This window comes from Paenibacillus camelliae, assembly GCF_023715345.1.
In the GTDB taxonomy this organism is placed as follows: Bacteria; Bacillota; Bacilli; order Paenibacillales; family Paenibacillaceae; genus Pristimantibacillus; species Pristimantibacillus camelliae.
In genome coordinates, this window is sequence record NZ_JAMBNY010000017.1 from 1 (window position 1) to 57,671 (window position 57,671).

At 43.1% G+C, this 57,671-nt stretch carries 47 protein-coding genes, 1 rRNA gene and 1 other RNA gene (1 of these 49 running past the window's edge); 12 read left to right on the forward strand and 37 right to left on the reverse strand.

The window, feature by feature from the left end; translation table 11 throughout:
• From M3180_RS19325 to rpoE, 13 genes are all read right to left on the reverse strand, one after another.
• Positions 1-109, reverse strand: a 16S ribosomal RNA gene (locus M3180_RS19325); the annotation flags it as partial.
• 277 nt (positions 110-386) lie between these two features.
• A complete protein-coding gene (locus M3180_RS19330) occupies positions 387-653 on the reverse strand; it encodes a pro-sigmaK processing inhibitor BofA family protein (protein ID WP_251670580.1) in 267 nt (88 codons plus the stop codon).
• Complete coding sequence (locus tag M3180_RS19335) at positions 650-934, reverse strand: hypothetical protein (RefSeq protein WP_251670582.1); 285 nt, start codon at positions 932-934, stop codon at positions 650-652. The genes M3180_RS19330 and M3180_RS19335 overlap by 4 nt, the downstream gene beginning before the upstream one ends.
• 484 nt (positions 935-1,418) lie before the next feature.
• Positions 1,419-2,018 carry a recombination mediator RecR gene (recR, locus tag M3180_RS19340; protein WP_251670584.1) on the reverse strand — a complete coding sequence of 200 codons (600 nt, stop codon included), beginning with the start codon at positions 2,016-2,018 and terminating at the stop codon, positions 1,419-1,421.
• A gap of 59 nt (positions 2,019-2,077) precedes the next feature.
• A complete protein-coding gene (locus M3180_RS19345) occupies positions 2,078-2,386 on the reverse strand; it encodes a YbaB/EbfC family nucleoid-associated protein (protein WP_251670586.1) in 309 nt (102 codons plus the stop codon).
• 17 nt (positions 2,387-2,403) lie between these two features.
• Positions 2,404-4,128: a DNA polymerase III subunit gamma/tau gene (dnaX, locus tag M3180_RS19350; protein ID WP_251670593.1), complete on the reverse strand. Its 1,725-nt coding sequence runs from the start codon at positions 4,126-4,128 to the stop codon at positions 2,404-2,406.
• A 177-nt stretch (positions 4,129-4,305) separates the two neighbouring features.
• An RNA gene (gene ffs, locus M3180_RS19355) (signal recognition particle sRNA large type) lies at positions 4,306-4,573 on the reverse strand.
• A gap of 156 nt (positions 4,574-4,729) precedes the next feature.
• Positions 4,730-4,927, reverse strand: a complete 198-nt coding sequence (gene rpmE, locus M3180_RS19360) for a 50S ribosomal protein L31 (RefSeq protein WP_251670594.1) — start codon at positions 4,925-4,927, stop codon at positions 4,730-4,732.
• Between the two features lie 137 nt (positions 4,928-5,064).
• Complete coding sequence (rho, locus tag M3180_RS19365; RefSeq protein ID WP_251670596.1) at positions 5,065-6,435, reverse strand: transcription termination factor Rho; 1,371 nt, start codon at positions 6,433-6,435, stop codon at positions 5,065-5,067.
• A gap of 99 nt (positions 6,436-6,534) precedes the next feature.
• Positions 6,535-7,788, reverse strand: a complete 1,254-nt coding sequence (gene murA, locus M3180_RS19370; protein WP_251670597.1) for a UDP-N-acetylglucosamine 1-carboxyvinyltransferase — start codon at positions 7,786-7,788, stop codon at positions 6,535-6,537.
• A gap of 403 nt (positions 7,789-8,191) precedes the next feature.
• Positions 8,192-8,575: a response regulator gene (locus M3180_RS19375; RefSeq protein ID WP_285855806.1), complete on the reverse strand. Its 384-nt coding sequence runs from the start codon at positions 8,573-8,575 to the stop codon at positions 8,192-8,194.
• A gap of 121 nt (positions 8,576-8,696) precedes the next feature.
• Entirely contained in the window at positions 8,697-10,298 is a 1,602-nt protein-coding gene (pyrG, locus tag M3180_RS19380) for a CTP synthase (RefSeq protein WP_251670600.1), read from the reverse strand.
• A 304-nt stretch (positions 10,299-10,602) separates the two neighbouring features.
• Positions 10,603-11,139 (reverse strand): DNA-directed RNA polymerase subunit delta, encoded by a 537-nt coding sequence (gene rpoE / locus M3180_RS19385; protein WP_251670602.1) that lies wholly within the window; start codon positions 11,137-11,139, stop codon positions 10,603-10,605.
• Between the two features lie 378 nt (positions 11,140-11,517).
• On the opposite strand from rpoE, the gene M3180_RS19390 reads away from it, so the two are divergent.
• Positions 11,518-12,423, forward strand: a complete 906-nt coding sequence (locus tag M3180_RS19390; protein WP_251670603.1) for a S8 family peptidase — start codon at positions 11,518-11,520, stop codon at positions 12,421-12,423.
• Positions 12,424-12,499: 76 nt separating this feature from the next.
• Here M3180_RS19390 and argS read toward each other — a convergent pair whose 3' ends face one another.
• From argS to speE, 3 genes are all read right to left on the reverse strand, one after another.
• On the reverse strand, positions 12,500-14,215 hold the full coding sequence (gene argS, locus M3180_RS19395) for an arginine--tRNA ligase (RefSeq protein ID WP_251670605.1): 1,716 nt from the start codon (positions 14,213-14,215) through the stop codon (positions 12,500-12,502).
• On the reverse strand, positions 14,212-14,658 hold the full coding sequence (locus M3180_RS19400) for a YwiB family protein (protein ID WP_251670606.1): 447 nt from the start codon (positions 14,656-14,658) through the stop codon (positions 14,212-14,214). Before M3180_RS19400 ends, argS begins: the two co-directional genes overlap by 4 nt.
• 156 nt (positions 14,659-14,814) lie before the next feature.
• Positions 14,815-15,642, reverse strand: coding sequence for a polyamine aminopropyltransferase (gene speE / locus M3180_RS19405; protein WP_251670608.1), 828 nt, complete (start codon positions 15,640-15,642; stop codon positions 14,815-14,817).
• A gap of 189 nt (positions 15,643-15,831) precedes the next feature.
• Between speE and M3180_RS19410 the strand changes: the two genes are divergently transcribed.
• The 6 genes from M3180_RS19410 (at position 15,832) to cyoD (ending at position 22,476) form a co-directional block, all read left to right on the forward strand.
• Positions 15,832-17,946, forward strand: a complete 2,115-nt coding sequence (locus tag M3180_RS19410; protein WP_251670609.1) for a transglycosylase domain-containing protein — start codon at positions 15,832-15,834, stop codon at positions 17,944-17,946.
• Between the two features lie 122 nt (positions 17,947-18,068).
• On the forward strand, positions 18,069-18,356 hold the full coding sequence (locus M3180_RS19415; RefSeq protein ID WP_251670611.1) for a hypothetical protein: 288 nt from the start codon (positions 18,069-18,071) through the stop codon (positions 18,354-18,356).
• Between the two features lie 242 nt (positions 18,357-18,598).
• Positions 18,599-19,522 carry a ubiquinol oxidase subunit II gene (gene cyoA / locus M3180_RS19420; RefSeq protein ID WP_251670612.1) on the forward strand — a complete coding sequence of 308 codons (924 nt, stop codon included), beginning with the start codon at positions 18,599-18,601 and terminating at the stop codon, positions 19,520-19,522.
• Positions 19,523-19,551: 29 nt separating this feature from the next.
• Positions 19,552-21,546 (forward strand): cbb3-type cytochrome c oxidase subunit I, encoded by a 1,995-nt coding sequence (locus M3180_RS19425; RefSeq protein ID WP_251670614.1) that lies wholly within the window; start codon positions 19,552-19,554, stop codon positions 21,544-21,546.
• Complete coding sequence (locus tag M3180_RS19430) at positions 21,546-22,145, forward strand: cytochrome (ubi)quinol oxidase subunit III (RefSeq protein WP_251670616.1); 600 nt, start codon at positions 21,546-21,548, stop codon at positions 22,143-22,145. The genes M3180_RS19425 and M3180_RS19430 overlap by 1 nt, the downstream gene beginning before the upstream one ends.
• Before the next feature lies 1 nt (position 22,146).
• Positions 22,147-22,476, forward strand: coding sequence for a cytochrome o ubiquinol oxidase subunit IV (cyoD, locus tag M3180_RS19435; RefSeq protein ID WP_251670617.1), 330 nt, complete (start codon positions 22,147-22,149; stop codon positions 22,474-22,476).
• A gap of 139 nt (positions 22,477-22,615) precedes the next feature.
• Here cyoD and M3180_RS19440 read toward each other — a convergent pair whose 3' ends face one another.
• From M3180_RS19440 to M3180_RS19470, 7 genes are all read right to left on the reverse strand, one after another.
• Positions 22,616-23,182 (reverse strand): hypothetical protein, encoded by a 567-nt coding sequence (locus M3180_RS19440; RefSeq protein WP_251670619.1) that lies wholly within the window; start codon positions 23,180-23,182, stop codon positions 22,616-22,618.
• A 49-nt stretch (positions 23,183-23,231) separates the two neighbouring features.
• Entirely contained in the window at positions 23,232-23,978 is a 747-nt protein-coding gene (locus tag M3180_RS19445) for a spermidine synthase (protein ID WP_251670620.1), read from the reverse strand.
• 164 nt (positions 23,979-24,142) lie between these two features.
• Complete coding sequence (locus tag M3180_RS19450) at positions 24,143-24,832, reverse strand: YidH family protein (protein WP_251670621.1); 690 nt, start codon at positions 24,830-24,832, stop codon at positions 24,143-24,145.
• Entirely contained in the window at positions 24,832-25,950 is a 1,119-nt protein-coding gene (locus M3180_RS19455) for a hypothetical protein (protein WP_251670622.1), read from the reverse strand. The genes M3180_RS19450 and M3180_RS19455 overlap by 1 nt, the downstream gene beginning before the upstream one ends.
• Positions 25,951-25,986: 36 nt before the next feature.
• Positions 25,987-26,451, reverse strand: a complete 465-nt coding sequence (locus tag M3180_RS19460) for a hypothetical protein (protein ID WP_251670623.1) — start codon at positions 26,449-26,451, stop codon at positions 25,987-25,989.
• Positions 26,448-27,029, reverse strand: coding sequence for an RNA polymerase sigma factor (locus M3180_RS19465; protein WP_251670624.1), 582 nt, complete (start codon positions 27,027-27,029; stop codon positions 26,448-26,450). Before M3180_RS19465 ends, M3180_RS19460 begins: the two co-directional genes overlap by 4 nt.
• A gap of 124 nt (positions 27,030-27,153) precedes the next feature.
• Positions 27,154-27,678: a YwhD family protein gene (locus M3180_RS19470; protein WP_251670697.1), complete on the reverse strand. Its 525-nt coding sequence runs from the start codon at positions 27,676-27,678 to the stop codon at positions 27,154-27,156.
• Positions 27,679-28,298: 620 nt separating this feature from the next.
• Here M3180_RS19470 and M3180_RS19475 point away from each other — a divergent pair.
• Together M3180_RS19475 and M3180_RS19480 are read left to right on the forward strand one after the other, a co-directional pair.
• Positions 28,299-30,329: a M1 family metallopeptidase gene (locus M3180_RS19475; protein ID WP_251670625.1), complete on the forward strand. Its 2,031-nt coding sequence runs from the start codon at positions 28,299-28,301 to the stop codon at positions 30,327-30,329.
• A gap of 15 nt (positions 30,330-30,344) precedes the next feature.
• A complete protein-coding gene (locus M3180_RS19480) occupies positions 30,345-31,166 on the forward strand; it encodes a hypothetical protein (protein ID WP_251670626.1) in 822 nt (273 codons plus the stop codon).
• 213 nt (positions 31,167-31,379) lie between these two features.
• On the opposite strand, the gene M3180_RS19485 is transcribed toward M3180_RS19480, so the two are convergent.
• From M3180_RS19485 to M3180_RS19525, 9 genes are all read right to left on the reverse strand, one after another.
• Positions 31,380-33,572, reverse strand: a complete 2,193-nt coding sequence (locus tag M3180_RS19485) for a glycoside hydrolase family protein (protein WP_251670627.1) — start codon at positions 33,570-33,572, stop codon at positions 31,380-31,382.
• A gap of 95 nt (positions 33,573-33,667) precedes the next feature.
• Positions 33,668-35,275, reverse strand: a complete 1,608-nt coding sequence (locus tag M3180_RS19490) for an alpha-L-arabinofuranosidase C-terminal domain-containing protein (protein WP_251670628.1) — start codon at positions 35,273-35,275, stop codon at positions 33,668-33,670.
• A 33-nt stretch (positions 35,276-35,308) separates the two neighbouring features.
• Positions 35,309-36,229 carry a carbohydrate ABC transporter permease gene (locus tag M3180_RS19495; protein WP_251670630.1) on the reverse strand — a complete coding sequence of 307 codons (921 nt, stop codon included), beginning with the start codon at positions 36,227-36,229 and terminating at the stop codon, positions 35,309-35,311.
• Between the two features lie 32 nt (positions 36,230-36,261).
• A complete protein-coding gene (locus tag M3180_RS19500) occupies positions 36,262-37,227 on the reverse strand; it encodes an ABC transporter permease (protein WP_251670632.1) in 966 nt (321 codons plus the stop codon).
• A gap of 129 nt (positions 37,228-37,356) precedes the next feature.
• A complete protein-coding gene (locus M3180_RS19505) occupies positions 37,357-39,042 on the reverse strand; it encodes a type 2 periplasmic-binding domain-containing protein (protein WP_251670634.1) in 1,686 nt (561 codons plus the stop codon).
• Positions 39,043-39,819: 777 nt separating this feature from the next.
• On the reverse strand, positions 39,820-40,569 hold the full coding sequence (locus tag M3180_RS19510) for a response regulator transcription factor (RefSeq protein ID WP_251670637.1): 750 nt from the start codon (positions 40,567-40,569) through the stop codon (positions 39,820-39,822).
• Positions 40,551-40,943, reverse strand: a complete 393-nt coding sequence (locus M3180_RS19515; RefSeq protein WP_251670639.1) for a Fur family transcriptional regulator — start codon at positions 40,941-40,943, stop codon at positions 40,551-40,553. Before M3180_RS19515 ends, M3180_RS19510 begins: the two co-directional genes overlap by 19 nt.
• Before the next feature lie 163 nt (positions 40,944-41,106).
• Positions 41,107-42,558: a cardiolipin synthase gene (gene cls / locus M3180_RS19520; RefSeq protein ID WP_251670641.1), complete on the reverse strand. Its 1,452-nt coding sequence runs from the start codon at positions 42,556-42,558 to the stop codon at positions 41,107-41,109.
• Between the two features lie 100 nt (positions 42,559-42,658).
• A complete protein-coding gene (locus M3180_RS19525; protein ID WP_251670642.1) occupies positions 42,659-43,528 on the reverse strand; it encodes a M15 family metallopeptidase in 870 nt (289 codons plus the stop codon).
• A gap of 250 nt (positions 43,529-43,778) precedes the next feature.
• On the opposite strand from M3180_RS19525, the gene M3180_RS19530 reads away from it, so the two are divergent.
• A complete protein-coding gene (locus tag M3180_RS19530) occupies positions 43,779-45,623 on the forward strand; it encodes an LTA synthase family protein (protein ID WP_432806961.1) in 1,845 nt (614 codons plus the stop codon).
• A 131-nt stretch (positions 45,624-45,754) separates the two neighbouring features.
• Here the strand turns inward: M3180_RS19530 and M3180_RS19535 are convergent, their stop codons facing one another.
• The 5 genes from M3180_RS19535 to M3180_RS19555 all read right to left on the reverse strand — a co-directional run bounded on the left by M3180_RS19535 (position 45,755) and on the right by M3180_RS19555 (position 54,467).
• Positions 45,755-46,813 (reverse strand): asparaginase, encoded by a 1,059-nt coding sequence (locus M3180_RS19535; RefSeq protein WP_251670646.1) that lies wholly within the window; start codon positions 46,811-46,813, stop codon positions 45,755-45,757.
• A gap of 13 nt (positions 46,814-46,826) precedes the next feature.
• The gene (locus M3180_RS19540) at positions 46,827-49,949 is read right to left on the reverse strand and encodes an MMPL family transporter (RefSeq protein ID WP_251670647.1); all 3,123 of its coding nucleotides are present in this window, start codon (positions 49,947-49,949) and stop codon (positions 46,827-46,829) included.
• 11 nt (positions 49,950-49,960) lie between these two features.
• Positions 49,961-50,407, reverse strand: a complete 447-nt coding sequence (locus M3180_RS19545) for a MarR family winged helix-turn-helix transcriptional regulator (protein ID WP_251670649.1) — start codon at positions 50,405-50,407, stop codon at positions 49,961-49,963.
• 291 nt (positions 50,408-50,698) lie between these two features.
• A complete protein-coding gene (locus M3180_RS19550) occupies positions 50,699-52,690 on the reverse strand; it encodes an ABC transporter ATP-binding protein (protein WP_285855808.1) in 1,992 nt (663 codons plus the stop codon).
• Between the two features lie 31 nt (positions 52,691-52,721).
• Positions 52,722-54,467, reverse strand: a complete 1,746-nt coding sequence (locus M3180_RS19555) for an ABC transporter ATP-binding protein (protein WP_251670651.1) — start codon at positions 54,465-54,467, stop codon at positions 52,722-52,724.
• Between the two features lie 526 nt (positions 54,468-54,993).
• Here M3180_RS19555 and M3180_RS19560 point away from each other — a divergent pair.
• Both M3180_RS19560 and M3180_RS19565 read left to right on the forward strand, forming a co-directional pair.
• Entirely contained in the window at positions 54,994-57,258 is a 2,265-nt protein-coding gene (locus tag M3180_RS19560) for a sensor histidine kinase (RefSeq protein ID WP_251670653.1), read from the forward strand.
• 138 nt (positions 57,259-57,396) lie between these two features.
• Positions 57,397-57,671: the start of a beta-class carbonic anhydrase gene (locus tag M3180_RS19565; protein ID WP_251670655.1), read on the forward strand. The gene runs 292 nt beyond the window's last position; 275 of the gene's 567 nt are visible here — the first part of the coding sequence; it begins with the start codon at positions 57,397-57,399; its stop codon lies beyond the right edge, outside the window.

The following is a 57,671-nucleotide window of genomic DNA, read 5'->3' on the forward strand; positions in this document are numbered from 1 at the left end:
TCCGCCGCTAACTCTCAGGAGTGCAAGCACTCCATCAAGTCCGCTCGACTTGCATGTATTAGGCACGCCGCCAGCGTTCGTCCTGAGCCAGGATCAAACTCTCCATTAAAGTGTTTGATTGCTCATTTATTTCGCTTTTTATCAACAACTCAACGGGGTTGAATTGTTAATGGCAGTTCTTACTCGTTGTTCAGTTTTCAAGGAACAATGTCGTTCTCATCTCATCTTGCGAGTGTGACTCGAACGTTTTGTTTTTGTGTGTCTTTCGCGATCTCTCGCGGCGACAAGAAATAATATACCATATGCTTCGCCCATAATGCAACCCTTTTTTATAATTTTTTTATTATTTTTATAAAAAGCCTCGCAGCACAAGGGCTGCGAGGCTTTTAGACAAGCACAATATATTGTATCCCCATTAACAACAGAATACCCGGTAATCCAAGAACAGCAGTCGTTCCTATCGTTAGAGGATTAATTGGCAGAGCATAGGGCTGCATGACTTCAATATAATTTAATAGAAAAAGTGCTGTCGCAGCTATAATCCAATGTACAATAACCTTCTTTAAGCTTATACGAGACAGTGGTTTTCTAAGCAACATAATAAACAGTCCAGCAGATGACGCAACAAATATCGTTAACCAAATTAAATTCATAGCACAAACCCCCGTAGCTTAGACCACTCTACATCCATCGCTCTAGCTTTATTCAATAACATCCGATACCTCTGCTCAGCGGCCATTTGCCTTAAAATCGCCCATTCGACTTCGTCATGTCCAACAGCAAACTGAAACATAATTTCTGTAGCCCGTTTATCTTCTAATGCTTGCTTAATTTCAGCTCGTAGCTTGTCCATTTCTCGCTGCTTCTCACGCGTAATTGAACGTGACTTCTCTACTTGTCCCGCTTCACGTTGCATCATATATCGTTTAAGCATTTGTTCCGCCTCCTTACTTACTACATATGTATGAGCAAGCAAAAGAATTAGAACTTACAATTGAAAAGGGTCCGCTAAGATATATTCTCAGCAGACCCTTAATTATTATTGTAGCAATATTTCGATAAAAATTTATAAGTTCGGACTTCAGGACCGAGAAGCTTGGACGCTAGTAGAAAATGAAGAGCGCAGCGTACGCTTTTGGTACATGAGCACTGGAGTTTTCGCTAGCGTTCAAGATTTGACGTCGAATAAACTTCCACGAATCCACATCGTCATCAAGTTCATGCTTATTAAACTACATCTTCCAAGTTCAAAAAGCTTGGCTTTCAGGACCAAGAAGATGGGACGATACTAGAAACTAAGGAGCGCAGCGTACGCGTTTGGTACGTGAGCACCGCAGGTTTCGGTAGCGTCACATATTCGATGTCGAGCTCACCACAATGTACGGCATCGTCATCAAAGTCAAGCTTTTTGAACCACCTTATAACAGCTCACGTCTTCCTTCTAGCGCCTTGGATAGCGTTACTTCATCTGCATACTCCAAATCGCCTCCTACAGGAAGACCGTGCGCGATGCGTGTCACCTTTATACCGAACGGTTTCACAAGCCTCGAAATATACATTGCTGTTGCTTCACCCTCGATATTTGGATTGGTAGCGAGGATAAGCTCCTGCACCGTATCGTCTCCAAGCCGCTTTAATAACTCAGCAATCCGAATTTGGTCAGGACCTATCCCTTCCATAGGAGATATTGCGCCCTGTAACACATGATAGTATCCATCAAATTCCTTTGTTCGCTCCATGGCAATCAAATCCTTTGATTCTTGAACAACACATATCACTTCTGCATTTCTACTCTTGTCCTGACATACTCTGCACGGATCTGTATCCGTAATGTTACAGCATATCGAGCAATAAAAAAGATTACGCTTTACACTGACTAGCGCTTTAGCAAAGTCAATGACGTCATCTTCCTTCATTCGTAGCACATGGAAGGCAAGTCGTGCAGCCGTTTTCGGTCCAATCCCAGGTAAACGAGTAAAGGAATCAATAAGTTTAGCAATAGGTTCTGGGTAATGCACGTTGTAGGTACAGCTCCTTTCGAATAGCTAGAGCTATCCTATCTTTCCATGTATCTTCATTAGAATAAGCCTGGAATTTTCATACCACCAGTGAATTTACCCATATCTGAGTTAGCAACCTCTTCAGCTTTAGTAAGTGCGTCATTAATAGCTGTTAGTACAAGATCTTGAAGCATCTCGATATCATCTGGATCTACTGCCTCTGGCTTAATGTCTACGCTCAGTACCTTTTTATGACCATTAACAGTAACAGTAACTACGCCACCTGCAGTACCTTCAAATGTTTTGTGTTCTAGCTCTTCCTGAGCTTTTAGCATTTGTGCCTGCATTTTTTTCACTTGCTTCATCATTTGATTCATATTATTCATACTATACACCTCATCCTTTATTCTTTTACGACGACAAGCTCTTCACCGAATAGCTTTACAGCTTCTTCGACCCATTCTGGCTGCTTGCTACCGCCTTGTTGTGTAGATATATTCTCAGGCTCTAGCTCCAGTGACTCGACGACTTTTTCTTCATTTCCATCGAGTGCAGCCTGCCAGTCCTTGAGCATAACAGTTACGATAGTATACGGCTGATTCATTACTTCAGCTGAAACTTGCTCGATAATTTCACGATGCGATGGTCGCTCTGTCATTTCACGATGCATATCGTTTCTAAAGGTTAAGAGCATCTGACCATCAACTGCGGCTACCAGCTCACTATCCTTCAACCAAGCCTGGACGGTAACCTTTCGTTCTTTTACGAGCATCATAATATCGCCCCACTTCATACGTGCAGCTTGCGTTTCTTGACTATTCAAAGAAGCGAGAAACGGATCAAGCTTGACCTTTGGGCGATTTGCGCCGCTAGCCGCAAAGTTTCTGCGGGCTGGTTGACGCTCATTACTTTGCGCTGATGGAGCTGATGCCGAAACGCCCTGCTTCATTAGCTTCGTTAATTGTGACTCTAAGCTTTGGATCTGTTGTCGCAGTGAAGCAATCTCCTGCGAGCTTGCTGTCGATGCTTGCTGCGTGCTAGAAGCTTGAGTTGAACAAAGCTTCAGCAGAGCCACTTCAAGCAAGGTTTGAGGCTGAGCTGCAGTTTTTAGCTCCTGCTGGTAATGATTGAGTATTTCAATCATACGGAACAGCTCCTCAGCTGTATAAGCGGAAGCCATAGCTTCAAACTGCTCAACTTCAACGATGCGTTCTGTTGCCGCTCGTCCGTTAGGCGCAAGCTTTAAGACAAGCAGATCGCGGAAATAGTAAATGAGATTTTCCATGCATTTGTCGGGACTTTTCCCTGCTTGCATGAGCTGTTCAACGAGAGAAAGCATTAAAGCAGCGTTTTTCTGTTGTATGGCTTCAGCAAGCTTATAAAATTGCTCTGCAGCGATACCGCCTGTAACGTCAACTGCTGCCTCAAGTGTAATCTGTCGATCGGAAAATGCAGCTGTTTGTTCAAGCAATCCAATCGCATCACGCATACCGCCTTCAGATAGCCGAGCGATATAGGCTAACGCTTCTTCAGTCGCTTGGATGCCTTCCTCTCTGCAAATCTCATCAAGTCTTGTGACCTGTTCTGCAGTAGATACCTGCCTAAAGTCAAAACGTTGACAGCGTGAAATAATCGTTGCTGGCAGCTTATGAGGCTCCGTGGTTGCCAATATAAAGATAACATGCGCTGGAGGCTCTTCCAATGTTTTTAGCAGCGCGTTGAACGCCTCTGCTGTTAGCATATGAACCTCGTCGATAATATACACTTTGTATCGCACTTCCGTCGGAGCATAGCGTACTTTTTCACGAATATCGCGAATTTCATCAATCCCGCGATTCGATGCAGCGTCAATTTCTACTACATCCATAATATGTCCTTCTGTAATGCCAATGCAAGTATCACATACATTACACGGCTCAACAGCGGGACCATGAACACAGTTAACCGCCTTGGCTAACACTTTAGCCGTCGTTGTTTTCCCTGTTCCTCGCGGGCCGTTAAACAAATACGCATGAGATACACGCTGTTCACGTATCGCATTTTGTAGCGTCTGTATAATATGCTGTTGTCCGACCATATCCTTGAACATCTGCGGACGCCAAGAACGATATAGAGCTATATGTGACACGTTATGATCTCCCTTGCAACTTGTTCAATAGCAAGTGCTATTGCGCCATCTTATTATACTACAATAGAAAGCTTTACAACATCTTAAACTGGATGAAAAACAAAAAACCTGGTAATGAACGAGATTTTACTCATTCATTACCAGGTCTTAGATGATCATTAATATCAATAGATAGAACCGTGCACCTATCGTCGATAGAAGCGATCCGAGTGACTTTCTTGCTACATAGCTCGAGCAAGGCACTCCTTCGGCACATGAACTAACTCACTTATGGCTGCTTCCTTCCGGACCTGACCAGGTTCATAAGCGTCCATTGCGAAGGACCCCGCCGTCAACACTACTTGCAAGCGTCAAACCTCACATCGACAACACCTAAGATAGGAATTCAACCTCGCTATAGCGGATTGCGAGTTACAGGGCACCGCTACCTCCCCATCTAGCACGGCAAGGAACAGTATATTACAAACTAGACAAAAGTGCAACCTTATCATACGGTTTAACACAAATTGCTAAAGGTATGCGGATTGTAGGCACACAAAAAAGCCTTTAGCACTTAATAGCACTAAAGGCTTCGATATGCCGCCTTGTTCAGGCACACAATTTACATACCGTATTTCTTTTTGAAACGATCTACACGGCCACCAGCGTCTAGGAACTTTTGCTTACCAGTGAAAAATGGATGACATGCGGAACAAACCTCAACTTTAATGTTCTGTTTAATAGAACCAGTCTCGAATGTGTTACCACAAGCGCAAGTCGCTGTAACGGTGTGGTATGTCGGATGAATACCTTGTTTCATCTCGTTCACCTCTTTCTGCCCTGGATCTCAGACGGACCAGAGTTATATGCACATAAAAAGATTTTAACAGATGGATGTTTCAATTGCAATGGAAAAGATATCGGCTAATTTTTCAATAAATACCGATGTTTCACAGCTTACTTATTAGTAGATGAGTTGCTTGTTGTCGTTTTCGCAACAGGCTTTCTTACCGTAGCTGATGTCGTTCTTTTTACTGGCGCTGCATCTGTCTTTTTAAGACTTTCAACTGTCGCGCCATCAGAAGCTATGTCAAGCGACATCAGAAACTGCTCATTGTTCTCTGAATTCTTCATTTTTTTGAGGAATTGATCTACAAATTCGAAGGAATCATTCATACTTTTACGAATAGCCCACACTTTATCAAGCTCTTCCTGCGTTAATAGCATCTCCTCACGTCTTGTTCCAGAACGACGGATATCAATTGCAGGAAAGATGCGGCGTTCAGCAAGCTTGCGATCGAGATGCAGCTCCATATTACCCGTACCTTTAAACTCCTCATAAATAATATCATCCATACGCGAGCCAGTCTCGATTAAGGCCGTCGCTAGAATCGTCAAGCTGCCACCCTCTTCCACATTACGTGCAGAGCCAAAGAAGCGCTTTGGACGGTGGAACGCAGCAGGATCGATCCCTCCACTCAATGTACGACCAGACGGCGGTACATGCAAGTTAAATGCACGTGCAAGCCTTGTAATGCTGTCGAGGAGGATGACAACATCCTTCTTATGCTCGACAAGACGAAGAGCACGCTCAAGCACAAGCTCAGCAACCTTGATATGATTTTCTGGAAGTTCATCGAAGGTAGAAGCTACAACTTCACCTTTAACAGAACGTTGCATATCCGTTACTTCTTCTGGTCGCTCATCAATGAGCAGTATGAACAACTCGATATCAGGATGGTTTGTAGAAATGCTGTTGGCAATTTCTTTTAAGAGTAGAGTTTTACCTGCCTTAGGAGGAGCTACGATGAGACCACGTTGGCCGAGGCCTACAGGGGCAAGCAAATCCATAATGCGCGTGGAAAGATTACTTTGCTTTGTTTCTAGCACTAGCTTTTTCTCAGGGTAGAGAGGCGTAAGTGCAGGGAAGTGTAACCGTTCTGCCGCAGTTTCAGGACTTTCTCCGTTTACTGCATTAACTTGAAGCAATCCATAATAACGCTCTGATTCTTTGGGTAATCTACATTTTCCTGAAACGAGATCCCCATTGCGCAGATCAAACTTTTTAATTTGAGAGGCTGAGATATAAATATCTTCTTTACTTGGCAAATAATTGATTGGACGCAGGAAGCCATAGCCGTCAGGCAGTACCTCCAATATCCCTTCCATAAATAAAAAACCGCTTTTTTCCGCTTGAGCTCTAAGAATCGCAAAGATTAATTCTTTTTTCTTCAATTGACCGTAATAAGGAATTTGATATTGCTTTGCAAGCTTATATAGCTCTGTTAATTTCATGTTCTCCAAATGTGCAATTTGAAGATCTGACATGCTCTCACCACTTTATAATAAAATATAAACCTTGCTAATATTTAAACAGCATTGCCCGAATCTATGAAAACTATTCGAGCAATACTGCTTCAAACTAGATTAATTGTTTTCTCGCCATACATCTGCACCAAGATTGCGCAGATTTTCAACAAGGTGATCATACCCGCGATCAATATACTCTACATTCGATATTTCGGTAACCTCATTCTCTACCGTTAACGCCGCTACAACAAGCGCAGCTCCAGCACGCAAATCAGCGGCCTTCACTTTCGCTGCAGATAGCTTGCCACCTTCAATAATCGCAGTACGACCTTCCACGCGCATATTGGCTCCCATTAAGATTAGCTCTGGGACATGCTTGAAGCGTGTACCGTAAACATAATCTGTGAGCAGGCTTGTGCCTTTCGCACAAGCAAGCAACGATGTCATCGGCGACTGAAGATCCGTCGGAAAGCCAGGATAGACTAGCGCTTTAACATCTACTGCATTATAGGAAGGCTTACCTATAATACGAATAGCTTCATCGTACTCCTCTACTTCGACACCCATCTCTTCTAGCTTTGCTGTTAAAGCTTCAAGATGCTTCGGAATAACATTGTCGACCAATACATTTCCTCTAGTTGCAGCAGCCATAATCATATAGGTCCCTGCTTGAATACGATCCGAAATAATAGAATGGCGGCAACCCTTCATCTCCGTTACCCCTTCAATTCGAATCGTTTCCGTGCCTGCACCTTTAATTTTAGCTCCCATAGCGGTCAGCAAAGTGGCTACATCAACAATTTCTGGCTCCTTCGCGGCGTTTTCAATAACCGTAACGCCAGTGGCACGAGAAGCTGCCAGCATAATATTTATGGTCGCACCAACACTTGCAACGTCTAGATAGATTTTTGCACCTTTGAGCTCTTTTGCTTTAATATGCAGTGCGCCTTGTTCATTCGTAACAACTGCACCCAGTGCCTCAAATCCTTTAATATGCTGATCGATTGGACGTGGTTCAAAATTACAGCCACCCGGCATACCAATAGTCGCTTCGCCGAAACGACCGAGCAATGCACCCATTAAATAATAAGAAGCACGCAGCTTTTTCACTTTACCGTTTGGCATTGGTTTAGATACTAAGTTGGCGGGGTTGATGCGAATTTCATCACGTTCACGCTGAACAATAGCACCTAACTCCTCTAAAATTTCACTATAAATCGCGACATCACTAATCTGAGGTAAATTATCAAGGATAACCTCTGTATCAGCTAATATTGCAGCTGGTAATAATGCAATCGCGCTGTTTTTTGCTCCGCTAATGGTTACTGTTCCATGTAGCGGTTTTCCACCGCGTATCATTAATTTCTCCATGAATCTAATGGTCCTCCCGTTTACCTGGAAGTCAACATAGTAAAAACCGCCATAAAGCGTGCTCCACGGTCAACTAGACGTATGAGGCGCGCGCTGACAATAGGCGGTTTTACATGTATCCCTTGTCCCTGTTTCTATTACACATATACCTATAATAAAACGAAAGTACGTTCCATTCATAAAATGTGTATCCTAGTAATTGTATTGTTTTAGTAGCTATTGTTGAATCTAATATGCGGACAACTTCCATCGCTCCATTACATCAATCAAAAACAAGTTGTCCATAGATATTCAACGATATTATAGCATAGTGCGTCGCGATTTCCTACCGCTTGTAGTCCTAAAATAACGGAAGCATCGCTACAGGGTGTAGCGATGCTTCCGCTTAAAATCACTTCTTAATTTAAGAATTCAACTTACTACGCGTCTTGAGTTGATAATTCACTTCAATACGGAGCTCATCAATGTCAAATGGCTTAGTGAAATGCTTTACAGCTCCGAGTTCGGTCGCTTGATTGATCATATCCAGCTCTCCATACGCTGTCATCATAATAACAGTAATCGTTGGGTCAATCGCCTTGATATGCTTGAGAATTTCTAGACCGTCCATACCTGGAATCTTCATATCCAGCAACACAAGATCAGGCCGCTCGCTGCGAACAATTTCTAGTGCAACTTTACCATTGGATGCTTGGGTTGTATGGTAGCCTTCACTATTAAAAACTTCCATCAGCAGAAGTCTTATTCCATTTTGATCATCAACTATGAGTACTTTTTGCTTATCCAAACAAATTCTACCCCCTAACATCGCATAGCACATATTACTTACTATTAACTAGTATCAGTATTCGATGTCAGGAGGTAGATTCCTTCTTTTTTGGTTAAGTTTAACTATGCTGTTTTATTAATTATTGTTGTTGTTTTAATGATGCTTCCACGAAACCACTAAATAATGGCTGTGGACGATTCGGTCTTGATGTGAACTCAGGATGGAATTGTACAGCAAGGAACCAAGGATGCTCCTTCACTTCCACCATTTCTACAAGGCGACCGTCAGGTGATGTCCCAGAGATGACAAGTCCCGCTTCCTCAAGTGCTTCTCTGTATTCATTATTAAACTCATAACGATGACGATGACGCTCGTACACTAGCTCGTCATTGTAGGCCACGTGCGCATTCGTTCCTTCAACTACTTTACATGGATAAAGTCCTAGGCGCATAGTACCACCCATGTCAGCAATATCTTTTTGATCTGGCAGCAGATCAATGACTGGATATGGCGTTGATGCATTAATTTCCGAGCTGTTGGCATTAACAAGACCAAGAACGTTGCGTGCATATTCGATTACCGCAACTTGCATACCTAGGCAAATACCAAAGAACGGTACTTTATTCTCGCGTGCATAACGGATAGCCGTAATTTTTCCTTCAATCCCACGATCGCCAAAGCCACCTGGAACAAGAATACCGTGAACACCTTGCAGCGATTGTGCAACATTAGCTTCATTAACCTCTTCAGCATCTACCCAGCGAATCGTTACATCAGAATCATGCATAATGCCTGCATGGCGCAAAGCCTCTGCAATACTTAGATAAGCGTCATGAAGTGCAACGTATTTACCAACGATTGCAATTTCTACATTGTTTTTCAATGATTTAACACGTTCAACTAAGGCAGTCCATTCTGTCATATTAGCCTGTGGAGCATCGATTTTCAGGTGGTTCAATACAATTTGATCAAGCCCCTGTGCCTGAAGCATTAATGGCACCTCATATAGTGTCGATGCATCTAGACATTCAACAACCGCATTCGCATCGATATCGCAGAACAAACCGATTTTACGCTTCAAATCTTCAGCAAGCGGATATTCTGAACGACAAACGATAACGTTTGGTTGAATGCCAATGGAGCGAAGCTCTTTCACGCTATGCTGAGTCGGCTTCGTTTTCACTTCACCTGCTGCTTTAATATATGGAATCAGTGTGACATGGACGTACATGACATTGTCACGACCGATATCACTTTTAATTTGACGAATTGCTTCTAGGAAAGGCAAGCTCTCGATGTCACCTACAGTGCCGCCGATTTCTGTAATCACGACATCTGCACCAGTTTCTTTGCCAGCACGGAAGACACGCTCTTTAATTTCATTCGTAATGTGTGGAATAACCTGAACCGTTCCACCCAAATAATCACCACGACGTTCCTTAGTGATAACATTAGAATAGATTTTACCTGTCGTTACATTGCTGTTTTTTGATAAGTTAATATCAATAAAGCGCTCATAGTGACCGAGATCTAGATCCGTTTCCGCACCATCATCTGTTACGAAAACTTCACCATGCTGGTATGGACTCATTGTTCCTGGATCGACGTTAATGTAAGGATCGAATTTTTGGATTGTAACCTTAAGTCCTCTGTTTTTAAGTAATCTTCCTAGGGAAGCTGCCGTAATCCCTTTACCTAATGATGAAACTACTCCGCCTGTAACAAAAATATATTTGGTCACTGTGATAATACCCTCCATGCTTTCATTATGTTTTAGCTTTCCCAAATGCAAAAAAATCAAGCCTTGCCCACAAAAAACAATGTGAAACACGGCTTATATATTACCTCTACAAACAAAAAAAGTGACACCCGTAGCACGGGGGCACTTTTCTCATTCTGGTATATAAATAATACATAGATATGTTAAGCTGTTTGTTTAGCCCATAGGATAGTTTACCTTCCCGTATAGGCTCGTGTCAAGCAATTCTGAAGGCTAGACACAAATTCGCAACGTTTGAATCAGCTTATAATAGGAAGCCCTGAAATTACTTATCCTCTTCCTCAAAATCTTCGAATTCTTCTTCCTCTTCTTCCTCTTCTTCAAGAGACATATCTTCGTCCTCTACTTCGTCAAGCTCAACATCTTCTTCGACTTCCTCATCCGATTCGCTGAACTCATCCTCTTCCTCATCATAGGAGTCAAAGCCGTCCTCTTCGGATTCGAATGCATCCTCTTCGATATACTCATCTTCTTCATCAAGATCATCGTCATCATTAATAATACGTGTACGTTTCGTATTTCCAACTGGATCTTCTGCACGCTCAACTGGATACCAGCGCTTTAAACCCCATATATTGTTACCAACACAAGCAAAACGTCCATCAATATTGATTTCTGTGTAAACCTGAGCAATAAATTGGTTAATATCCTCATCAGTAATACCACGCAGCTTCGCTACCTCCATGATGAGGTCTCGATAATAGTGTGGAGTATTCGCTACTTTTAATACCTCAAACGCTAAATCAACCAACGGCATCTCGCGAATACGCTCTGGGTCAATCTTCAATGTGATTCCGCTCATCTTAACACATCCTCTCTTGCTATCTGAATAAGTTGAATAGGTCCCTCTCAATTAACAATAGTCAAACTATAGTAAACATTATTTCCTTTAAAAATGCAAGTTGTAACATGGACGTGATATTTATTTTTTTTGGAGCGTATGTAAAGGCAAAAAAGCGACAGGATTTCTCCTGTCGCAATTGACTGTATCCTTCTGCCGATCCTCCAGCTTGGATCGGCAGAATAGATGAGCATAAAGCTCTTTCTATATGTTATGAGCCAGCATTAAAATTGACACGGTAATAAGCCTAAACTTTGAAAAAAAAGGCAGATGCATAAACACCCTCATGTAACTTCTCATACAATATTGAACATTGTTTATTGAGGAGGATGCTTTGCCATGAATTCAAAGAAGTATGACGATGCAATCATTCAGCTTCATACCTCCGCTACTCGAAAATTAGTGAATAACGGTATTCCATGGGGAGTTGATAAAATAAAAGCACCCCAGGCATGGACATTTTCCACAGGTAGAAACATAAAAATCGGCGTCATCGATACAGGCATAGATTATCACCACCCTGCCCTGCGAGGCTCTATATTACCCGGCATCAATTTAGTTGAGTCTAATCGTCCGCCCGTCGATGATAATGGTCATGGTACCCATATTGCAGGAACTATCGCTGCGGCCAATGCTGCTCACGGTATGATTGGTGTAGCTCCTCATGCACTAATCGCCCCGGTGAAGGCCTTTGACCAGTATGGGAGCGCATATGTATCTGATATCGTGCAGGCGATTGATTGGTGTGTGCGCAATAAGATGAACATCATCAACATGAGCTTTGGTATGCGCACAAAGAGCAGATCGATGTTAAATGCCGTTAATCGTGCGTATCAAAAAGGTGTCATTATTATCGCATCCTCAGGAAACGACAGTAAACGCAAGTCTATCGATTATCCCGCACGTTACCTCCACACGGTTGCCGTCGGTGCGACCAATGCCAATCGCAAGGTAGCTCCATTTTCTAATCGTGGCGAATATATTGATATTTATGCACCTGGCGATCGAATCGTATCTGCTTGGCTTAATAATGAATATCATGAAATGAACGGAACAAGCATGGCTACGTCACATGTAAGCGGAGCTGTTGCACTATTACTCGAGTTATATCCACAGCTCCGTCCAGGTGATATTAAAGCAGTACTCAAACGTTCCATGCAGCCATTAAAGTATACAAAATCCCGTAAAGCAGGCGAGCTTGACGTTATGAAGATGCTTAACGCTGCGAAAGAATTATATGGTTAACGAATGGAATAGATAAAAACTGCCGAATCAGTTCGACTGATTCGGCAGCTCTGTTCTATGCTATTAGCTTTAAGCTTTACATATCGTCTTCTGCAGCATCCTCAGCTTGACGATGCATTTGCTCTGGTGCAGATACACCAATTAGCTTAAGTGCATTAACAAGCGTTACCTTCACTGCTTGCAGCAGCACTAGACGGGCATTCGTTACCTCTACATTGTCCGTTAAAACTTTCTCTGCACGATAATAGCTGTGGAAAATCGATGCAAGATCATATACGTAACGAACGATTCGATGCGGTGCGAAGCTGCTAGCCGCTTCACTAATTTCCTGCGGGAACTCTCCAAGCTTACGAAGCAGCTCATATTCATGTGCAGATGTTAGCACATCTAGCTTTACAGATTGCAGCTCTGGTATCGCTACGTTTTGCTCTGCGGCTTGACGCAGCACACTGCAAATGCGCGCATGCGCATATTGTACGTAGAATACTGGATTTTCATTGGAGGTTGCAACAGCAAGATCCATATCAAAATCAAGATGAGAGTCCATGCTGCGCGATGTGAAATTATAGCGAATCGCATCAACGCCTACTTCGTCCATTAGATCCTGCATTGTTACTGCTTTACCCGTACGTTTCGACATCTTAACCTTTTCCCCGTTTTGGAACAAGCTAACCATTTGTGCAATGAGCACAGTAAGCTTCTCAGGATCGTTACCTAATGCCGCCATCGCTGCCTTCATACGCGGGATATAACCATGATGGTCAGCCCCCCAAATATTAATCATGCGATCATAGCCACGGCTATACTTGTCGAGATGGTAGGCGATATCCGGAGTTAGGTAAGTGTAAGAGCCGTCATTCTTAATAAGCACGCGATTCTTATCGTCGCCAAACGTCGTAGTGTTCAGCCATGTTGCACCTTCTTCTTCATATACATGACCAGATTCCTTCAGCTGCTGAAGGGCTTCAGTCACCTTTCCATCCTCATATAACGATGTTTCACTGTACCAGATATCAAATTCAACGCGGAATCTTGCTAGGTCTCGCTTAATTTTATCTAGCTCCCGTTCCAAACCGTAGCCGCGATAAAAATCATATTTTTCCTTGCCTTCCAGCTGAAGCAGTGATTCACCCTTCTCCTCGACAAGCGCTTTTGCAAATCCGATAATATCATCACCGTGGTAGCCATCCTCAGGCATCACTGCATCCTTACCTAATTGCTGTAAATATCTAGCTTCAATAGATAGTGCCAGATTCTCTATTTGCTTACCTGCATCATTAATGTAGTATTCACGGGTAACCTCGTAGCCGGCAAAATCAAGCACGTTGCAAAGTGCATCACCAACAGCAGCTCCGCGTGCATGTCCTAGATGCAAATTACCAGTAGGATTGGCACTTACAAATTCAACCTCAACGCGCTGTCCACTACCATCGCCTACACGACCGTAGCGCTCGCTTGCTGTTAATACTTCACCGATCACTTCATATAGATAACGATTGTCCATCCGGAAATTAATAAAGCCTGGTCCAGCGATCTCAGCACTTTGAATTGACGCCGCTTCAAGATCCAAATGCTTAATAATCTCTTCTGCAATGACACGCGGATTTTTTTTAGCCAGCTTTGTTAGCTGCATAGCCGCATTTGTCGCTAAATCCCCATGCGCCTTATCCTTCGGAACCTCCAACACAAACGCTGGCAGCTGATCAGCTTCTACCAATTCCGCCTTCACTACGGCATCGGCAATGGCTTCCTTTACCGTTGCATATAATCGATCTAATACATAAGTTGTCATATTGCTGTTGCCTCCTTCAATAATAAACGCAATTTAAACCTTCCAGTTGATTGTTCTCCAACATAAAGCTCATAATCCCATACTAAAGAAAATGGAAGCCGCTTAGGCAAACCTAAAACGATATGCTCCATTACATCTTTAATGATGAGCTGATAGGTATAAGCTGCTGTCTCCAGATTGATCATCCCATTGCTGTAGAAGCCTTCTCGACGTTCATGTATTCGGTACACTTGCTCAGCGTCTACCGCGCCTTTTCGAGATACCTTTAATTCATTAGACTCATAGCGCAATAAATGTCTAACCTCTCCAGCATCCGTCTGCTCCGTGTACTTTATGTAAAACGCTTTATCCTTCAAATACCATTCACCAAGCATTTGCTGTGTGACGACTTCATTGTCCTGCTCACTTTCGAGCTGTATCCATATCTTTTGTTTATAGTTCATACCGAACGCTCCATATGCCTTACGTTATATCTTATTACTATAAACAGTAACGAAGCGAATTTCAATAATTACTGCGGTTAGCAGCAACTAAAATAAAAAGCTTGCCTGCACAGACCCACAAGCGGCGGTCTACACAGACAAGCTTTACTTTGTTACTTATTTTACGAGATCTTCAACAAACTTCGGCAGGATGAAGGCAGCCTTATGCAAGCGCGGGCTGTAATATTTTGTGTCCAGCTCCGGCAGTGCAGAAGTGTCCACCTCAAGTGGATCATACTTTTTACTTCCCATTGTAAAGGTCCATAGTCCGCTTGGATACGTTGGAATATTGGCTCCGTATACACGAACAATCGGGAATACTTCCTTCACATCACGATTTACTGTTTGAATAAGATCGGCTTTAAACCAAGGATTATCTGTTTGTGCAACGAAGATTCCATCTTCTTTTAACGCTTCATAGATTCCTTGATAGAAGCCGCGTGTGAACAGATTAGCTGCAGGTCCAACTGGCTCAGTTGAATCAACCATGATGACATCATACGTATTTTTATGATCATGAATATGCATAAAACCATCATTAACGATTACCTCAACGCGAGGATTGTCTAGCTCACCTGCAATCGTTGGCAAATACTTTTTGGAGTATTCAATAACTTTACCATCAATATCAACAAGCACCGCTTTTTTAACCTTTGGGTGCTTCATAATTTCACGAATAACACCACCGTCACCACCGCCTACTACGAGCACATGCTCTGGATTCGGATGTGTGAACAAGATGGGATGAGCAACCATTTCATGGTATACGAACTCATCCTTAACTGTAGTCATAACCATACCGTCAAGAACAAGCATGGTCCCAAATTCTTCAGTTTCAATCATATCTAGCTGTTGGAATTCTGTTTGCTCATTAACATAAGTTTTCGTAATCTTCGCAGTAATACCGAAGCTTTCAGTTTGTTTCTCTGTATACCATAATTCCATGTCCAATACCCTCTTTCTCTCAGTGGTTCAAAAAGTAATTATAGAGTAACAGATCAAAAAATCAACATAAATTTGTAAATCTGAAGAAATAAATATTTATGCCTATATCCAGATACTGTGAATATCAAACAAGCTAACGCTCCATACTACTGATATAGCTAGTTATTGCCAGTTAACGAGGTGAGACAGATGTCTAATCAATCCAAGCAACCGAAGAGACCACGCTTTCCGCTATTAGCAGAGCGTTATCTTTTTCATATCATTCGTTTTAACCGCTGGCTGCGCAGAGGCATCATCGCGCTCGCTGTCGTGATGGGACTTACACTTGGCGGCTTGTATTACTTGAAGCAGCAGGATCTGCCTGCCTCCAGCATCAGCCAAGCAAGTCAGCTTGTTGATCGTAACGGTGAACTAATCAGCTATTTCCATACGGGAGTCAATCGGCGTGCAGTATCGCTCTCTGAGATGTCCCCCTATGTTATTCAAGCAACACTCGCCATAGAGGATCAACGTTTTTATTCACATTTCGGATTCGATATTAAGGGACTAGCTCGCGCGGTTATTGTTAATGTCAGCTCACTATCGGCAAAGCAAGGAGCCAGCACGTTAACACAGCAGCTTGCCCGTAATCTGTATCTTACACATGAGAAAACATTCGAACGAAAAATAAAAGAAGCGATTTATACCGCACAGCTTGAGATGAAATATTCCAAGGATGAAATTCTGGAGATGTATCTCAATCAAATTTACTATGGCCATGGCGCTTATGGCATTGAAGCGGCAGCCAGATATTTTTTTAACAAGCCTGCCAGTGAGCTTAATTTGGCAGAAAGTACGATGTTAGCTGGTATTCCCAAAGGCCCAACATACTATTCGCCGCTAAATGATATGCACAACGCTAAACGCAGACAATCGCTCATATTACAGGCGATGGTGGAAAATGGCTACATTAATGAAGAGCAAAAAGCGGAAGCCTATCTACAAGTTTTAAGCTTTACGGCAACTGAGGATGAAAACTTAGTCCATGAAACTGATGCTTCTTATTTTAAAGATTACGTCATTCAAACGGCGATTCATGAGCTTGGAATCGATGAGCAGCTGCTTTATGAGGGTGGGGTAACGATATATACGACGCTAGACAATGAGATGCAGCGCATTGCCGAGCAACAGATTATTAATGGATTGCCAGCAAGCAGCGAGCAGCAGGCTGCACTTGTGGCGATTGATCCGCGTAATGGGCATATTAAAGCGATGGTTGGTGGAAGAAGCTACGAAAACAATCAGTACAATCGAGCGATCGCTACAACTAGACAGCCAGGCTCTACGTTTAAGCCGTTTTTATATATTACGGCACTCAGGCAGCACGAGCTGACCGTTCGCTCAGCCTTCAAAAGTGAGCCTACCGTCTTTACTTACGATGATGGAAGGAAAACATATGAGCCGCAAAACTACGGTGATAAGTACGTCAATGACTATATTACTTTACGCAAGGCGATTGCGAGCTCTGATAATATATATGCGGTAAGCACGATGATGCAGGTCGGACCAGAAGCGGTCATCGAAACAACAAGAAAGCTTGGTATCCGCTCGCCACTAGAGGCAGTACCTTCACTTGCTCTAGGCACGTCTCCAATCAGTCCACTTGAGCTTGCATCAGCCTACGGTGTGTTTGCCAATCAAGGTGTATACAACAAGCCGATCTCTATTCTAAAGGTTGTCAATAAAAGTGGTAAGACGATATACGAGGCTAACTACGAGCCAACGGTTGCGATAAGTGAAGAGGAAGCCTTTTTAATGACCTCTTTATTAGAGGATGTTTTTGAGCCTGGAGGGACCGCACACCGCGTTCAGTCTATCCTTCATCGACCAGTCGCTGGAAAAAGCGGAACGACCCCAGTTGATGCATGGATGATTGGCTATACGCCAGAGCTGAGCACTGCTGTCTGGGTCGGATATGATAAGGATCGTTACTTAACAGTAGCAGAGTCTCATCGAGCTGCACCAATATTCGCGAATTTCATGGAGAACGCGCTACATTCGATTCCTCCAAAAATGTTTCCAATTCCAGAAAATATCGTTTCGGTATATATAGATGAAGAAACAGGATTATTAGCATCTGAGGCTTGCCCTTCGGACACATTAGAATACTTTCTTGCAGGCACAGAACCAACCCAATACTGCGAATCAGCTGATGAGGAGCTGACTAGCGATGAGGAAGCTGCTCCACAGCCTTCTATAGAAATGAATGAACACAAAAGCTACCGCAATTGGTGGGAACAAGTTAAAAAATGGTGGATGCGCTAATCAAAACTAAATGTTTGTCCAAATTTTGATTAAAATGTGAAAAGTATTTGAACAATGTGACGACTTTGTGATATATTAAGACTAAGTAAACCTTTACATCCTTACTAAGGAGTGTGATTGGTATGAATTCCAACACAAAATCAATGAATATACGTAACGTAATGACAGAACAACCTGATGCATCGAAGCTCGTCAAAATTATGACGATCATTGCCTGGCTCGTATTAGGCATTGGTGTTGTATTGTGTTTGGCTAATATTACAGAGTTTAATGATCGCAATTGGGGACTAATGATCGGTATTGGTTTCCTAGTAGGCAGCGTTCACATTTACGTAATAGGCACTGCAATCGCCCTTGTGCACAAGCGTGCCTCACATCAAGCATCGCAAAGTGATGTAAAATCCAACTAATTCATTTCGTAACCTTTAAATAAGGAAGCAACGCGTCTTCGGTAGTCGAGGATGCCTTGCTTCCTTATTTTTTTGCCTTTTACCACTGTTTTACAAAGATAAGTATATGTTATGTCGATCAAGTGAAAGATCTTTGACGAATATAAGACGAATTATTTACGGAATCGCAAACCATAGAGTCTTTTTATCGATTATTTGTTATCTTAAGACGTAAGTTAAATAATTCAAGGAGTGAAACTTTCATGAGACCTGTTTTTCGAAAGCTGTCGGCTATGCTAAGTGTCACATTGTTACTAATCTTGACCGGATGTAGCAACGAAAAATACTTAGTACTAGATCCTAAAGGTCCAATCGCCTCAGCTCAAAAGGACTTGATCCTAATTACAGTGGCGATATGTACTGCGATTGCGATACCTGTTTTTATTATTACAGCAGTCATTGTGTGGCGGTACAGAGAACGCCCTAACAGCAAAGCTTCCTATAAGCCTAATTGGGAGCACAGCACTAAATTGGAGCTCACGTGGTGGGGTATTCCAATTATCGCAATCATCATTCTAGCAATTGTTACGGTTAACTATACGTATAAGCTAGAGCCATCAACAGCTATTCAATCGGATAAGGAGCCTATCGAAATTCAAGTCACTTCACTCGACTGGAAATGGTTGTTCACTTATCCTGAACAAGGTGTTGCAACGATTAACTATGTTCAAATGCCTGTCGATACACCCGTTCGTTTCAAGCTGACATCAGATATGGCAATGAACTCATTCTGGATTCCTAGTTTAGGTGGTCAATTATATACAATGAGCGGAATGGCCATGACACTACATCTTCTAGCAGATGAGGAAGGCAGCTATTACGGCTCAGGCGCCAACTTTACTGGTGAGCACTTTGCACAAATGACCTTCACTGCTAACGTAACCTCTCAAGAGGAATTCGATGCATGGGTTAAAGATGTGAAGTCTACTGAAGCTGCCCTAACGGAAGAAGACGTAGTTAAGTTGAAAGAGAAGGGTACACATGAGGTTGCTCAATTCTCCAGCTTCCCAGACAACGTATTCTATGACATTATGATGCAGTACGTTGAAGAAGGCGAAAAAGGTGCGCATGCACACCATGTTACAACATCCGAAGACGCTGAAGCTTCTGAGCATCAGCATCACTAATTGGAGATAAGGAAAGGAGCTCAAATTCGATGTTTGAAACGATTAAAGAGTTTGCATCGGAGTTTTTCGTCACGGGCGACCCAATGATTCTGGGTGCTCAAGTATCGATTGCTTTGGCGATGGTTGCCATCGTATTCGTACTGACGTACTTCAAAAAATGGCGTTGGCTATGGTCAGAATGGTTAACTTCTGTCGATCATAAAAAGATTGGTATTATGTATATCATCTGTTCTATCCTGATGCTTTTCCGTGGTGGCGTTGACGCATTATTGATGCGTGTTCAGCTCGCAGCACCTGAGCTAGAGTTCTTGCACGCAGATCACTACAATCAGATCTTCACTACGCACGGCGTTATTATGATTCTATTTATGGCGATGCCATTAATGTTCGGTTTGTTCAATATTATCGTTCCATTGCAAATCGGTGCGCGCGACGTTGCGTTCCCATTCCTAAACTCATTCAGCTTCTGGATGTTCTTCGCAGGTGCAATGCTGTTCAACCTTTCCTTCGTTATTGGTGGTTCACCAGACGCTGGTTGGCTAGCATATCCACCATTATCTGAACTTACAGGTAGCCCTGGGGTAGGACAGGATTTCTATATTTGGGGTATTCAGATATCCGGTGTAGGTTCCCTAGCGTCCGGTATCAACTTTGTCGTAACGATTCTTAAAATGCGTGCACCTGGCATGAAGCTAATGAAAATGCCAATGTTCTCTTGGTCTGTTCTTGCTTCATCCGTAACCATTATGTTCGCATTCCCAATTCTTACAGTTACATTATTCCTATTGTTCTTAGACCGCTATGTTGGCGCACACTTCTTTACAGTTGACGCCGGCGGTAACCCAATGATGTATCTTAACTTGATCTGGATGTGGGGTCACCCAGAGGTATATATTGTCGTCTTGCCTGCATTCGGTATTTTCTCAGAGGTTGTTGCAACCTTCTCGAAAAAGAAAATCTTTGGTTACAAGTCCATGGTATTCGCTCTAATGTCCATTAGCTTCTTCTCCTTCTTTACTTGGGCCCATCACTTCTTCACAATGGGTTCTGGAGCAAACGTTAATGCGTTCTTCGCGGTTACAACGATGATTATCGCAATCCCTACCGGGGTTAAAGTGTTTAACTGGCTGTTTACGATGTATCGCGGTAAGCTATCCTTCCCTACACCTATGATGTGGGCAGTCGCATTTATTCCGTGTTTCGTCGTGGGTGGTATGACAGGGGTTATGCTTTCCGTAGCACCTGCTGACTTCCAGTTCCATAACAGCTACTTCTTGATCGCTCACTTCCACCAAGTACTAATCGGTGGTGTAGTCTTCGGTTACTTTGCAGGTCTTTACTACTGGTGGCCAAAAATGTTCGGCTTCAAGCTGCATGAAGGCTTAGGCAAATGGGCATTCTGGTTCTGGAATATCGGTTTCTATGTGTGCTTCATGCCGCAATACGCACTTGGTCTAATGGGTATGACTCGTCGCTTTAATGAGTATAATTTCGATATGGGCTGGCAGCCGCTTAACGTTGTTTCAACGATCGGTGCTTTCCTAATGGGTATCGCATTTATCTTCCAAGTATGGCAAATCGCGCACAGCATTCGCTTTATGAAGAAAGAAAACACTGGCGACAACTGGGGCCAAGGACGTACACTTGAGTGGTCTATTCCTTCTCCTGCGCCATTCTACAACTTTGCACGTACTCCAAAAGTCGTTGCACAAGATGACTGGTGGGAAAAACAACAACGTCGTGAGAGAGGCGAAGCAGATCCAGCTGAGGTTATCGCTGCAGATAATGCACCTCTTGAACCGATTCATATGCCTAAAAACTCGGGCATCCCAATTATTATGTCCGGCTTCTGGTTCATCGCAGGTTTCGGCTTTGTATGGGACTGGACATGGATGGTTGTACTAGGTCTAGTCGGCGTTGCCGTATCTATGCTTGCACGTTCCTTCAATTACAACGATGACTACTATGTACAGGCTGATGAAATCGAACGTATTGAAGCCGCTGCTGCAAGGGGGGCTAATTAATGTCACAAGCAAATGCTCATTCACATGATCATGGTCATCACGATCAAGAGTCGCTAAAGCAATTTGGCTTCTGGCTCTTCATGATTACTGACGTTATATTGTTCGCAACATTGTTTGCCACATTCGTTGTATTGCGCGGCAATACAGCAAGTGGACCAATTGGTGCCGAGCTTATCGAAATGAACGGGATTATTGTTTCTACGTTCATCCTATTAACAAGTAGCTTTACAAGTGGATTGGCGCTGCTATCCATGAATAAAGGAGATAAAAAAGGACTTATTCTATGGCTAGCTGTTTCCGCATTGCTCGGCTTATCCTTTATCTACCTTGAAGTAAATGAATTTATTCATCTTGTTCATGAGGGTGCTAACATCGGCACAAGTGCTTATTGGTCAGCATTCTTTACACTTGTAGGTACGCATGGTCTCCACGTATCTATTGGTATCGTATGGATGACGGCGATTATTTTCCAAATCGCAAGACGCGGCATTACACCGGTGACGAAGCGTAAGGTCAACATTATTAGCTTGTATTGGCACTTCTTGGATGCAGTGTGGATCTTCGTCTTTTCCATCGTCTACCTTATGGAGGTGATGTAGTATGGCATCTCAAAACCATTCACATGAAGAAACAGGCCATACACATGGTTCACTAAAATCGTATATTATCGGTTTTGTGTTATCCATTGTTCTAACGATCATTCCGCTCGTTGCGGTCATGAACGATATGTTTAACAAGAGCACGACGATTGTTATTATTCTCGTAACCGCAGTGCTACAGTTTCTAGTACAGCTTCTATTCTTCATGCATATTCGCGAAGAGGATAAGCCGCGCTACAACTCTATTTCATTGATTTTTGCTATATTGCTTCTGTTGACAATCGTGATCGGATCAATCTGGATTATGACTTACAACCAGGTTGCTGTATAAGCGAACTCATTATAACGGATGGAGAATTCACTCCATTAAAAAGCTCCCCTACGTTAGTCAGGATTGTTCATATCCTGCTACATCAGGGGAGCTTTTTTTTCATATTACATATATTCATTGATATCGTCGTCTTACTCTGTTATGTACTTAACGCCTCTAGCGAGTATTGGAACAAAGCATCCATCTCTATCGCTTGAATCATCGTTAGAAGCTGTTTAGATTCATCATCAAGCGTTGAACTTAGCTTCACTACCTCAATAAATTGCTCACTGCTCCAGCCTCCATGTTGAAAGGATTGCAATATCGTATTGCTGCGTAGTTCATTAACCTGCCCTCGCCAATGCTGCTGGAGCCACTCGGATACACGCTGCTGAACCTGCTGCATAACGGGGTGACGGGAGGCTTGCCAGAACCAGTATCTCGCGTTAGAGTAGTCGGATTCCATTCGATGCATAATGCCGTGCCAGTAAGCTCCTGTCATATCGTGCTCGATCTGCTGAGCATAGGAATGAGATAGGCTTAAGCTTTCGTTGCGCAGATGAAGAGCAGCGATGATGGTTATTATTTCTGTACTGCTTCCCCATTCGTTTAGCGCTTCAATTCTTGGCTTCAATGAAGGATTCCACGTTTTGCTTGGGAAAAGTGATACTGGCTCTGTTCTTTGGTCAAGTATTTCGATAATAGCAGTAATATCTGATTTCATCATGTTCGTCTCCCTTCATATTCATATCATCTATTTTGTAGAAGACTAATAGCTAATCGTACATCACATACCCTGATTCAGGATGATAGGGTGCGAATCCTGCCATGCTGCGTAGGCGATAACGAATCGGATGGTTACTGCCAATCAGTATGCTGTTGCGAATATCACGTTCCTCTGCAGCTTGCAGTGTAAAAGCATACGTATGCGGAAAGACAACCTGCAATGTGTTATAGATTGCATTGCTTCTAACATCTAGCTTCCCTTTATTTGTTACATTAATTAGTAATGTGCCTTGACGCTTAAGCTTCGCTCGTGCCATATCAAAAAACTGCACCGTTGACAAATGCTGAGGATTACCTTTGCTAGTAAAGGCATCTAATACAATACAATCAAAAAGGCGCTGCTCCTGCTCTAGCAGCAATCGTCCATCACCAATCAATATAGGACTCCCCTTCCAGCCAAAGTGCTGCTGACTTAGCTGCACTACTGTTTCACTGATCTCTGCAGTCACGCAGTTGCTGTCAGCGAAATAGCTCGATAAGGTACCGATACCATGACCAATAATAAAAATATCGTCGCCGCCGTTATTTTCTTTTGTACTGTTATGCTCTATCAGATGAATCAATGCTCGAGGATATTCAAAGAGGATACGGTCTGGCTGCTGTAAATCTATCGCCCCCTGCACCGCATCATCGGCAAATTGCAGCACACGAAAGCTTCCTTTTTCGTCAAACAGCGTATTTGTTTCATATACAAGTACCCGTTCATCTGCTGCTCCGTGAGAAGCTAGTATATTCATGATAGCTTCCTTCCCTGTATGTACGTCTTATAAAGTTATTATAAATGAAGGCTCAAAAAGTACAACTTCGCCTTAACGAAAAAAAGAAGCAACTCTAGGCCATAACTTCAGCTTTGAGTCACTTCATTATTTGTATGTGAAATTTGCATGATATCTTCCCGATCTTATGCTTCCACAACTACGATATGCTCTGGCACATTCAATACAAGCTGACTTCTAATCCCGGAATTGGCAAAGCGATTGCTTTCATATTCAAGCGGCTGTATAAACACATACAGCACCTCGCCTACCTGACTTGTTCGAAGCAGCTTCTGTTCGGTCAGCGGTACAGGCTTCTCTGCTTCATACCGTACAGTGCCAAGCAATGTGATATCCTGAAGTCCTGCTTGTTGCTCAAGCTCGTAGCTAAGTGAGCCTTTTATCACGATCTTTTCAATATGCTGCTCAGGGAGCTGGACACTTTCTTCAATAAAAGCATGTCTCTCCTTCACATGAAAGGCTTCATTGACTTCCCCTAACAGCCCACTCGACATTAGCGCAGCAAGCATGAGTGCTCCTGCACCAATACAGCCAACAAACCACACCGCCACCCAGTTATACTGAAGCTTATATTTCTTCAAAAAGCGTTCAGAGTGCACGACGATTAGCTCAATACCAAGCATAATAAAGACGACCGGCGCCAGCCACAGTAGCAGCTGATAAGCAGATGTAGTTTGCCATAGGGAAGCAGAAAAAGCTACACCAATACCAATCAAGGTTAATCCCATAGAATAGGTTCCTATTCTCCATATTCTATGATCATCTCTAGCCTTCTCCTGCAGTCCATTCGACATGGATGTCACCACCTGTTCCATTAGTCCTCCCTCCTATAGCGCTCTTTGTTCGATGCATTGGTACCAAATAACAGCTTAATGCCAAGCAGTATTAGGATAAATGCAATGACGATCGTCGGAATCATATACTTAAACTCAACATATTGTCTCCACAGCTCATGAAATCTAGGTTGAATCACCTGCTGTGCGATTCGATCAAGTAAATAGTAAATACCTACGAGCAGCAACCCTGCACCAATCCAGCGTTGATATGGCATAAAGGAGGCTACAAACGGCTCATCCTGCAATCCATGCTCGCTTAGCTTTCTTAGCTGAACCATCACGTCGAAGAATGCAAAGCACCATAGCAGTGGAAGTAAGAATAGAAACAATGTTAAGCGAAGCTGATCCATTACAAATATACTGATTAAAAATAATCCCATTAGCTGCAAGCCTCGTTGCTGCAAGCCAAGATATAAATGACCTGCACCAGGGAAAATCGATAGGATCATTGCAGTTGCTCGATTTTTCTTGCCGCTCGCTAGATGCTCTTCTACATGTGCGAACAATGACTGATCCTCAAGCAGCTCGCCTCTTTGCTTGCGAGCTAACAACGACATCGCGTCGAACATGCTGTAGATCCAAATAATCGGCAGTGCCAGCCACAGCACTAATATACTTGGTGTTCTAAGGACTGTAGCAACAAATAATACGACGCCAAAGCCACCAATAAACGTAATCATCAGTGTAATTCCGCGCTGCATCAACCCCATATACATATGTCCAAGACCCGGCAGTATAGACAGCATCATCATCTTTGTTTTTTCCTGCTGCTCAACGACGTGCAACGGATCAGGTTCGATTACAATTCCATTCTGTACGACAGCCTGTGGTTGAAATGCGCGATGCTTTCCATTGGCGATCGTAATGATCATATCGAGCATATTCAAGCAAGCGAATATAAAGGAAATAACTAAACCTACAGCGATGTCATTGCCGTAAACGTTACCATCGGTTATTAATAACAAGAACATGAACCCGAGTGGCCCAAAAAAACCCCCCGCGTAAAATAAAAAACGGATGATGCGTCCAATATACAAATGTCCGACTCCAGGTATAAACGACAGTAAAAACGCAACTAACGGACTTTTTGCCTCCAACCTATTCACTCTCCTATCTATTTATAGAATGTAGAATTATTCAAATCTACGTTCCTGTATTTGATGTAGCCATTGAGTCGCTTTATCAAGCCATCGCTCGGATTGCGGTATGAGGACTTGATCCGACTGTTCAGTAAGTGGCTGCTCTATACCTTGCTCCAGCTGAACCATAGAGCTTGAGATGGCACCTATAACCCCAGTGCCGACTAGTAGCACGGTTATAGATGCAGCGACAGCAACTTGAGCTAGCGGACGTTGAATCCATCTATGTTTCTTCGGTTTTTGTTCAGCCTCAATGGCAAATAGGATATGCTCGGCAGCCTGTTCAGCCGAAGGGAGATATTGTGGCACCTCGACACTCGTCCAATGAATAAACCGTTCAAGACAAGCATCGCATAGCTGAATTTCGAGCTCCACACGCTGACGATCCACCTGTGACAGCTTGTTTTGTACATACCCTTGCATTTCTAGATCTGTAATATGCAGTTTTTCTTCCTTCATTCAAAGTCCTCCCTTCGCCAATGCCGTTTTAGCCATAATCTCGCGCGGTATAATCTTGATTCGACTGATTTCTTCTCAAGTTGAAGCTCACTTGCTATTTCCTCATATGATTTCTCATCAATATAAAACGAATGAATGACATCCTTATAATGCTCCGGCATGCGGTCCAGCTCTTCCTGAATGAAGACCTTGCGCTCCTGCAGCATGATGGCTTGCTCCGTAGAGAGTATAGTAGAATCCGCTTGCTGTGCATGATCTTCTATCCATTGCTCATCCTGTGCGACCGTCACCTTCTGCCGTGCGAGCTTTCGACGCATATCAATCGCGCGATTTACCGTTATGCGCGTGATCCAAGTCTTTAGCCCTTGATTACGGTATTCGGGGAGAGCGCGATAAATTTGAACGAACACTTCCTGTGTTACGTCTTCTGCATCCTGATGATGATGGAGCACCGCATAGGCTGTTCGATATACATGCTCGTAATATGCCTTTACAAAATCCTTATAGGCTGCAGCACCACCTGTATAGATTTTGTTGATCCATTCCTGCTCAGTAATCTCGCTCTCCCTCCTCTCCACATGAATAGACGAATCTCAACACAGTGACCACTGCGCATTTCGTAAAAAAATAAAAAAATCTTCTCGTGCTCTAAGCAGCTGCGTGCTACAGCTTCTTTTCACACAAGAAGATTAATGATTAACATTAGTCAGCGAGTAACGTTTTAAGCTCCTCTGGGGAATGCTCCCACCATTCCAGATTATGCTCCATCAGCAGCTTGCGGAGTGCTGCTTTTTCGATAGGGCCAATATTATCAAGCATATAGCGACGCTTAATCGCAGCATCCAATCGATTCACATGATCGGCAAGAATTTTCCATCCACGTCTTGCTTCACTGTCAATCAGCATCTCACAGGAGGTAGCACCAGCATAATAAGCCCCTTCCTCTGATCGTTCAACAGCTACCCAAACAACCCAGCATGGACGACCGTTCGGTGTATCTTCTTTATTCGGAGTGAATTTAATACCACGTTCGATTTTGCTTTTAGCATGCATCGCTCCTACATCTAGGTAAGCGACACCTTCATCAATAATGACACATGCTACATCGCTAAGATCGATAGAACCAGCACCGAAACCTCTATGTTTCTTATTGCTCACAACGTTGAGCGTTAATGATCTTTTTTCCTTTTTCTCTGGTTGTGGGGATTGATTTGTATCCTCTGTCACTTTGCTCACACCCTTCCAATAGAAGTCTTTATTCAATAAAAGCTTTGAGACCTCGTTACTATAATCGTTCAAAAGATTGGCTCCCGATGAATGCTATGCTCGACGTCGAATATGCTATGAAACACTACATCGTCATCAAAGCCAAGCTTTTTGACCTCATCTTCCAATAAAAGTTCAAAAGGTTTGGCTTTCAGGACCGAGAGCATAGCATGAAGCTAGGGAACGAGGAGCACAGCGTACGTCATTATGTACGTGAGCACCACAGGCTCCCGATGAATGCTATGATCGACGTCGAATGCGCTATAAAACAGTACATCGTCATCAAAGCCAAGCTTTTTGACCTCATCTTCCAATAAAAGTTCAAAAGGTTTGGCTTTCAGGACCGAGAGCATAGCGTGAAGCTAGGGAACGAGGAGCGCAGCGTACGTATTTTGTACGTGAGCACCACAGGCTCCCGATGAATGCTATGATCGACGTCGAATATGCTATGAAACACTTCATCGTCATCAAAGCCAAGCTTTTTGACCTCATCTTAAACAATAATTCTATTTTAGCTAATATTATCGGAAAAGCCAACATATACATGCTGTAGATGCTTGTCAACGGGAGGGAATCGTAGGATGTCTGAAAAGCCATACAAACTACTACTACTTGGCTTACTTATCGTCGTATTCTTGTTTGCTACTTGGCCGTATCAATTTCAGCATGCATGGCAATCAGGTTATACGTATGCAGGATCGCCTGCAGCAATGAATGTAATGACCTCAAGCGCAATCATGAATGATTCAAAAGAGAACAAGCCTCTCACTTCACTGCCTATTAATAGTGATGTTGGCAATATCGCGCCACAACCAGCGCTAAGCGATCGTATTGTTAATTATCACATTCAGGTTAACTTGAATGAGGAGCTAAACGTGCTAGAAGGAGATCAAGTGATCACATGGCGTAACCCTGGTAAGCAGCAGGTTCAGGATCTGTATCTGCATTTGTACGCCAATGCATTTAAGTCTCCCCAAACGACCTTTATGCAAGAATCTGGAGGAAAGCTTCGTTCAGACCAAGCTACTGCGAACAGTGAAGGCTATATTAACCTGACAAGCCTCGAATCAATGGAAGGAGAAAGCCTGCTTCCTCGTCTAAAATTTGTATCACCTGATGACGGTAATCATGAAGACTATACGGTAGCGACATTCCGATTACTTGAACCAGTTGCACCTGGAGAAGATGTAACGTTACGACTCAAATTCGAGGTAAAGCTACCTGAAGTATTTGCTCGCATGGGCTATGCAGGTGAATTCATTATGGCTGGACAATGGTTTCCGAAGGTAGCCGTGTATGAGACTGAAAACACCTCAGGTAAGCGAGAAGGCTGGAATGTTCACCAGTACCATGGCAACTCAGAGTTTTACAGTAATTTCGGTGTATATAGCGTCAAAGTTCATGTGCCTGAGCATTATGTCGTTGCAGGTACCGGCATGCAGACGAAGGTAACAAAACTTGGACAAGGCAGAAAAATGGTTTCCTTTTATGCCGAGGATGTGCATGATTTCGCCTTTTCAGCATCGCCTGACTTTATTACACATGAAGCATCCTACTCCGGAGCTGGAGTACCTGGAGTTAAATTAAAGCTCTATGTAGATAAGGAGCATGATGCGTTGTCCGAGCGCTATCTCCATGCAGCCAAGTCAGCACTTTCGTATTTCGGTAAAAATTACGGCACATATCCATATAGCACCTTATCGATTGTCGTACCGCCAAAAGGTGCATCTGGAGCAGGTGGTATGGAATACCCTACACTCGTAACGGCACTTGCAGCAGACAACGAAAACCCTGGATATGAGCTGGAACGCACGGTCATTCATGAGATTGCACATCAGTACTGGTATGGCATCATCGCTAATAATGAATTTGAAGAAGCGTGGCTTGATGAAGCCTTTGCCTCATATACAGAGGAAAAAGTGATGGAGTACGTATATGGTGTAAAATCAGACCACCGCATTGAAGCAAGCTATATTACAGCACCTGCACCTTTAAAGCTCAACGCTTGGTCATATGACAATCATTCGCATTATGCTGAAAATGTATATTTGCGTGGTAAGCTTCTCTTGCTTGACTTAGAGCAGCTATTAGGGAGCGAGCTAATGACCAAAGTTATGCGCAGCTATTTCCAATCGTATCAGTTCAAGCATCCTACTACCGCTCAGTTTCAAGAAGTGCTTGAGCAAGTCACGAAGCGATCGTGGCAAAGCTATTTTGATTCTTACGTGTACGCTAACGAAACGAACGACCTCGTCATCACAAAAATAGACAAGCGTAAATTACAAGAAATGAATAAGGACATCTATGAATACACCATTTTGCTCAGTCAAAACAGTGCAGTAAAGCGAATTGTGCCTATTGAACTTGTATATGAGGATGGGGCAATCGTGCGGAAGGAATGGGAGATCGGTGATGAAGCGAATTTACATTTCGTAGAACGATCTGAGGTACCGTTATCCTGGATCAAGCTTGATCCAGACCAAAGCAATAAACTCGATACGAGGCTTAACAACAACTTTATGCGTGCAGAGCTGCCTGAACCAGAGCGAAAAGCTGTAGCTATTACAGCAACCTCGCTGCTTGATTCACTGCTGCGTTTGTTGAGCTGGTAGAGGAGGAATATGAATATGTCGCAAAGGCTACACCAAGGCTGGAGTGTGACGAAACGTCATGTCAATATTATACTGCTATACTTTATTTATCAGGCGATTTGGGGTTTCGTTCTATACCGAATCATCGATCATATCGTCTCCCCTCTCCTGCTTCGTTATCCTAAAATAACGAACAGCTCAGAAGCCATGCAGCTGTTTTGGATTGAAACAGAGTTTAATCTCATGAAAACAGATATGATCGTTCCTTATATATGGAGCTTAGCTGGACTGCTGCTGCTTCGCATGATGATTACACCTATTATTCAAAGCGGCATGTATTACAGTTTGTTCGAAATGAGCCAAGGTGCTGAACGAACTGCCTTTCGTAAAGGAATAGCTGCAACGTGGAAACCGATGATGCTTGTGTACTGGCTAAAAAGCATTGCGATCCTCGCACCACTGGTCTACTTACTTCGTCCCTTACTATTCATACAGGATCCACAAGCCGCGTTTACCTCCTTACTAGATCAGCCTGGCTGGCTATGGATTGGCTTTATATTATGGGCTGCAATGATCAGTCTCTTATCGTATATGATTACACTCGGTATTGGAGCAAAGCTTTCACCAGTGCAGGCACTGTTAAGTACGATTAAGCACACCGCGCGTGTACTAATCATCGGTATCACCTTGACTTGCTGCTACCTTCTTATTAGCTTGCCAATCCATACCTTATCAATTGTGTGGGTGACCTTTATCAGCTTCGTCTTGTATCAATTGCTGCCGCTCGTTCGAGTAGTCTTTAAGGTGTGGACGATCTCTGCTCACTATAACGCGATGGGCAATGATCTATCTCAATAACGAATTCAGAAAAAAATTAGGACTAATCTATATGATTAGTCCTAATTTTTTTGTCCGCATTCCAAGCCGAACTCGCAATATTCTAATTTACAGGTTATGTAGTCTCACTCTACAAATACTTATGCAAAAAAAAAACGAAAGTGCTCGAATGTCGACAGCATAGAGTCTTGCTTCGAGCACTTTCAGTCTGTTCATTATAATGGTTTCCCTTTATCATCCAAAGGCTGCGTAAATACGGTTTAGTTCGGCTCTTTCTTGCGGACTAAGCTTCTGAGCTTCTTCAATCTCGTAGCAACCAAATGTATCATACAGCCTCGAGGACGGATCGACTTCTACATACGTGCACCATGGTAGCCAGTGATAATGGCTCTGAAGGGTCTGGCTCGTAAAATTACCGCTTTCATGTCCTATGCCAGGCATAATGTAACCGACACTTCCGTCTACATCATTGGACTGGCGGGTATTATTGTGAATAAATTGAGCAAAGTCAAGGTAATGCTCATCCCCGGTAATGATATACAGTCTATAGTACGTATACGAGCAGGCTGCCATATACACGTCGGCTCCTCCACCGACCGTAATAATACTTTGACCGCTGATCGAATACTGATTGAATGGATGCTTCGGCCAAGGGGTACGGACTGGGAAGGTCCAAGCATAGGTCCATGTCTCTGTATAATCGGCAGCACCGATCGCCGCCTCGAGCCATTTCTCCTCACCAGTTAGATCGTATAGCGCTAAAAACCCGAACAGCGCGTAGATACCGGCCTCCTTATCCTGAATATCCGCATTGTCACATGTTCCGCCTCGGTATTCTAAGTTGAGATAATTTTGAACGAAAGCCCATTCCCCTGCTCGAATCGCGGCATTCTTGTAGCGCTCTTCGCCGGTAACTAGATAAAACTGAACTAAGAAACGAATAACACTAGGAGTGTTAGACTTCGAATCCATACGAATCGTATTGTCAGTATTATATGCTCGGTAGAAGCTTCCATCTTCGTTCTGAATACTCGTCAGCCAGTCAGCGGTTTTTCGGCAGAAATCTAGCCATGATGCTCGCTCATCCCCCTTCTTCCGCATGTATAGGTATGCGTCCAGGATCGCCTCAATTCCGTCTGCTAGCATCCGAATATAGTGTGGGTATGGCTCAAAGCCCTCAATATTAGGGTTATAGCACATCTGCGGAAGGCCGGAATCCGTCATCGCTACCCGAGTCCAAAAGTCTATGATGTTAACCCCTTTTTCGAACGACTCCGATTCATTTTCCTTGTCACCGTAACGCAGCAGCTGGTAACCGATGCCGGGCTGCTGTCCAACGAATCCGAACTGAAAGGATACACATGAGATATCCATGTCGGGCAGCTGGCAAGCAAAGGGCAGCCCATAGGAGTCTCCATACTTTCGAGTGTAGTGAGTTAGTAGCTTCATACAGTTATGAAAATGCTGCTCATTATCTACCTCAAATAATTTGTCTCGCAACCTGCTATAGGCCGTACGCCAAGTATCCTTCATCATCGATTGGAAGCTGTTGTAATGATTGAATTGAATAGCAACGGAATAATGCTGTTCAAACCCTACTTCTACCGGATGATTGATACGCTGGAACGTTTTAGATTGCTTCTGGTAATCGAGACCGGAGTATATCGCATTTCTTCTAGGCATCTGCCCATCACAGGCTGGATATACATAATCGATAGACAGGCCATCGATCTGTGTCTCTAACTCCTTGCGTACCGCAAAGCCATAATACATATAGTTCAATGTTTTACTCTCTGGCTTGCTCATACCGAGCGCTCCGATCGTGCACCGCGGGTCTGTATTATTCTCGGCCCGAAGAATATCTGTGGATTGCATCGTAACGTCTGCTGCCCAGCGTGATAAAGTAGCCGTCTCGCCTGATTGAATATTCTGCATCGCGAACAATGGCAAAGCCATGCTAGTCTCCATGCGCCAATAATATTCACAATCGAGGTCTTTGCCCATCGCATAATCTGGAGCAAATTCATTCTGCTTATACCAAACGCCTGGAGCAAAACAATTATAATCACGCGTAACATCCGATTCCGCCATAACGAAGGAAACCTTACTTGAGAAACCGAGGTCGTCTCCCGCCTTCAGCACCTTGACGCTGCGGCTTACTTTGAAGCCATCTCCAGCAGTCTCATAACGGTCTGCAAAAGAAAATGAGGACCCCGAAGGTACTGTCAATATTCCTTCGGCCAAAATATGATTACCTGCTGTTGTAATATGACTGTAAGCCTGATCATAAAACTCGCTGATCGCAAACGCCGTCTTGACAGTAACAAACATCGGGCGCTTGTTGTAATAAAGAAGCTTGCCCTCTTTTTGAACCTCCATGCCACCTTGATCAAATATTAAGGCATAATCTCCGCTAACTAGCTTCATCGTATATCCCCCTATTAGAATGGTTTATCTCAAATTCAACGTTACTCTACTAGCTTGTGGTGTACTACCATCATTGCTCAATTTTTGTGTAACATTTAACGTGTTTTCGATAAGCGAATAACATTCCATGAAAGCTTTTTAGCTATAGCCTTCACCCTTCCATTCTCCAAGCGCGTATCAGCATTAATTGATGGCTTGATAACATCTGGATGATCATAACAATTACCAGCTTCCAAATCATTCGTGTACATCTCGATGTGTTCAGCAAGCTCATAGCCCTCAAAGGCTCGAAGATCGAGATCTACCTCGATGTCATCAGCAATGGCACGGTTGATCATAAAGATACAAAGCTCCTCCTTCTCCTCATGCATAACTGCCGCTGCTTCAATAGCCTGCACATTTTCGTAGGCATGGCACTGAACAGAGCCAGTTAAAGCAAACTGCTCCGTGTTGAAGGTCGGCCCGTCAACAGCAGGCATTAGCGATATTCCGCCACGAGACAGCTTGTTCATTTGAGCATAAGGATAGTAGGATGCATTCTTCCATACATGTGAGCCATTAAAGGATAGTGCATCACGGATTCCACCTGTCATGCAGCCAATCTTTATTCGGTCTGCATGACGCAGAAACGTCATCATTACAGAGGACATTGCCAATGCTTTTAGCATCTGATTCGAACCAAAATCTCGATCGTTATAATCCTCTGGATCGAACTTTTTAAAGCTATTCTCTCTTGGTGCGAATTGAAAGTAGCTTTTCGTAACATCCTGCCACCCTCTGCGTCCAAAGAGCACCTCCCCCTGCTTGCCAAAATTCGCGCCGTACTCATCGAAGGAGATGTACATTTTCTTAGGCGTTCTCAGCTTAGTTTGCAGGTAGTCACAAACTGCAATTGTCGTCCGAATATAATCCTCGAACACTGAGGATATATTGAGAAAGTTAGCGATATCCCCTTCTGGCGCTGTATGGTAATGATGCAGAGAAATATAATCAACCGATTCATAGCACTGCTCGAGTGCAGCCATCTCCCACTCAGGGAAATGACGGTGATGGTCCGACGTTCCTGCGAAGACCGTTTCAGCCTCATTATCAATCCACTTGACGAGCTTAGCTATCTCATGCGTACGTATGCCAAACCCCACAGGATCCTTCTCCCATGAACCGATCTGCCAATGTCCGTCCATTTCGTTGCCTAGATACCATGTACGGATTGGATAAGGTTCAAGCTGACCGTGCTTTTTGCGAAGCTCTGACCAATATGTACCGCCTGCAACGCGTGAGTATTCAACAAGATGCGCTGCGCTCTTCATGTCCTCTGTTCCAAGATTGATCGTATACATGGGGTCAGTCTCAACCTGCATCGCCCATTTCATATATTCGTCATGTCCTATTGTATTAGGTTCTATCTGAAACCATGCTAGGTCGAGCTGCGCCTTGCGTTCCTCGAGCGGGCCGATCGAATTTTTCCAATCCCAGCCCGAGACCCAGTTGCCGCCTGGAAATCTCAATGCAGGAAGGTCCAATTCCTTCACAGCATCGATAATATCACGGCGAAAACCCATCTCGTCAGCTGTCGGGTGCTTAGGGTTATAGATTCCACCATACACCCAGCTACCGATAGGCTCTAGGAACGCTCCAAAAAGACGCTTATCAACAGATCCGATCCGATACTCGGGATGAACGGTAACGTTTGCTTTCTTCATTCTTTGATCCTCCTCTTACTTTAATGTGTACGCCTATGCTTTAATGGCTCCTACAAGCATCCCTTTCACAAAGTGCTTCTGCAGCAATGGAAATACGCACATAATGGGCAGCATCGATACGATAACCGCTGCCATCTTTAGACCTTCTGAGAATTGTTTATCCGTCTGCACATTCGATATATTTAACTGCTGACTAATTTGAGAATCGATAACGATCGACCTTAAGGCCAGCTGCAAAACAGTGAGGTCGCCCTTGCGAATAAAGATCATCGCATTAAACCATTCATTCCAGCGGTCAACGGCATAGAATAGCGTCATCGTCGCGATAATGGGCAAGGATAAAGGCAAAATAATTTTGAATAAAATACGCCATTCTCCTGCCCCGTCGAGCTTAGCAGACTCCATTAACGAGATCGGGATTGTCGTGAAATTATTCATCATAATGATGAGATAGAACGAATTAATGCCATAAACTAGCACGACCGACCAGATTGTATTGATCAGTGATAATTCCTTCATGAGTAAGTACATCGGGATGATTCCACCAGAAAACAGCATCGTTAACACGACAAAATAAATAAAAAACCTCTTGAAGGGAAACGAAGGTCGGCTAAGTCCATAAGCCATACTCGTCGTTAAAAACATATTGAGTGGCAAGCCTAACGTAAGGAGCAGCAGCGTTGTACGGTAGCCAGTCCATATCCGCCCGTCCTCGAACAAGGATTTGTAGTTTTCAAACGTAAACGACTTCGGAAACAACAGAATGGAAGACTTCAAATACTCCTGTTGGGTCACGAATGAGACGGCAACCACATTGAGAAACGGCAGGATGATCGCGACAGCAAAGCCTGTAAGCAGAATCGCTAACAATACATCCAGCATCTCAATTCTATTGTTCAATTTACTGCTGCTCGGCTTATGCGCCTGTGTCTGCTCAGACCTAATCTCTGTCATTGTTCACTTTCCTTTCTCTCGGTAGATCACTTTTATCTCTGTACTTTCACTTTCTTTTTCATAGATGGAAAGAGTCCTTCTGCCCCTAACCACTTACACACGCGGTCTGCAAACAGCAGAAGTGCAAAGTTTATAACTGATCGAAATAAACTGACTGCACTAGAGAAAGAAAAATCTGCGGCTGATTGGAAGGTGATGCGATAAATATACATATCCAAAATTTCGCCTGCCTTCGCTGTAGCTGCATTGCTAATATTAAAGATCTGATCGAAGCCCGAGTTCATCAGATTGCCTACGGTTAAAATCAGCATAACAACGATCGTGCTTTGGATCCCTGGAAGTGTAATATAGCGCATGATTTGCAGACGGGTCGCACCGTCAAGCTGTGCTGATTCATATTGCTCTGTATCAATGCCTGTAATCGCTGCCAAATAAATAATCATCGTCCAACCCGCTGATTTCCAGTTATCGGTGATATATAACAGCGGCCTAAAGATTTGAGTATTGCCAAGAAAGTTTACCGGATCTCCGCCTAATAAACGGATGATCCCATTAACCAGGCCCTGCATATCTAGTGAGTTTATAAGGACGCTGGAAACGATAATCCATGACAAAAAGTGGGGAAAGGTATAGACCGTCTGAATTGCTTTCTTGTACCTATTCATACGAAGTTCATTCAATAGAAGAGCTAATAGAATAGGAAAAGGAAACTGAAAAAGGATACGCCCAAGATTAATCCATAGCGTTCTCCAGACAGATTCTAGAAACGCAGGATCTCTAAATACATAGGTGAAATTCTCTAGTCCAATCCATGGGCTACCAAATATGCCAAGATTCGCTTTGTAGGTTTTGAACGCTAGTGACAAGCCGTACATCGGAACGTAGGCAAAGATCAGAAACCATATGACACCGGGAAGTATGAGGAAATAAATTTCCTTCGACTTCAGAACGCGACTAATCAAGGATGAATCATTCTTTACTACATGCGTATTTTCCATATTTAGCCCCTCTGAAATAAATTTTAATTCATTGGTAGAAACGCATTAGCAAGCATTCGCCAACTGCAGCAAACGTAATGTTTGCTACAGTTGGCGTAGTATTGGCATTATAGCTGACGTGCTTAGCAGCTAGTTTCCTAGTGTGGAATTAAGCTCATCAAGCACCGGCTGGATAATGGACATCTTAGAATCTACCCATTTTCTCCAATTCTCTTCTATATCCCCCGATTGCGTCACGATATTAGCATATTCGGTGTAATAGTCCATTTGAGCTCTTCTAAAGCTTGGAGAGTCGTAGGCGAATAGCTCCCAATCGACTTTGGCGAATGAATCAGGCGTAGCAACTTGCGTTCTCTCCGTATACAGCTGCTTGGATAAGTCTCTTAACGACTTAGTCGTGTTCGGGTTGTCGAAGGCAAAGTCATCGAAAAGTATGGTGCTGCCTAGCAGATAACCCATCGATGGATACTTACCCGTAGCGCCGCCAAGCGGCTTGCCTTCCTTAGCTTGATCATAGAGTGATTTCACAGTTGTTCCATCACTTTCATACGCCCAGTCAACGTTTTCTATTCCCATATTAAGAATGGTATTTCCCTCTAATGTTGCATTGTAATCAAGAATATCCATATAGCGTTCGAATACTTCATCCTTAATATTTGGGCTGAATATGATGGCGCCCCAGTAGTTGATCAGATCATATTGATGGTAATTGCCATCATCACCAAGAACAGTCGCCATCTGGATATTGTCATATGGATCCGTGCCTATATTTGCTTGAAAATCATCATAGAATTGCTGAAGTGCAGAGGTTGGAGCCTGGAAGAATGTAGCACCAGCAATGCCTTGCACGTTAAAGAAGGAGCCGTGCTCTTCATTCTTAACCGTATAGAAATCTTGGCTCATTAATCCTGAACGATAGGCTTCAGAGAATAGTTTTAGACCTTTAAGCGTGTCTTCTGATGCTCCACCCCATTTGTAGGTTCCGTCAGTGTCCTTGTAGAACTTGTTAAAATGGGTGCTGTTTCTTGCAACGAATAGATCTACAGCATGTGTCGTGTTCTCGGCAATAGGAATAAGCTTGTTCCCAGCATTTCCAGGGTCTTGTTCTTTAATGAGCTGAGCGAATTCCATAACTTCAGATGTCGTATAGGTAGTTTTGATTGGGAAGCCTACTGCTTCTGCCCAATCTTTACGAAGGAACAAGGATGGATGGTTCGGTAGAGGATCGCCAGGAAGATTGTTCATAAATCGTGCTCTCGGTATAAAGTAAGTGCCGCCAAAGGTCTGTTCCATTTGAGGGCCAATCGATGTTTTATCAAAAACAGCTGCTACGTTAGGCCAACGGGTCTTCCAGTCATCAGGAAACCTTTTGATCAGACCCTGTTCAACAAAGGAGGCAGCGTCAGCATGATTGTAGTTATATACAGCTACATCAGGCATATCTCCCGAGTTAATCCAGATACGAAGACGCTCACTCCAGTTATCCCAGTTTAATGCGGCTACATCCATTTCATAGTTGAATTTTTCAGAATAATACTGAGCTAAAGGATCTCCCTTCGTATAATCGAAGCCTTCTATTCCCTGTACTGAGGCATACGAGAACTTAACCTTTTTAGAGAGATCAGTTTGAGGCTTCCAGTTGCCATCATTATCTCCGTCACTGGCTTGTGGTGCGGGTGTAGAATTACTTTCACTGCTAGGCGTTACGCTTGGAGAATTGCTTTCATTTTTTGTGTTGTCACTGCATGCTGTAAAAACAAACATCATCATGGCCGTAATCAATACTAAACTTAAAGATTTGGCTAGTTTGTTCACGCTAGAGACACCCTTTCTTTTAACTTATTTATTATAACTTTTGCTCTTTGGATCAGAGCTGATGGTTATAACTTCGAGTAGGGTAAACTTACAGCAGCATTCTTTTATACCTAGCGAAATTCAAAGTATTTCACTTAATTTAAAGCGCTTACATATTGATTCATGAGGATATAATAAATTATCAATTTATCCAAAACAATGACCTATTCTCTTGTATAATTGATCTATTCTTAGATTTTGAGAATTGAAAAATCAATGAATAGATCAATCGTCAACATTCGATATTATATTGTATCCGATTCGACATTATATGTGCTGCGCTCCGTAAATGGTGTGGTTTCAATTGCTGTTGTTCGGCGCTCCGAACATGGTTTGGTTACAATTGCTGTTGTTCCCAGATTTCTAGAAGTATGTTAAATGTAGAAATCCGGGAACAAAGGCAACCGCTTCGCTTTTCCACCAATCCATGTTCTCCGCTGGAGTGGTTGTGTGGGTGGTCGCTTAGTAGAAACACCACACCATTTGCTCCGCTGGAGCGGTTGAGTGGGCGTTGCTTCGTGTTACACTTTCGCCTTTACTGCGCTAGAGCATCTGTGTGGGCGTCGCCTTGATGTTATCACCGCACCATTTACTTCGCGTGGCATATTCCATCCTTCATAACAAAGAGGCTGTATCAAGGGTCTAATCCCTTGATACAGCCTCTATTTATCCAATCTTACCTTTATTATTCGATTACCCATTTACCATCAGGTAACGCATTAAGAGTCTATCTTTACGCTACAGATCTGCTAGTCGATAGCCTGCTCCTCTTACTGTAACGATATACTTTGGGTCGACTGCGCTATCCTCTAATTTCTTACGCAGGCTTTTGATGTGTACATCCACTACATTGCTGCCTGCATAGAACTGAAGTCCCCATATGATTTCGAGCAGCATTTCCCTAGTTTGAACGGAGCCGTCAGAGTTTAAGAAGTGTAGCAGCAGATCATATTCGGTTTTCGTCAGATCAATACGCTCATCTTCCCTCATGACGATCATGCGCTTCAAATCAACCTTTAAATCCTTATAGATATGAAGATCGTTGAAATGTGCATGACGCAGCTGGTTCTCTAGAAGATCATTGATGTGCTCGATTATCCCATCTACTGCGGATGGCCATAGCAATGTTTCCACTCCATCTAGCTCTTCATTAGCAAGCTCGCCGGCACGCTCATCACGCAAAGCAACAAGTGGGATTGGATAGCTTCTAGCAATGCGCAGCAGGGTCTGTTCACGCTGCTGCTCTGAATCGCTATGTTCGTCTTCCAATGGCAGTGTGTCATACACAATAAGCTCGGGCTTGAGTGCGGATAGCAAGCCTTCGTTGAACTCATGCAATGAAAATACATCAAAGCAAGCACTTGAGAGAGAGACGTACAAGCTCTCCAAGCGTTCCGGATAAGGGCTTATGATCATAACACGCTTCGTTAAGCTGCAAAGCTTTTTTGCTCCTGAGCTTGTCGCCGAAACTATTGCTTGTTCGTGCATTGCTCACACAACCCTTCCATTACAATATGGGGATGCTGAATGCTGTATCGGGTTTGCTCAGCAACCTGGTCGAGCCATGTCTGAGGAATGTCAACGAGCACCTCTTCTACCTTTCCACAGGATGTACATACAATATGCTGATGCTCCTCCGTACGAGCATCATATCGACTAACCGATTCGCCAAGCTTCAGCTCCTGAATAAGGTGTACCTCCGTCAAATAGCGTAACGAGTTATAAACTGTACCATAGGCAAAATTAAAGCCTTTCGCACGTAAACGTTCTATAATATCGGCTGCTGTCGGATGGTCATGTGATTCCTGAACAACCTCAAGAATCGCTCGACGCTGTACTGTTAAATTAATTTTTTGTGCCATAGCAATGCCGCCTTTCACAATATTAGATTTAGTATAAATCTAATATTAACTCCAGTCAATCTACAACAACTAATCCTCAGCGTTTCGACACCATTTCCCAGGAAATAGCACGAAAACTGCCTCTTTCTCTATATTAGATGAAAAGGGACAGTTTTCGTACAGGTTACAATATTGGACTAAGCAGCCTGGAAATGGACTCCTTGAATCGATTAAACCAAGGTCTATTCTCATATTCCTCTAGCGTTAGCAGATGCGAAACCTCCACATCCTCGTAGAAGATGCTCTCAAGTCTAGCTGCTACCTCTTTATTATAAATGAACGCATTCATCTCGAAATTCAGCTTAAAGCTTCGGATATCAAGGTTTGCTGTACCTACAGATGCCACTTTACGATCAACCACTAACGTTTTCGCATGTAGGAAGCCCGCTTTATACAAATGAACCTTTACCCCACAGGACAGTAATTCTCCAAGATATGATTGTGTTGCCCAAAACACAAAAAAGTGGTCAGGCTTACTTGGCAGCATCAGATGAACGTCCTTGCCTGATAATGCGGCTGTTCTTAGCGCGTTTAGCAAGCTGCTATCAGGGACGAAGTAAGGTGTTTGCAGCAAAACAGTCTCCTTTGCTGAGTAGATCATTTTAATGTAAGAATTTTTAATTTCCTGAAATTCGGAGTCAGGTCCGCTCGCAACAACCTGAATGCCAATCGGCTCACTGCATTCCATTGGCTGTTCTGGAAAGTACTTGGAATGATAGGCAAGGCTTAAATTCGATGCAATGTTCCAATCGATCATAAACTGTGCCTGCATCTGAAGAACAGCTTCACCTTGAATACGTAAATGCGTATCTCTCCATTTACCAAAATGCTTATTCAGTCCCAAGTACTCATCGCCTATATTAAACCCGCCGATATAACCAATCTCTCCATCGATTACAACAAGCTTGCGATGATTACGATAGTTAATTTTTATGTTAAGGTATGGGATCCGTGAAGGGAAAAAAGCCGCCTCAAGCCCACCTGCCTCACGAAATTCCTTGAAAAACTTTTTTGGCAAATTCGAGCTCCCAATGTGATCATACAGGAAATGAACCTTGATTCCCTCTTTTGCCTTTGCCGTTAGTGCGCGCATCAATCTGCGACCAAGCTCATCATCACGAACGATATAATAGACGAGATGAATATGGTGCTTCGCACGACTTATATCTTCTATTAATGCATCGAATTTCTCATGGCCATCCGTATAGATATCGACCTGATTATGTGTCGTAAACAATGAAAATGCTGTCGACAAATTCATTGTAATTAGGTCAGTATATTCCTCCACCTCGGACCCGGCGAGATCAATTTCTCCACAATTAATGCGCCGATGCTGCTCTTTAATCATATCATTGATCATGCTCGGGTTAATGCCTAGAAGCTTTGTCAGCTTACGTTTTTTGAATTTCTGTCCGAGAATAAGATAAAGTACAAATCCAACAACCGGAATGAAAAATAATACCATAATCCAAGCCCATGTCGAGCTAATATTACGCCTTTCAAGAAAAATAATGGTTATAGCAAGAAATATATTAAGAATCATAACGATTAAATAAATCTGTTGCCATATAAGCATTCCCTATTCTCCTTCAACTAACGTACTTTTAATACTAGTTCAAAAAGTTCAGCCTTTAGTGCTACCTCGTGTCCATAGATGTCATCTAGAGCATTTTCTATTAACGCTTGACTGGGCTTACTTGATAATACTCTTCTAATGTTAAGTCTTCTTCATCAATATGCTTAGCGAGCTCCACGCCAACATAGCGCAAATGCCAAGGCTCATATTTATAGCCTGTAATCTCCTGCTTGCCTTCTGGATAACGAATAATAAAACCATAGGCTGCTGCGTTGTTCTCGAGCCATATCGCTTCTGCTGTTCCTCCAAAGCAGTCCTGTGCTGCGCATTTGCCATCACTGCTCGTTACATCAATGGCTAAGCCTGTTTCATGCTCGCTAGTTCCTGGCTCCGCACTATAGGTTTTTGCCTTCTCATAACCATCCCGTTCTACATATCGGTTAAATAACGCCGTTTGTGTGCTGTGAGAGCGGTAAGCAGACACACCTGCTAGATAGATACCATCCACTTCTGCTGCTTCAAACATATGCTCAAGTGCCTCCGCCGCTTCCTGACGAAGCATGCGTTTTTCAATCTTCTCCTCGAATATAAAGAGAACATCCGGATAGACGAGATCATCAGGCTCATAATTATCTGGCAGCTTATAGTCTGGATTAACAATAACGCTAACACTTTTTGCATCTGTATCGGGCTCAATGTTAGGTGTAGCCGTTGGTGTACTCTCCTGGTCTGGATCAGGCGAATCTGACGGCTCTTCCACATCCTCACCGGAATTTTCTGGGTTATTTGTTAAGTTTTCATCAATATCTGAAACATTATCTGTTGTTTCTTCGTTTACATTAGTATCACTTGGTTGACTTACACTAATATCAGGTGCTTTTTGTTCTTCTTTTTGGTTAACAAATGTAACAATTAATACAATAAGTAGTGCGAGGGATAAAACAAGTAATAATAGTCTTCCTAATTTCATTCTAGAATTTCCTCCTTAAAGATGACCGTAAAGCTGAGCACGAGAAAGAAAAGTGAGGTGTTTTATAATAATAAAGAACACTCTGACTGATATGTGAGCAATTTACAGTTTTTTAGATTTTGACATTGAAACTTAATATTAGCATAATAGATAAGTAATTATATCATCTATGTAGCTTTCATGAATATATAAAGAGATACGAAGGGTAGGATGTACAGTGTTAAACGATAGCTACAAACGCCTTTTTAGTATGCAACCGATCTTGTTTTTTTCGTTCATTATGCTGCTAAAAAGTGCCTTAGCCTGGATGGTTATATTTGAGAATGGAATGTCCTGGACATTATTGCTTAAAGAGCTGCCATTCGCATTAATCATCTTCTGTTTTATCGAGGTATTCGCAAAAAAACGCAAAATTCTTTATTACTTGCTAGCGAACCTTCTAATGACAACCATTCTTTTTGCCGTCATTATGTATTACAAGTATTACGGAGTCATTGTAACATACTTTGCTCTAGCTCAAGTAAATCAAGTTACCGCAGTTAAAAATAGTGTATTTTCCTTAATGGACCCTTATTTCTTGCTTATCTTTGTAGACGTTGTAATATTAGCCGCTCTACTTATTAAGAAGAAAGGCGATATCGATTGGAAAATGAAGGTCAACAGACCTAGCAGCAGAAAAGTTGCCTTAGCTGTTCTTACCGTTTCATTAATTGTGTGCCTGTTCAATATTGTACCGAACCGTGCAAGCATGAATGAAATTGTAAAAGCTGAGCAAATGGGTATTCTAAATTATGAAGCCTATATGATATTCTCCAGCAAAGAAACAGAATATGTCGAGCCTAATGAGATCTCGCAGCAAAAAATTAACGATATTAAAAAAATTATCCCTGTGGAGCAGCCTTTTCAATTTGGAACAGCTGCAGGTAAAAACGTCATTATGATCCAAATGGAATCATTCCAAAATTTCTTAGTCAATCTTTCTGTAGACGGTCAGGAGATTACACCGAATTTTAATAAGCTGGTTAATGAGCACTTTTACTTTAATAAGTTCTATCAGCAAGTAGGTCAAGGTAACACGTCTGATGCAGAGTATGTCGTCAACACATCACTCTACATTCCACCGCGCGGCGCTGCTACACAAATGTATGCTGATCGCGAGCTGCCTAGCTTACCAAAGCTGCTGGAAGAACACCAATATGACACTGCTACCTTCCATACCAACGTCGTTGAATTTTGGAATCGTGGCGAGCTGTATGAGTCACTAGGCTTTAATAATTATTATGATACCGAGTACTTTGGTGAAGAGGATACTGTATTCTTCGGTGCCTCTGACGATGTATTATACCGTAAAACACTTGATAAATTAGTGGAGATGGACGCAGCTGAAAATCCATTTTACGCTCATGTTATCTCTATGACAGCTCATCATCCTTACACATTGCCTGAGGATAAGCAATATATCACCTTGCCAGAACGCTTCCAAAAAACATTGGTTGGTGATTATCTAGTCGCTCAGCATTATGCAGATCAAGCACTTGGTGCTTTTATTGACGACATGAAGGAAAAAGGACTTTGGGACAACAGTCTAATTGTGCTTTATGGTGATCATCTTGGCTTACCGATCTATTCATTGAACTCAAATGAGCTAGCATTAATGGAAGAGATGTACGGTCGGGAGTATACGTACACCGATATGATTAATATTCCACTAGTTATCATTAATGAAGGAGTTACTGAGCCTAAGGTATTTGAGCAAACAGCTGGTCAGGTCGATATTACGCCTACTATTGCTAACCTGCTAGGTATTAGTATGGAAAATCAATTGCATTTTGGACAGGACATCTTCAATCAATATGAAAATCTACTGCCACAGCGCTATTATTTACCTACAGGCTCCTTCCTTACTAGCGAAGAGCTATTCCTATCAGGCAGCGGCTACTCTGACGGCAAGCATTTCTCGTTATCTGGTACAAGTACAGAAAGCGGTACAGCAACAGAAGACGAGTTCCAACGCGCATTAGAGCTGCTGCAGCTGTCAGACAGCTACGTTAACAGCCTTCCTCTTAAGGACGGAGAAAAGCCTTCTAGCAAGTAGGAATTGTTGAATTACAACATTGCATGAGTGCTCTTCATGCAAAACAGCATATAAAAAATGGGTGGTCTGCCACTTCAGCGAAAGCTGATGTAGTAGACCACCCATTTTATTTCATTGAGCATATTTTCTTGTTATCGATAAGGACGGTGGAGCTCATGATACAGCTCCTCCTCCGTCATAAACTCCACAATATCCTCATGCTTTGTCAGTATCGCATAGCCTAGCATTAGCTTAGTCATAGCTGCCTCTGGAGCCATTCCACTCAGTAATACGGCACCTGCCTCGAATAGCTTTGCTGTCGAAGCATAGTGGACATCCTCTGCACGCTTAGCGGGAGTGAGAAATACATCAATCCCCTCGTTAAGGCATCTGCGGATAAAGGTAGGCAGTGAATATGGGCCGCTATCTAACGAGCAGGCTGTTGCAGAATGGTATAAATCATGCACGATCGCCTTTGGCTTCATGCTTCCCCATTGATACAGCTCATAGTTCAGTCCCGGATACGGCTTAATATACACAATCTGATCAGCAAGCTCCGTAATCCTCTCTATGCTTTGCGTCCAGCGATTAGATACTGGCATAAGCTGCTGCATCGCTGGATTGCGTGTATCTTCGGTCCATATCAGCTTACCTTGCTTTAGCTGGCCAAGTGTAAGCTCATAAGGGCTGCGAAACTGATCGGTAAAGGCTTCACACTGCATAAGACGTGTAGCTAAGTATAGCTGACTTTCTCCGCGATCATTCTCGTATACGACAAAAACACCTGGAGGAGCCTCTGTTTCAATCCATTGTACAGCCTCACTAAAATTACGGAGGCCATTAGCTCGCTCATCCTCAAGCGGGTAATTGCTTGCGATCAGCACAATGGGGATCTTCGTTTGGGCAAGCAGGTAACCGAGCATTGCTGCTGAGTAAGCCAGTGTATCTGAGCCATGCGTCACAATAATGCCTTTGTACTGCTCCTGTGGAATTTGCTTAATTTGCTCAGCAAGGCTAAGCCATTGCTGAGCAATTAAATTTTCACTTAATATATTGAGTGGCTGTATCGTATCAAATGTTGTCTGCAGGTCGTACTGCTCCTTAAATTGATCAATAATCATATAGGAACCAGAAGCACTTACATCAACTGCGCTTCCTTGCCTTGTACTTCCTATTGTTCCTCCTGTAAATACAACCATAATTTCATTCATGTTCGCTAATCCTCTACTTTCTACTAACAAATGGCCACCAATTGTATTTCCCGAACAGCTTAACAGCTACAGGTATAAACAATGGTAGCATAATTAGAGCATATAGGAAAAGTCCGCACAGCACGAGTGTTGCAATTTGAAGCAAGCTCATTACACCTGAAGGAAGCATCGCCGCAAACGTTCCGCCAAGTATAATGGCTGCGGACATAATAACGGAGCCCATGCTCTTCATCGCTTCATGGATTGCCACGGTAGGCTGCATATGAGCATTTTCCTTAAAGCGATCCATTAGGAAGATACTGTAGTCTACACCAAGAGCGATCAGCATAACAAAGCCGAAGAATGGAACGGCCCAGCTTACGCCAGATAGACCTGCAATATCTACGAAAATCAATTCTGTAATCGCAAGTGACGTGCTGTACGTAATTAATAAGGAAGCAACGACATAGATCGGAATGACGACAGAACGGAATAATAGCAATAAGATAATAAAAATACCGATCAGCATAAGTGTTACCGTTTTTGAATAATCTGCGCTGCTCATTTGCATCAGGTCATTATTCATACTCGTAACGCCTCCGAGCTGTACATCAGCTCCTTCATGTACAGTGCCAGCCAATTGATCCTTCACGACGATGGACAAGCCGTCGATGATCTCAATCGAAGAAATCGCGTAAGGGTTATCCTCCATAATGACATCAAACGTAATGAGCTTTCGATCATCAGACATATATTGATCAAGTACAGCAGCAAAGGCTTCGTCTGTAATAGCTTCCTCAGGCATATACCAGCCAGCAAGCTGCTTATCTGGTGACTCGACAAGCCCCTTCAAATAATTCTCTGCAGAGCCAAAACCATCCGTTACCTGCTCAAGTCCATCCACGCTTAAGGCTAGCCCCTCGGTTAGCTGTACCAGCTGCTCTTGAATGCTTACAAAGCCTTCCTGCAGCTCCGCTCCACCTGCCGCTATTCCACCTAGACCTTCAGCCAGCTGTGGTGCTTGAGCGCTGCCTTGAGCTGTGCCCGCTGCGAGCTGATCAAGTCCTTGTCGCAACGCACTCATTCCACCAGCAACCTGCTTCATGCCTTCAGAGAAAGCTTTCTGACCTGCACTAGCCTCTGCTAATGCCGTATTCGCTGTTGCAAATCCACTCAGCATGCCAGCTAGCCCTTGATTTAGCTCTGCAATCGCAGCATGTAATGCTGTTGCTCCAGCTGCTAGCTGTTCAATCGAAGCAGTAAGTGAAATATACGTTGGATCATCGGCAAGCTCAGGGTACTGCTGCTGCAAGGCTTTCATTCCTTGATCCACACCAGACAGCCCTGTTGCAAGCGTCGCCTGCTGCTCAGCAATCGCAGCATAGCCTTTCGATAGCTGCTCTCCGCCAGCATATAGCTCATTATAGCCCTGTAATAGCTCATCACTCGCTGATGCTAGCTTCAATGCATTCTGTTCAAGCTCCTTCAAGCCCGCTTCCAGCTGCTTAGCAGACAGTGCACCTTGCTTCATTCCCGAGCTAATCTCCGATAAACCGTCAGATAGCTTATTCACTCCATCTTGCAGCTGCTTGCTACCAGAAACAAGCTGCTCAGCTCCATCGATGGCAGCATTAAGCTGTGGTGTATTTTCCGCTAATGCCTGTTCAGCTTCAGCTAATCCATCTCGTATCTCAAGCAAGCCATCCTGTCCTTGTGAAAGACCTTCTTCAAGCTGACCGACCTGATCGGTAACGAGGAAGTCCTCCAACGGTTCACCTAGCGGCCGAGTGGCACTACGCACAGTTGCGACGCCATCCTGCTCCAGCAAAGCACGAGATGCCTTTTCAATGACAGCCATGCCCTCAGAGGAGTCGAATGGCTGCTCGCTCTTGATGACGACCGTTGTAGGCATGGCTTCACCAGGTCCAAAGTTGTTAGCGATAAGATTGAAGCCTTTAACCGAATCGTATTTCTCACCAATTTCATCAAGTGAGTTATAGGAAACAAGATCATCCTTCGTTAATAACAGTGGTACGATAATGATTGCTACAATTAATAAAGCCGCCATTGGGCGTTTCAGTGAAAATGCACCAACTTTATCCCATAGCTTACTTTTACCGTGCTCCAGCTTTCCTTTGGCAGGCCAAAACAGCTTATTGCCGAGTGTATATAGGAAGAAAGGAACAACGGTGTATAGTGCGATCAGCATGACAGCTATCCCTACAGCTACTGCAACGGCAGAGCGATACAATATAAATGTCGAGAAGCCAATCGCACTGAAGCCTACCAGCACAGCAATACCTGATACAAGCACTGTTTTTCCAGCCGTGCGATACGTCGTTAGAATGGCTTCTTGTTTATCCTCATGCTTACTGAGCTCTTCCTTGTACCTGCTAATTAACAGGATGCAATAGTCCGTTCCAATCCCGAACAAGACCGCCATCATGAAGATTTGTGTGAAGGTAGACAGCGGAAAATCAACGGTATCTGCAAGAAACGCAACAATGGATTGCGATACGATATAAGATAGGCCAACCGTTAATAATGGCACAATCGGCGCAACTGCCGAGCGGAAGACTAAAAATAGTACGATAAGAATAAAGCCAACGGTAATGAGCTCCGTGCGCTTTAAGCCTTCCTCGGAGCTGAGCAGAACATCCTGACTAATAAGCCAGCTACCGGTGTAATAATGCTCTATCTCGATAGACGCTAACGCTTCATAGAGCTGGTCTATCGCTTGATCTACTTCTCTGCCATTCATCTGTACATCTAGCAGCACAATCGCCGTTGACTCATCAGGAGCCAGCATCTGCTCCTTCAATTCCTCATTGTCGAAGTAAGAGGTAATCGATGCAATGCCCAGCTGCTCCTTATTCTCTTCCAGCAGAGCAAGAGCCGATTGTATTTCCTCTTGCTGCTCAGCTGTTAATCCACCCTCCTGATGGAACACGAGGGCTGTAGAATTGCCTGATCCAGAGTCGCTGCTCTTCTCCTCTATCAGCTTGGCTGCTAGAGATGATGAATATTGCTCGGGCACTGTAATTTCGCCTTTTTCTCTAACGAGTGACGCAAGATTAGGTGCTGCAATAAACAGCCCAACGGCAGCGACAATCCATACTGCTATAACGATCCATCTAAGTTTCAAAATCCCTTTCAAGCAAATGCCTCCTATTCTAAATCCATCATTAGCACTTCTGAGATATGCTCCAGCACAGCTATATATTCAAACGCTTTAGCTTCCCCGATCTTACTTATATAAGGCTCAATAATATGATAAATCGTTTCTTCTATACGGCTGTGCTGTCGATCGCCTTCCTCCGTAAGTGATAAATATACGACTCTCCGATCTTCTTGACTTGGAGTTCTCACAACATAACCTTTATTAACCATGCGGCTAATAACCGATGTGATCGTACTTTTCCCTACACAAAGCAAATCGGCCAATTCCGATGAGCTAACATCGTTATTACGCTTTAAGTAGCGTAATATAAACAGCTGCTCTGGCGTAATATCATTAGGTAGCCCTTCCTTGACTTTACTGCTTAATCTACGATTAATCATATACGTCGCTCGTTCATAGCGCTCGACAATCTCTGTCATCCTCTCATTAGCCATACCAACACCTCCCCACAAAATAGTTCTATGATGAAACTATTCTATCATCAAATAGTTTGGTCATAGAACTACTTTTACCTAAATTTCACAATTCATTCACAACTGCTTCCCACAAAAAAAGGAGCTGCAATCGAAACGAACGATTGCAGCTCCTAAGCCTTACCACATACCTACATCTATACCTATTCTTATACTCCTGCATTTCCATGCCTGTTATATCTGTCTTATTATTATATCTTTATCTATCTCTATATCTTTATCTGCTTCTATACCTATGCCATTGCTATCTAATTATGCCGTTATTGCCCCCGTACCAGCCTGAAGCTGATACATGAGATAGTACTTACCTCTCTGTTCCATAAGCTGATCGTGATTACCACGTTCAACAATAACTCCGCGATCCAATACTAAAATTTGATCAGCTGCACGTATCGTCGATAAGCGATGAGCAATAACAAAGGTTGTGCGTCCTCGCTTCAGCACCTCGAGCGCCGCTTGAATGACAGACTCTGTCTCTGTATCAATACTTGCCGTCGCTTCGTCCAAAATAAGAATAGCCGGATCATAAGCAAGCGCTCTAGCAAAGGATATGAGCTGACGTTGACCAGCTGACAGCGTGCTACCTTTCTCAATGACCTCTGTATCAATGCCTTTCGGCAGCTGCATAAACATGTCATATGCGCCTACATCCTTCAGCGCCTGAATAACACGCTCTCTTGATATCTCCTCATTATTTAAGCTGACATTAGATGCGATGGTCCCTGTAAACAAGAACGGATCCTGCAGAACAATGCCCATATGCTTACGAATTTGCTGCTTAGAAAAGCTGCGCAGATCAACACCATCAATCGTTATACGGCCTTCCTCTATATCATAAAAGCGGAACAGTAAATTCAGAATTGAGCTTTTTCCAGAACCAGTATGACCAACGAGTGCAATCGTCTCCCCTTGCTTAGCGGAAAATTGAATATTTTTTAGAACATATTCCTTTTCCTTGTATGCAAAGGACACGTTCTCAAAGGCAACATCCCCACGATAACGAGGCATAGGCTGATCATCAACCTCCATACCAGGCTCATCCATAAGCTTGAATACACGTTCTGCAGATACTCTCGCTACCTCCAAATTAGATAGCTGATTAACAATGCCCACAATAGGATTAAACATGCGATTCAAATAATCAATATAAGCAAACAGTAAGCCAACCGTAATAGCCGCTCCGAGCTGATTCGTAAAAAACAGCACAAGAATGACCGCATAAATTAAGTTGCGCAGTACGTTCAGCAAATTATGAGAGGTCCACGAATTTAAGCTGAGCATTTTATTTTGGTATTTGAAGTAATACGAATTAAGCTCATCAAATTCCTTCTCCATCGCTTTTTCTTTGCGAAAGGCTTGAATAATGGACATCCCTTGAATCGACTCGTTAACTGTGCCGTTAATCTCACTAAGCTTCGCTCTTAGCACTCGATTGTATTTGGAAGCAAAGCGCCGATAGATGTAGATCCATAGCATCAAAATCGGAATTAATGGCAGTGTGATGAAGCCAAGCGTCGGATTCATAGCGAATATTGCAGCATAGATTGCTACAATATAGACCAAACCCATGCTGAAGTTAGCAATAACACCGACATACAGCTCTCTAATCGCTTCCGTATCATTCGTTACACGAGAGACAATCTGCCCTGCTGCGTAATGATCATAGTATTTAACCGGCAGCTTTTGGGTGTGCGCATAAACATCATGTCGAAGCTTCTGAACAATGCGATTCGCTGCTGTCTGCAGCAAAATGCGCTGAGAGTATACAAAAATGGCTGCCACTGCAAGCAATACTAAGTAAATCGCTGACAAACGTAGAATGGATGGAATTTCTGGCTTGTAAAATTGATACAGCTCTTCCTTCGTCAACAGGGTGGCTTGCTCACTATTGTCTCCTTCATTCACGAGATAAAAACGTAAACCTTGCTGCTCAAATTCCATGCTACCTAGCACAGCTGTACTCGGATTAAGCTTATCCTCACGTACAAGCCATTGCTCCTTATATGGAACAGCCTCAGCCGTCCCTTCTTCTACGTAATACCACGTTTTATTGATACCTGTAATATGTTCATCGATCATCTTTTTCGCAAGTAATGGTCCCATTACCTCGGCACTAACTGCAATAATTAAAAATATAAGTGCAACGATAATCGTCTTTTTATAGAGTAAACCATACTGCAGCAATCGCTTTCCTGTCTTTATCGTTCGATCTGGCTGCTGTACTTGCTCTGTCTCTATCGTCATGCTTCTCACCTCTCTATTTTAACCGCGTTAACTATGAGCTTAGCTCGAGCTCGATCTGCTGACGACCATATTGCTCCTTATACCAGCCATCACGCTTCAGCAGCTGCTCATGCGTTCCTTCTTCAGCAATTACTCCATCTTCCATCACTACAATCCAATCTGCGTGCTGGACGGCAGATAAGCGGTGTGTCGTAATTATCGTCGTTTTGTGCTGTCGCTCATGCTTAATGCCCTCAATAATTTCTATTTCTGTTTTTGCATCTACAGCCGATAGTGCGTCATCCAGCAGCAGTATTTCAGGATTTGCAATTAATGCCCGCGCAATGCTCACACGCTGCTTCTGACCACCGGACAATGCAACACCACGCTCTCCAACCATCGTCTCTAAGCCCTCAGGCAAAAACTGAATATCTTTGGCGAACGAAGCTCGTTCAAGCGCTCGCTGAAGCTGCTCTTCGGTCGCATCTGCTTTACCAAACAATATATTGCTGCGGATTGAACGTGAGAACAAAAACGGCTGCTGCGGCACGTAGCCGACATATCCGATTGCGTCATTCAGTTTCAGCTCGTCAATGCTATGTTCCCCAAGCTTTAATGTTCCTTGGCCTAGTGGATATTCACGCAGCAGCTGCTTCAGTATCGTCGTTTTACCGCTTCCTGTTTTACCGACAATACCAAGTGTCTGCCCTTGCTTAATGCGTATATTAAGCGCACTTAAGTTTTCATTAGATGAGCTTGGATATTGGAAAGAATATCGCTCAAAAGCGACTTGAGAAGGACTGTGCTTCTCCACTGTATTCTTCTTATCTTCTACATCTGCCTTGCTTGCTAGCGTTTCATTGACACGGTCGAGAGAGGCGTTGCCTCGCTGCATAATATTGATGAGCTCCCCCATCGCGATCATCGGCCAAATGAGCATCCCTAAAAACATATTGAATGTCACAAGCTGACCAAGCGTCAGCTCACTATTGAACACAAGATAGGCACCGTAGCCAATTCCAATTAAATAGCTGATCCCAACAATTACTTTAATCGCAGGCTCAAACAGTGCATCGATTCTTACAACTGCTAAGTTTTTCTCAAGCACTTCCTGCGTCTTCGCTTGAAACTTTTGCTCACTTGCTTTTTCCTGAACGAAGGCACGAAGCACTCGAACGCCAGAGACAGACTCCAGTACATCATCATTCAGCTCACCAAAAGCATCCTGAGCTGCCATAAAGCGCTGATGAATTTTCTTACCAAAGATCGACAGTACCAGCGCAATGATCGGCAATGGTAGTAATGCTGCAAGTGTCAGCTTCCAACTAATCGCTACGCTCATCATAACAACGATGCTGATCATAAATATGGTTGAATCGAATAGCGTCAAGATTCCGAAGCCGGCCGTATTCGATACCGCACCAAGATCATTCGTTGCTCGAGCCATTAAATCTCCTGTACGATTTCGCTCGTAGAAGGAAGGCTTCATTCGTAAAAAATGTGACATTAGATTAGTGCGTAGTATGCGTTCCAGCACGAATGCTGCACCAAACAGCATGTAATGCCAAATATAATTGATGCCATAGGCAACGATCGTCACGACAACCCAGCCAATGATCATCCACCGGAATTGTACCGACGAAAACTGACCCTGTTGGATACCGTCAATAACAACACCAATTAGCCACGGTGGAAGCAGGTCGACTAAGCCTGCAAAAAACAGCAAGCTAATCGCCAGCGTATATCGTTTCCACTCCAGCTTGAAAAACCATCCTAGTTTTTTTAATACATTCATCATGTTGCTTAACAACCCCTCGTTATTAACGATTTCAATAGAGCACACAAAAAAGAGCATGCCTGCGTAGACATGCTCTTCCTCACACGGGTCTTAGATCACAAAGATGCGAAACTAAGCCCATTATGCGAAAAAAAAGGCGCATGACTACGTTACGTAATCATGCGCCGTATGTACTTAACTATACGTTACGGGCACGGATTACGTCATGATGTTGAAACAAGCCTGTTAAAACCATATTGCCAAACTGAACCAAGCTAATCATACGTAACCCTCCTCTCATAATGTTAAAATATGTTACAACAATATCATTGGATAAACCTCCTTGTCAATCAATAAAATGTAAAAATTAAAATTGAAGGATTCAACAACTTACTTATGTATAGCTAATAACCTAATTGCTATTCACTATATTTTCTTATTGTCAATCCTGTATCGTCTAACTTATACTTACTATAATTTGATGTATTTTGTCGATATTTGTCTAAAACACGTTGTGTTACTTATATTAAAGCTGGAGGGCTAATCATTGTCTATCCGAATTAAATTATCATTAGCTATCTCTCTCATCGTTACGGCAGTACTTATTCTCAATGTTGTATTCTCGCAAATTAATGCGGTTCGTGTACAGAATGAAAACATTGAACAGCAGGTTACCAATATTGCCAAACAGCTCGCTGTTTCTATAGAGCTTATTGAAACTACGAATCGCAGCATCGAAAATGAGCTCGCTCATCGCCTTAAAGCGGCAGCAATAGCTGTAGAGCAGCTGCTTGATCCAGATATCTCTAACCTTTCGAATGAACTTCTAAAGCAAGTGAGAGATCAAGTAGGAGTTACAGATATTACATTATGGGTGCTAGAGGATGAAGAGCTTGTTACTGTATTATCCTCTAATCCAGATGAAATTAATTTAAGATCAAAAACATGGGACTATTGGGATATAGCATTGAAGGATGTCATGCACTTACGTCCTGTCTCTGTTGATCAAGGACAGCACTCTACAAATTTCTATTCAGGTCCAGTTAACTTTGCAGTTTCAGATCCTACTAAGGTAAACAAATGGGGATATTATTACTCAGGCAAAACAAACTACATGATTAATACGATGATCAACACGGATCTTTCCTTCTCAAATGGCTATATTAACGGAAAAGAAACGATTGTGAAGGAGCTTATTAAAGAGAATGAAAACCTGTTAGAAATTACTGCATTCGATCCGGAGTTCTTTGGCAAAGAGAAAATCATTAAGCTCAAGCAAGGGCAGCCTATTTACAATCTTGATGTGCGTGATGTGATGTTCGGCTCCTACAACTACAGCAATGTTGAAAAAGATTTGAAGCTGGTCAATCAGGCCGTGTCCACCAATCAGTTTCAATCTTCAACATTTGAACATAACGATCAGCAGCTTGTTCGCACCTTCATTCCAATTACAGGTAGCAAACCATATATTATAAGCTTAGTCCTCGATAAAGAGTCGATGCTATCTAGTACGACGAAGCAGCTGCTTGACCATACGATGATCAGCATCGTGCTGCTGCTTATTACGATCGTAGGGAGCTATCTAATAGCAGAGCTGCTTACTGCACCGTTGACTAAAATTATGGTTAAGGTTAACGCGATCTCGATGAATCAATTCAATACGCCGTTAGAGCACAGAAGTAAGGATGAGCTCGGCTTGCTTGCCTCACAGGTTAACACGATGGGCAGCAATCTGTACCATTATACCGAAGAGCTAAAGAAAACAAACGATGAGCTGATGAGTACAAAACAATACTTGGAATCCTTCTTTAACCATACAAAGGATGCCATTCATATTATGGATCTCAACTTCAACATCATTCAGATGAATAGTGCATTTGAAGAAATGTTCGAATACAGCAGCGAAGAGCTTCTCGGTCAGCCATTGTTCCGCCACTCTGAGGAGCAGCAAAAGTCTTATAATATGCTGCTCATGCAAGTAATGGAAAACAACGGGATCTCTAGCTATGAAACCGTCATGTATACTAAGTCAGGACGCCCTGTAGACGTAAGTATTACACTGTCAGGGATTATTGATGAGTACGGCGATACCGTGGCTTTCGCTTCCATTACACGTAATATTACACAGCGCAAGCAAAACGAGGAGCTGCGTCGCAACAATGAAAAGCTCTCTGCAATCGGTCAAACGGCTGCCAGCATCGCACATGAAATTCGTAATCCGTTAACGACCGTTCAAGGATTTTTGTCGCTCAACAAAACGAAGGGGAATCTACCTGAGCAGCATATCGATCTCGTCATGCAGGAAATTCAACATATGGATTCGATCATTAGCCAGTTTCTAAGCATGTCCAAGCAGCAGATTGAGCACTGGTCACCTGTGTATATAGAACGATTAATTCGTGATATTGTTACTTTAATGAAGTCCTCTGGTAAGCTGAATAATATAAACTTCAAGCTAAAGGCAGTAGAGGCATTGCCACCAGTGCACGGCTCGGAGCAACATCTTAAGCAGGTATTCGTTAATCTAATTAAAAACAGTATTGAGGCTATGCCAGAGGGCGGAGAGCTCCTCATTCATATTGACCTGAGCACTGAGCCCAAGTCCATGACGATTACGATTCGAGACACTGGTATCGGCATCTCAGAGCAAGAGCTCAGCCATATATTTGACCCATTCTATACGAACAAAGAAGGCGGAACCGGCTTAGGCTTACTTGTTACTCAGCAAATAATTTCTAATCATCATGGCTCACTCAGCTTCTCGAGCGAGCTTGGAGTAGGCACGGCTGCAACCATTGTATTACCCATCTGATGCGTCGGTGCTTATGTCAAATAGTACAAATCAAATAAAAAATATACAAGCAGTAATTGACTTCATTAACAAATAGGAGAATAATAAAAGAAAAACTCTAATCATTTTGATCGTGTAATGCACTAGGAGGAATCATACATGAGCATTGTAAATCAGTTAATGGAATTCAATAAAGATTTTGTCGAGAATAAAGAGTATGAAAAATATATTACCGACAAATATCCAGAGAAAAAGATCGCCATCCTAACTTGTATGGATACTCGCTTGATGGAGCTGCTGCCAAAGGCGCTTAATCTTCGTAATGGTGATGCAAAATTCATTAAGAACGCTGGCGCTGTATTAACTCAGCCCTTCGGATCCGCGATGCGCAGTATTCTTGTAGCCGTATATGAGCTTCAAGCAAAAGAGGTCGT

What these genes read in the sequence shown, in the direction of transcription:
- argS (WP_251670605.1), bottom strand. Translation starts at nt 14,215, where the DNA reads ATGACAACTTATGTATTAGATCGATTATATGCAACGGTAAAGGAAGCC.
- rho (WP_251670596.1), bottom strand. Translation starts at nt 6,435, where the DNA reads ATGTCAGATCTTCAAATTGCACATTTGGAGAACATGAAATTAACAGAG.
- M3180_RS19510 (WP_251670637.1), bottom strand. Translation starts at nt 40,569, where the DNA reads ATGCACGAACAAGCAATAGTTTCGGCGACAAGCTCAGGAGCAAAAAAG.
- M3180_RS19400 (WP_251670606.1), bottom strand. Translation starts at nt 14,658, where the DNA reads ATGAACTATAAACAAAAGATATGGATACAGCTCGAAAGTGAGCAGGAC.
- M3180_RS19485 (WP_251670627.1), bottom strand. Translation starts at nt 33,572, where the DNA reads ATGAAGCTAGTTAGCGGAGATTATGCCTTAATATTTGATCAAGGTGGC.
- M3180_RS19345 (WP_251670586.1), bottom strand. Translation starts at nt 2,386, where the DNA reads ATGAATAATATGAATCAAATGATGAAGCAAGTGAAAAAAATGCAGGCA.
- M3180_RS19535 (WP_251670646.1), bottom strand. Translation starts at nt 46,813, where the DNA reads ATGAATGAAATTATGGTTGTATTTACAGGAGGAACAATAGGAAGTACA.
- M3180_RS19335 (WP_251670582.1), bottom strand. Translation starts at nt 934, where the DNA reads ATGCTTAAACGATATATGATGCAACGTGAAGCGGGACAAGTAGAGAAG.
- speE (WP_251670608.1), bottom strand. Translation starts at nt 15,642, where the DNA reads ATGGAATTATGGTATACAGAGAAACAAACTGAAAGCTTCGGTATTACT.
- rpmE (WP_251670594.1), bottom strand. Translation starts at nt 4,927, where the DNA reads ATGAAACAAGGTATTCATCCGACATACCACACCGTTACAGCGACTTGC.
- M3180_RS19500 (WP_251670632.1), bottom strand. Translation starts at nt 37,227, where the DNA reads ATGGAAAATACGCATGTAGTAAAGAATGATTCATCCTTGATTAGTCGC.
- M3180_RS19530 (WP_432806961.1), top strand. Translation starts at nt 43,779, where the DNA reads ATGCAACCGATCTTGTTTTTTTCGTTCATTATGCTGCTAAAAAGTGCC.
- M3180_RS19430 (WP_251670616.1), top strand. Translation starts at nt 21,546, where the DNA reads ATGTCACAAGCAAATGCTCATTCACATGATCATGGTCATCACGATCAA.
- M3180_RS19425 (WP_251670614.1), top strand. Translation starts at nt 19,552, where the DNA reads ATGTTTGAAACGATTAAAGAGTTTGCATCGGAGTTTTTCGTCACGGGC.
- cyoD (WP_251670617.1), top strand. Translation starts at nt 22,147, where the DNA reads ATGGCATCTCAAAACCATTCACATGAAGAAACAGGCCATACACATGGT.
- M3180_RS19515 (WP_251670639.1), bottom strand. Translation starts at nt 40,943, where the DNA reads ATGGCACAAAAAATTAATTTAACAGTACAGCGTCGAGCGATTCTTGAG.
- cyoA (WP_251670612.1), top strand. Translation starts at nt 18,599, where the DNA reads ATGAGACCTGTTTTTCGAAAGCTGTCGGCTATGCTAAGTGTCACATTG.
- M3180_RS19415 (WP_251670611.1), top strand. Translation starts at nt 18,069, where the DNA reads ATGAATTCCAACACAAAATCAATGAATATACGTAACGTAATGACAGAA.
- M3180_RS19390 (WP_251670603.1), top strand. Translation starts at nt 11,518, where the DNA reads ATGAATTCAAAGAAGTATGACGATGCAATCATTCAGCTTCATACCTCC.
- M3180_RS19550 (WP_285855808.1), bottom strand. Translation starts at nt 52,690, where the DNA reads ATGACGATAGAGACAGAGCAAGTACAGCAGCCAGATCGAACGATAAAG.
- M3180_RS19495 (WP_251670630.1), bottom strand. Translation starts at nt 36,229, where the DNA reads ATGACAGAGATTAGGTCTGAGCAGACACAGGCGCATAAGCCGAGCAGC.
- M3180_RS19480 (WP_251670626.1), top strand. Translation starts at nt 30,345, where the DNA reads ATGTCGCAAAGGCTACACCAAGGCTGGAGTGTGACGAAACGTCATGTC.
- M3180_RS19460 (WP_251670623.1), bottom strand. Translation starts at nt 26,451, where the DNA reads ATGAAGGAAGAAAAACTGCATATTACAGATCTAGAAATGCAAGGGTAT.
- cls (WP_251670641.1), bottom strand. Translation starts at nt 42,558, where the DNA reads ATGCTTATATGGCAACAGATTTATTTAATCGTTATGATTCTTAATATA.
- rpoE (WP_251670602.1), bottom strand. Translation starts at nt 11,139, where the DNA reads ATGAGCGGAATCACATTGAAGATTGACCCAGAGCGTATTCGCGAGATG.
- M3180_RS19410 (WP_251670609.1), top strand. Translation starts at nt 15,832, where the DNA reads ATGTCTAATCAATCCAAGCAACCGAAGAGACCACGCTTTCCGCTATTA.
- M3180_RS19445 (WP_251670620.1), bottom strand. Translation starts at nt 23,978, where the DNA reads ATGAATATACTAGCTTCTCACGGAGCAGCAGATGAACGGGTACTTGTA.
- M3180_RS19330 (WP_251670580.1), bottom strand. Translation starts at nt 653, where the DNA reads ATGAATTTAATTTGGTTAACGATATTTGTTGCGTCATCTGCTGGACTG.
- M3180_RS19450 (WP_251670621.1), bottom strand. Translation starts at nt 24,832, where the DNA reads ATGGAACAGGTGGTGACATCCATGTCGAATGGACTGCAGGAGAAGGCT.
- murA (WP_251670597.1), bottom strand. Translation starts at nt 7,788, where the DNA reads ATGGAGAAATTAATGATACGCGGTGGAAAACCGCTACATGGAACAGTA.
- M3180_RS19545 (WP_251670649.1), bottom strand. Translation starts at nt 50,407, where the DNA reads ATGGCTAATGAGAGGATGACAGAGATTGTCGAGCGCTATGAACGAGCG.
- M3180_RS19475 (WP_251670625.1), top strand. Translation starts at nt 28,299, where the DNA reads ATGTCTGAAAAGCCATACAAACTACTACTACTTGGCTTACTTATCGTC.
- M3180_RS19525 (WP_251670642.1), bottom strand. Translation starts at nt 43,528, where the DNA reads ATGAAATTAGGAAGACTATTATTACTTGTTTTATCCCTCGCACTACTT.
- M3180_RS19490 (WP_251670628.1), bottom strand. Translation starts at nt 35,275, where the DNA reads ATGAAGAAAGCAAACGTTACCGTTCATCCCGAGTATCGGATCGGATCT.
- M3180_RS19440 (WP_251670619.1), bottom strand. Translation starts at nt 23,182, where the DNA reads ATGATGAAATCAGATATTACTGCTATTATCGAAATACTTGACCAAAGA.
- M3180_RS19555 (WP_251670651.1), bottom strand. Translation starts at nt 54,467, where the DNA reads ATGATGAATGTATTAAAAAAACTAGGATGGTTTTTCAAGCTGGAGTGG.